Source organism: Paraglaciecola sp. (assembly GCF_039964565.1).
GTDB lineage: Bacteria > Pseudomonadota > Gammaproteobacteria > Enterobacterales > Alteromonadaceae > Paraglaciecola.
In genome coordinates, this window is record NZ_JBDVXF010000024.1 from 1 (window position 1) to 57671 (window position 57671).

Annotated in this window: 45 protein-coding genes and 1 tRNA gene (1 of these 46 running past the window's edge); 23 read left to right on the forward strand and 23 right to left on the reverse strand. The window is 39.3% G+C overall.

Annotation, left to right across the window (positions count from 1 at the left end):
- Positions 1-885: 885 nt before the first annotated feature.
- The gene (locus ABJK37_RS09580; protein WP_348352612.1) at positions 886-2238 is read right to left on the reverse strand and encodes a COR domain-containing protein; all 1353 of its coding nucleotides are present in this window, start codon (positions 2236-2238) and stop codon (positions 886-888) included.
- On the reverse strand, positions 2199-3644 hold the full coding sequence (locus ABJK37_RS09585; RefSeq protein WP_348352475.1) for a leucine-rich repeat domain-containing protein: 1446 nt from the start codon (positions 3642-3644) through the stop codon (positions 2199-2201). The genes ABJK37_RS09580 and ABJK37_RS09585 overlap by 40 nt, the downstream gene beginning before the upstream one ends.
- 778 nt (positions 3645-4422) lie before the next feature.
- Here ABJK37_RS09585 and ABJK37_RS09590 point away from each other — a divergent pair.
- The 8 genes from ABJK37_RS09590 (at position 4423) to ABJK37_RS09625 (ending at position 14319) form a co-directional block, all read left to right on the forward strand.
- Positions 4423-6621, forward strand: coding sequence for an AAA family ATPase (locus ABJK37_RS09590; protein WP_348352477.1), 2199 nt, complete (start codon positions 4423-4425; stop codon positions 6619-6621).
- On the forward strand, positions 6614-7468 hold the full coding sequence (locus ABJK37_RS09595) for a hypothetical protein (protein WP_348352479.1): 855 nt from the start codon (positions 6614-6616) through the stop codon (positions 7466-7468). The genes ABJK37_RS09590 and ABJK37_RS09595 overlap by 8 nt, the downstream gene beginning before the upstream one ends.
- 337 nt (positions 7469-7805) lie before the next feature.
- Positions 7806-8363, forward strand: coding sequence for a hypothetical protein (locus tag ABJK37_RS09600; RefSeq protein ID WP_348352481.1), 558 nt, complete (start codon positions 7806-7808; stop codon positions 8361-8363).
- 986 nt (positions 8364-9349) lie between these two features.
- Positions 9350-9685, forward strand: a complete 336-nt coding sequence (locus ABJK37_RS09605; RefSeq protein ID WP_348352483.1) for a hypothetical protein — start codon at positions 9350-9352, stop codon at positions 9683-9685.
- A gap of 2 nt (positions 9686-9687) precedes the next feature.
- Positions 9688-9933, forward strand: coding sequence for a hypothetical protein (locus tag ABJK37_RS09610; protein ID WP_348352485.1), 246 nt, complete (start codon positions 9688-9690; stop codon positions 9931-9933).
- Positions 9934-10622: 689 nt separating this feature from the next.
- Positions 10623-11477 (forward strand): hypothetical protein, encoded by an 855-nt coding sequence (locus ABJK37_RS09615; RefSeq protein WP_348352487.1) that lies wholly within the window; start codon positions 10623-10625, stop codon positions 11475-11477.
- A 186-nt stretch (positions 11478-11663) separates the two neighbouring features.
- The gene (locus ABJK37_RS09620; protein WP_348352489.1) at positions 11664-13049 is read left to right on the forward strand and encodes an alkaline phosphatase D family protein; all 1386 of its coding nucleotides are present in this window, start codon (positions 11664-11666) and stop codon (positions 13047-13049) included.
- 343 nt (positions 13050-13392) lie between these two features.
- The gene (locus tag ABJK37_RS09625) at positions 13393-14319 is read left to right on the forward strand and encodes an MBL fold metallo-hydrolase (protein WP_348352491.1); all 927 of its coding nucleotides are present in this window, start codon (positions 13393-13395) and stop codon (positions 14317-14319) included.
- 716 nt (positions 14320-15035) lie between these two features.
- Here ABJK37_RS09625 and ABJK37_RS09630 read toward each other — a convergent pair.
- The gene (locus ABJK37_RS09630; RefSeq protein WP_348352493.1) at positions 15036-15635 is read right to left on the reverse strand and encodes a pseudouridine synthase; all 600 of its coding nucleotides are present in this window, start codon (positions 15633-15635) and stop codon (positions 15036-15038) included.
- 277 nt (positions 15636-15912) lie between these two features.
- Here ABJK37_RS09630 and ABJK37_RS09635 point away from each other — a divergent pair, with 277 nt between their 5' ends.
- Positions 15913-18141: an NADP-dependent isocitrate dehydrogenase gene (locus ABJK37_RS09635; RefSeq protein ID WP_348352495.1), complete on the forward strand. Its 2229-nt coding sequence runs from the start codon at positions 15913-15915 to the stop codon at positions 18139-18141.
- Between the two features lie 94 nt (positions 18142-18235).
- Here the strand turns inward: ABJK37_RS09635 and cspD are convergent, their stop codons facing one another.
- A complete protein-coding gene (gene cspD, locus ABJK37_RS09640) occupies positions 18236-18454 on the reverse strand; it encodes a cold shock domain-containing protein CspD (protein ID WP_007619891.1) in 219 nt (72 codons plus the stop codon).
- A 232-nt stretch (positions 18455-18686) separates the two neighbouring features.
- Here cspD and clpS point away from each other — a divergent pair, with 232 nt between their 5' ends.
- Both clpS and clpA read left to right on the forward strand, forming a co-directional pair.
- Positions 18687-19007, forward strand: a complete 321-nt coding sequence (clpS, locus tag ABJK37_RS09645) for an ATP-dependent Clp protease adapter ClpS (RefSeq protein ID WP_348352499.1) — start codon at positions 18687-18689, stop codon at positions 19005-19007.
- Positions 19008-19064: 57 nt separating this feature from the next.
- Positions 19065-21341: an ATP-dependent Clp protease ATP-binding subunit ClpA gene (clpA, locus tag ABJK37_RS09650; RefSeq protein ID WP_348352502.1), complete on the forward strand. Its 2277-nt coding sequence runs from the start codon at positions 19065-19067 to the stop codon at positions 21339-21341.
- 126 nt (positions 21342-21467) lie between these two features.
- Here the strand turns inward: clpA and infA are convergent, their stop codons facing one another.
- The 4 genes from infA to trxB form a co-directional block, all read right to left on the reverse strand.
- Complete coding sequence (infA, locus tag ABJK37_RS09655; RefSeq protein WP_007618153.1) at positions 21468-21686, reverse strand: translation initiation factor IF-1; 219 nt, start codon at positions 21684-21686, stop codon at positions 21468-21470.
- Between the two features lie 84 nt (positions 21687-21770).
- Positions 21771-22469: an arginyltransferase gene (locus ABJK37_RS09660; protein ID WP_348352507.1), complete on the reverse strand. Its 699-nt coding sequence runs from the start codon at positions 22467-22469 to the stop codon at positions 21771-21773.
- Between the two features lie 10 nt (positions 22470-22479).
- On the reverse strand, positions 22480-23193 hold the full coding sequence (aat, locus tag ABJK37_RS09665) for a leucyl/phenylalanyl-tRNA--protein transferase (protein ID WP_348352509.1): 714 nt from the start codon (positions 23191-23193) through the stop codon (positions 22480-22482).
- An 89-nt stretch (positions 23194-23282) separates the two neighbouring features.
- Complete coding sequence (gene trxB, locus ABJK37_RS09670; RefSeq protein ID WP_348352512.1) at positions 23283-24236, reverse strand: thioredoxin-disulfide reductase; 954 nt, start codon at positions 24234-24236, stop codon at positions 23283-23285.
- A gap of 323 nt (positions 24237-24559) precedes the next feature.
- On the opposite strand from trxB, the gene yfbV reads away from it, so the two are divergent.
- The gene (yfbV, locus tag ABJK37_RS09675) at positions 24560-24997 is read left to right on the forward strand and encodes a terminus macrodomain insulation protein YfbV (protein WP_348352514.1); all 438 of its coding nucleotides are present in this window, start codon (positions 24560-24562) and stop codon (positions 24995-24997) included.
- A 465-nt stretch (positions 24998-25462) separates the two neighbouring features.
- Here yfbV and ABJK37_RS09680 read toward each other — a convergent pair whose 3' ends face one another.
- The gene (locus ABJK37_RS09680) at positions 25463-25948 is read right to left on the reverse strand and encodes a SprT family zinc-dependent metalloprotease (RefSeq protein WP_348352517.1); all 486 of its coding nucleotides are present in this window, start codon (positions 25946-25948) and stop codon (positions 25463-25465) included.
- An 86-nt stretch (positions 25949-26034) separates the two neighbouring features.
- On the opposite strand from ABJK37_RS09680, the gene ABJK37_RS09685 reads away from it, so the two are divergent.
- Positions 26035-26526, forward strand: a complete 492-nt coding sequence (locus ABJK37_RS09685; RefSeq protein WP_348352520.1) for an acyl-CoA thioesterase — start codon at positions 26035-26037, stop codon at positions 26524-26526.
- A 79-nt stretch (positions 26527-26605) separates the two neighbouring features.
- On the opposite strand, the gene sppA is transcribed toward ABJK37_RS09685, so the two are convergent.
- Positions 26606-28465, reverse strand: coding sequence for a signal peptide peptidase SppA (sppA, locus tag ABJK37_RS09690; RefSeq protein WP_348352523.1), 1860 nt, complete (start codon positions 28463-28465; stop codon positions 26606-26608).
- Positions 28466-28623: 158 nt separating this feature from the next.
- Here sppA and ABJK37_RS09695 point away from each other — a divergent pair, with 158 nt between their 5' ends.
- Positions 28624-30651: an NADPH-dependent 2,4-dienoyl-CoA reductase gene (locus ABJK37_RS09695; RefSeq protein WP_348352526.1), complete on the forward strand. Its 2028-nt coding sequence runs from the start codon at positions 28624-28626 to the stop codon at positions 30649-30651.
- A gap of 80 nt (positions 30652-30731) precedes the next feature.
- Here the strand turns inward: ABJK37_RS09695 and ABJK37_RS09700 are convergent, their stop codons facing one another.
- From ABJK37_RS09700 to ABJK37_RS09725, 6 genes are all read right to left on the reverse strand, one after another.
- Positions 30732-33860 (reverse strand): efflux RND transporter permease subunit, encoded by a 3129-nt coding sequence (locus tag ABJK37_RS09700; protein WP_348352529.1) that lies wholly within the window; start codon positions 33858-33860, stop codon positions 30732-30734.
- A gap of 46 nt (positions 33861-33906) precedes the next feature.
- Complete coding sequence (locus ABJK37_RS09705; protein ID WP_348352532.1) at positions 33907-35217, reverse strand: efflux RND transporter periplasmic adaptor subunit; 1311 nt, start codon at positions 35215-35217, stop codon at positions 33907-33909.
- Complete coding sequence (locus ABJK37_RS09710) at positions 35210-36616, reverse strand: efflux transporter outer membrane subunit (RefSeq protein ID WP_348352535.1); 1407 nt, start codon at positions 36614-36616, stop codon at positions 35210-35212. Before ABJK37_RS09710 ends, ABJK37_RS09705 begins: the two co-directional genes overlap by 8 nt.
- Positions 36617-36826: 210 nt before the next feature.
- Positions 36827-37510, reverse strand: coding sequence for a hypothetical protein (locus tag ABJK37_RS09715; protein WP_348352538.1), 684 nt, complete (start codon positions 37508-37510; stop codon positions 36827-36829).
- Between the two features lie 23 nt (positions 37511-37533).
- The gene (locus ABJK37_RS09720; RefSeq protein ID WP_348352541.1) at positions 37534-38769 is read right to left on the reverse strand and encodes a M56 family metallopeptidase; all 1236 of its coding nucleotides are present in this window, start codon (positions 38767-38769) and stop codon (positions 37534-37536) included.
- Positions 38762-39154 carry a BlaI/MecI/CopY family transcriptional regulator gene (locus ABJK37_RS09725; protein ID WP_348352543.1) on the reverse strand — a complete coding sequence of 131 codons (393 nt, stop codon included), beginning with the start codon at positions 39152-39154 and terminating at the stop codon, positions 38762-38764. The genes ABJK37_RS09720 and ABJK37_RS09725 overlap by 8 nt, the downstream gene beginning before the upstream one ends.
- Positions 39155-39458: 304 nt before the next feature.
- Between ABJK37_RS09725 and ABJK37_RS09730 the strand changes: the two genes are divergently transcribed.
- On the forward strand, positions 39459-39665 hold the full coding sequence (locus ABJK37_RS09730; protein WP_007618104.1) for a cold shock domain-containing protein: 207 nt from the start codon (positions 39459-39461) through the stop codon (positions 39663-39665).
- 185 nt (positions 39666-39850) lie between these two features.
- On the opposite strand, the gene lpxH is transcribed toward ABJK37_RS09730, so the two are convergent.
- Both lpxH and ppiB read right to left on the reverse strand, forming a co-directional pair.
- Positions 39851-40594 carry a UDP-2,3-diacylglucosamine diphosphatase gene (gene lpxH / locus ABJK37_RS09735; RefSeq protein WP_348352547.1) on the reverse strand — a complete coding sequence of 248 codons (744 nt, stop codon included), beginning with the start codon at positions 40592-40594 and terminating at the stop codon, positions 39851-39853.
- 85 nt (positions 40595-40679) lie between these two features.
- Positions 40680-41174 carry a peptidylprolyl isomerase B gene (gene ppiB / locus ABJK37_RS09740; protein WP_348352550.1) on the reverse strand — a complete coding sequence of 165 codons (495 nt, stop codon included), beginning with the start codon at positions 41172-41174 and terminating at the stop codon, positions 40680-40682.
- Positions 41175-41335: 161 nt separating this feature from the next.
- Here ppiB and cysS point away from each other — a divergent pair, with 161 nt between their 5' ends.
- Positions 41336-42715, forward strand: coding sequence for a cysteine--tRNA ligase (cysS, locus tag ABJK37_RS09745; protein WP_348352553.1), 1380 nt, complete (start codon positions 41336-41338; stop codon positions 42713-42715).
- Between the two features lie 44 nt (positions 42716-42759).
- Here cysS and ABJK37_RS09750 read toward each other — a convergent pair whose 3' ends face one another.
- Entirely contained in the window at positions 42760-43440 is a 681-nt protein-coding gene (locus ABJK37_RS09750) for a hypothetical protein (protein ID WP_348352556.1), read from the reverse strand.
- A 469-nt stretch (positions 43441-43909) separates the two neighbouring features.
- Between ABJK37_RS09750 and ABJK37_RS09755 the strand changes: the two genes are divergently transcribed.
- Positions 43910-44374: a hypothetical protein gene (locus ABJK37_RS09755; RefSeq protein ID WP_348352559.1), complete on the forward strand. Its 465-nt coding sequence runs from the start codon at positions 43910-43912 to the stop codon at positions 44372-44374.
- A 92-nt stretch (positions 44375-44466) separates the two neighbouring features.
- Here ABJK37_RS09755 and ABJK37_RS09760 read toward each other — a convergent pair whose 3' ends face one another.
- The 3 genes from ABJK37_RS09760 to gloB form a co-directional block, all read right to left on the reverse strand.
- A complete protein-coding gene (locus ABJK37_RS09760; protein ID WP_348352562.1) occupies positions 44467-45429 on the reverse strand; it encodes an ion transporter in 963 nt (320 codons plus the stop codon).
- Between the two features lie 74 nt (positions 45430-45503).
- The gene (locus ABJK37_RS09765; RefSeq protein ID WP_348352565.1) at positions 45504-47171 is read right to left on the reverse strand and encodes a LysM peptidoglycan-binding domain-containing protein; all 1668 of its coding nucleotides are present in this window, start codon (positions 47169-47171) and stop codon (positions 45504-45506) included.
- A 91-nt stretch (positions 47172-47262) separates the two neighbouring features.
- Entirely contained in the window at positions 47263-48033 is a 771-nt protein-coding gene (gloB, locus tag ABJK37_RS09770; protein WP_348352614.1) for a hydroxyacylglutathione hydrolase, read from the reverse strand.
- Positions 48034-48109: 76 nt separating this feature from the next.
- On the opposite strand from gloB, the gene ABJK37_RS09775 reads away from it, so the two are divergent.
- The gene (locus tag ABJK37_RS09775; protein ID WP_348352568.1) at positions 48110-48877 is read left to right on the forward strand and encodes a methyltransferase domain-containing protein; all 768 of its coding nucleotides are present in this window, start codon (positions 48110-48112) and stop codon (positions 48875-48877) included.
- Between the two features lie 439 nt (positions 48878-49316).
- Here ABJK37_RS09775 and metG read toward each other — a convergent pair whose 3' ends face one another.
- The gene (gene metG / locus ABJK37_RS09780; RefSeq protein WP_348352571.1) at positions 49317-51344 is read right to left on the reverse strand and encodes a methionine--tRNA ligase; all 2028 of its coding nucleotides are present in this window, start codon (positions 51342-51344) and stop codon (positions 49317-49319) included.
- A 302-nt stretch (positions 51345-51646) separates the two neighbouring features.
- On the opposite strand from metG, the gene dcd reads away from it, so the two are divergent.
- From dcd to ABJK37_RS09805, 5 genes are all read left to right on the forward strand, one after another.
- The gene (gene dcd, locus ABJK37_RS09785; protein WP_215926288.1) at positions 51647-52237 is read left to right on the forward strand and encodes a dCTP deaminase; all 591 of its coding nucleotides are present in this window, start codon (positions 51647-51649) and stop codon (positions 52235-52237) included.
- A 25-nt stretch (positions 52238-52262) separates the two neighbouring features.
- Positions 52263-52883, forward strand: a complete 621-nt coding sequence (locus ABJK37_RS09790) for a flavin reductase family protein (protein ID WP_348352574.1) — start codon at positions 52263-52265, stop codon at positions 52881-52883.
- 122 nt (positions 52884-53005) lie between these two features.
- A tRNA-Pro gene (locus ABJK37_RS09795) sits at positions 53006-53082 on the forward strand.
- 819 nt (positions 53083-53901) lie between these two features.
- Positions 53902-56523: a TonB-dependent receptor gene (locus tag ABJK37_RS09800; RefSeq protein ID WP_348352577.1), complete on the forward strand. Its 2622-nt coding sequence runs from the start codon at positions 53902-53904 to the stop codon at positions 56521-56523.
- A 113-nt stretch (positions 56524-56636) separates the two neighbouring features.
- Positions 56637-57671 carry the 5' portion of a helix-turn-helix domain-containing protein gene (locus ABJK37_RS09805; protein ID WP_348352580.1) on the forward strand. It continues 12 nt past the right edge of the window, so 1035 of the gene's 1047 nt are visible here — the first part of the coding sequence; its start codon is at positions 56637-56639; its stop codon lies beyond the right edge, outside the window.

Sequence of the window (57671 nt, forward strand, 5' to 3'; positions counted from 1 at the left end):
CAGAGAATAAAGAGATAGTAGCGATAGCGATAGAAGTTTTAACTATTTTCAACATGGTTAAGTTCCTCGAGTGTAGTTTGTTATGCAGCTGTTGCTGCGTGTCGATGGATTCATTAAAAACCATTTGAATGGATTAAAAAAGCTGTGAGGTGATACTTAGGTATGGGAAGTCATAACTTTTTGTGTGGATGTAACTGAATACTATCTATATGCTGAATTTTGATCATTTGCATAAACAGTGGGAATTATTTCAACTATGGGAACTTATTTAAAAACAATGAGTTAAAAGACATAACTAAAATTCCGCGATATCCAATTTGGCAATAAAGGTGGGAATTAGTTTTCTTTTAATGTTTTTCTGTCTAAATGTTAATTTTTGTATTCTCAATATATTTGCTAATTCCGTGCAACTGAGGACTACGGAAAGCCTAGATGTAAAGCTTTTACATTATAATTCAGCTTACAAGTGTCCACCCAAATCGGAATTCAATAAATAACTAGTTCTACCTTATTGTGTGAGTTCTAGGTTCACTGAACTTATGTCCAAATGCGTGAACCTCTTATTATACTTAGCTTACCAAGCAATATACTCATATCTGCATTTACTTTGTTTAAGGTATTTATAACTTTATTGACCAATAGATCGTTTATATTAATACAATCCTTAATTGCAGAGTAGTATTACTTCTAAACACATTTCAAGTTTTAGAGCATAGGAAAAAAGAACTTTTGGTGCCAATCAGTATAGCTCGATGACCGCTTAGAGCGAAAAGAAGACATAAAGCATTTGGTAAGTCTTACGACAATAGCTAGCCATTAGTCGTGGTAAGTAAATTTGTGATTTTAAACAGGAACAACGGAATTGAAGTGGCTGAACTTTACTGGTTATGCCAAGCCAGCCAACCCAATCCCTATGAGGATATCTTTACCTCGCTTATATAAATCCGAGCTTTGCTCTATGTTATCTAAGAATAAAGCAGTCTTTTTAAGCCACTTCTGAAATCCCTGTTCGCTGCCATCTGATTCAACCAATTCACCTTTGGCGTTATTGGCATAACGAATGTAATCCTCTTTATTGGGCAATGATTGACTGCTTTTCATCAAAGTTATTAATTCATCAAGTTGGGATTCTTGTTGAATTCTTTTTTGCTCAGTATCACCTATTTCTACGCCATCCATGATGATAGTCGCAGAATTATTTTCACCCGCTACAACGGCTTGCGAATCTGAAATATTGTAGGTTTTGGAATTGTCATTCACGGTTATATTTCCTTCTTTTAATCGATGTAAATCTACCCTTATCGTGCCGCATTCTGGACATGTGCTTGTATTATCACGCAATTCAAAACTGTGGCCTGATATTTCATTGTCATAACAATACTCACAAGGCACAACATGCCGATATCCATTATAGAAATGAAATGATGTAAAAGCTTCTCGCAAATTAGTAAAAATAGCGTCTCGTAGCTTCTCTATCGAAGCAAGGGATCCTTTTAACCGCACGACGATATGTTGACCGTGCGCTTGTGTATCGCTTTTCTCAATGAGTGCCCATGCATCTTGAAACCTTAACACCATACCGTCCTGCCAATGACACCGAAAGTCACCTTCTAAAGCAAGATAATTAGATAGCTTAACGATTAGTTGTGACATAAACCCAAGCGGTACTATGCACACTTTGTACAGGAAAATCTCTTTTTTCCCATGTGTCTCATCAGCCTTATTCCAAGATGAATCCAACCGGGCATTGGATAAATACTGCGGTACAAAAAATAGGTCGTCTTCTTCTGAGATGTCATAACAAATATTAAAGCCATCATGCGACAACAAACGCTTTAGCTTTCCTTGGTCGCTTTCTGAATAGGCATCCCGACCAATTTCCTTGTCTTCCTCAGACCAATAATGTGATAACTCGCCAAAAGAAAAATAGCCGTTATGCACAATGTTATTTTCTGGCTTAAACAAAGTATAAATAGCCTTGATTAACCAATTTGCATTGATGTAAACAGTCTCTAATTCAATTTTAGGGAAATAGAGCACTTGCCCGATGGCATTAAGGTGACCAAGCAGTAAATCTTGTCCTTCTTTATTGTCTATTGCATGCTTTACACAGACTCCCCTAAATCCTTCGATAGGGATGTACGGTTTACCATCATTCTTAATCACATTTAGCTCATCGATAACCTTAGCCCAAGGTGTTATCCATTCGATTGCGTGACGCTGAATGTAGGTTGTGATATGGCTTTAATGAGCGCTAAATTAGCGTTAAACAATTCCTGATTGCAGTCGCTTAAGTTAACGGTCAATTGTGGTAAATATTCGATATTTGTAAGTGATGCAGGCGTATAATTACCACCGTTAAACTGATTACAGATGGGTAAAATCGTATTAGTCGGATTCATGTTTTGCAGCAATGAAATCCAATAACTGACTGTTTCTTCACATTTATCATCAGGGAAGACGAGCACATTGAAGGCGTTAGGGTTAATGAAAAACTGGTGACACATATGTTGAATTTCTTGGCCGCCAAAATCAAACCAATGTGTATACGCAGTCTCTTCAGTTTCATTCATCCTGAATTTATACGGCCAGTGCAGAATATCCACGCCTACAGTTCTTGGCTCGCTCTCATCTGCTATAAACTTAGGGTTTTCTACTTTTCTCCTCAGGGTCGTTTTCCCTACGTTTGGCGCGCCTAACAGCATAACACTGCATTCGTATCGTTTTTGAGCGCCATGTTTACTTTGTTGAACGAAATATTCTCGTATGGCGTTTATGCCCATTTCTGCAATGTCTATAGGTGGGGTTGTGAGATTGTTCCGGTATAGGTCAAGCGTTGTCAACTGCGTAAGCTCACCTATCTCGGCTGGCAAAGTTGTGAGTTCGTTGTAACTTAGGTCAAGCTCTTTTAACTGAGTCAGCTTACCTATCTCGGCTGGCAAATCTGTTAGCTGGTTGGCCATAAGGCCAAGTTTCTCCAACTGCGTCAACTGGCTTATCTCGACTGGTAAATCTTTGATTTGACTGTTGCTTATATAAAGCTCTATCAATTGTCTCAGATGACCAATCTCGACTGGCAATGCTGTGAGTTTGTTATCAGATAAATCAAGCGCTTTTAACTGATTCAGCTTACGTATATTAACCGGCAAGGCTGAAAGTTTGTTCTCTCTTAATTCAAGCTCTTCGAGTCTCTTTAGATTACCTATCGTATCAGGCAAATTTATGAGTTGGTTATATCTTAGGTCAAGTATTCTCAGCCGACTCAGCTTACCTATCTCGACTGGCAAATCTGTAAGTTGATTGTTATATAGGTAAATACGTGTCAACTTTGTAAGCTTGCCTATCTCGGTTGGTAAAGCTGTGAGTTGGTTGTTATCCAGCAGAAGTACTTCCAACTGCCTCAGATTACCTATTTCCGCTGGCAAAGTTGTGAGTTCGTTGTAACTTAGGTCAAGCTCTTTTAACTGAGTCAGCTTACCTATCTCGGCTGGCAAATCTGTTAGTTGGTTGGCCATAAGGCCAAGTTTCTCCAACTGCGTCAACTGGCTTATCTCAACCGGTAATTTAGTAAGATCTAAACCACCTAAGTTAAGTGATGTCGCCCCGCTTTCTATAGTGGCATCTACTTTTTCAAAAACGTCCATATTACCTCAAATCATCATTTCTCCTGTTATGATTATCATAATGCAAGCCATTCACAAAGTCTTACCCATTGTCTGCTTAACCAAGTTCGTCTAGTGGCCATTGATGTGGTAACCAATCTGCCATGGTGTATAAACTCAATTCGAAATGACTTTCTATCAGGCTTAATGCGCATAACGACTTCGAATAAAGTCAAACAACAAGTGCAATGGCTCATGTCATATTAGTTAAATGTCTGGAAGCCTCTCATTACAGACTGACACCATAGATTTGCTAATGACGGCTTTAGACAAAGAACGGACCTTCACGGCTAGAGACATTTGGGCCGCCATATACTCCTAGAAAAGCAGCTCTAAGAGTAGACATTGATTGAGTGCTTTATGCAGAAAGCTGACTTTCGATTTTCACAATACTTATTGGTCTACAAATGTTTGCTTCATTCCCTAAGTATTCGTTTTGAGTAAAGATACTATTTGCACAGAAAAAGCGGAGTTCATTAAAATTTAAATGTGCATTATTCATAGATGACGAGAATATAACCAAACCAATCTTTTTTACATCTACATGGTTAAACAACTATTTGTGCTGCATATTCTGGCGAAGGTGAACACAGGGAAAATGGGTGACCGATTTCGGTGGTAATAGTTGATTATTAAACTAAAGCCATTTGCATTTTAGTGAATGGCTTCAGTTAAGAATCATTGCCCATATAGATTCAATCCTATAACATTCATTGAGATACCAGATTCTATAAATCAACAATATTAAGCTGAAATATTTATGAATGAGCCAATAATTGAAACTACAAAAAGGCGTAGTTTCAATCTTAAAAATCTTTATTTAGATCCAAACAATTATCGATTTGTAGATAACGATGGCTATATTGAGGTTCCTGAAAGTGACCTATTTGATGAAAATATTCAAAAACGTTCGTCTACATTTATTGAAGGAAACAAAAGATCAAATATAAAAGATTTGATAGCTAGTTTTAAGTCGAATGGCTTCTTAGATGTTGATGTGATTCAAGTTAGAGACTTGGGACAAAATAGGTATTTAGTTATAGAGGGCAACCGCAGAGTTGCATCCCTAAAAGCGCTGCAAGAAGATCATGAAAATGGACTTAGTATAGGGAATTTAAACCCTGAAATTTTCAAAAAAATTCCATTTGAAATACATTCAAATGAAAGCAAAGAAAAACACTTAATAATAATGGGGTTGAAACATATAAGCGGCAATAAAAAATGGTCTGCTATTAATCAAGCTCAACTTATTTATGATTTTCTCAAGCCTTATTGGAATTCATATGAATATACAACTAAAGAAAACCAACTTTGTGACTCTTTAGGCATAACAAAAATAAAGTTACGAAGTTCACAAAGAGCGTATCACCTAATAATTCAATACCGAAATAGTGATTTTGGTGACCAATTCGAGAGCAAAGATTACTCCTTTTTTGTTGAGATAATGAAACGCCCCAAAATCAAAGACTGGTTAGATTGGGATGAACAAGGTTACATTTGTAACAATACAACCAACATGCAAAGATTGTTTTCTTGGTTTTCAATCACCGAGGAATTGGTTGATGAAGAATATGAAGAATATGAAGAATTAGACCCTATTATTACCAAGGCTTTAGAAATTAGGGAACTTGCTCTTTTCATTAATAATGAAGCCGCATTAACAGAAATGGAAAAAACAAGAAGCATTATTCGCGGTTTAATGGCTAGTGGTGAAGTCGACAAACTTAATTATGAAAAGTCACTAACAGAATTTTCAAATAGCTTTAATGAGTTAAGTAGTTATAAGAATATGGTTCAATATGAAGATATTGAAACATTGGAAAATATTAAAGCTAAATTAAATGAATTTGTACCTCAAAAAAGCTATTTAGAAATAAACCATGGTAATCATTCTGTAGCTTTTGAGCATGACTCCAGTAGTTCTCATTTCAAATCACTTCTAGTAAATCAATATAAAATCTTTAACAAATTCAATATTGATAACTTAAAAAGAGTCAATATTTTTGCTGGCTTTAATAACAGCGGTAAAACTACTTTATTAGAAGCATTATATTATTTAACTAAACAAAATGATGTTGGTTCTTTCTTAGAAATAATCAAATTAAAAAACAAGCTGAAGTTGTTAAACCCTATATGGCTTAACGAAGTTTTCGATGAAAATGAAGTGATAGATGTTCAGGGTATATTTAATAATGCAAATACTTCTGTACAGTTTACTAAATTTGAAGCATCGAACATAAATAAGAGTGATGATTATATTGCTTCATACTTATTAAAAGCTAAATTGAATGAGCGAGAATTAACTAACACAATTCATACTTTTGGATATGACACTCTGAATAGAGAAAATGAAAAAGTAGAGCATTTGTGTAAGTCTATATTTAAAAGCCCGTATTTTTATAATTCAGACGAACTGGTAGAAACTTATAATAAAAACACTATTAATAAAGACAGTAGTGGGCAAACAGCGATTAGCTTAGTCGTTAAATTCTTAAAGAAAGTGGATAACTCCATCAATGATATCAGGTTAAATGAAGTAGATGATATTCAAAGGTTTATAGTTGATTCCACTAAGTTTAAGGACAAAAATATAGAAATTACAAACTATGGCGAAGGGCTACAAAGAATATTTGAAATTGCGTTAAGTTTTGCTTCAGCTAGAAATGGAGTAGTTTGTTTAGATGAGTTTGAAACTGCTATTCATAATTCGATATTAATTGAATTCACCAAATTCGTTCAAGAACTTGCAGATACATTTAACGTTCAAGTATTCCTCACCTCACATTCAAAAGAATGTATAGATGCTTTTGTTAATAATGATTATCGTAATGATGAAATATCAACTTATTTCATAGAAAACAATAACGGGACAGTTGAGGCTGTCCATGTAGATGGGACTGAATTGAAAGAATATATCGACACCATTGATTTTGATTTACGAGGTAAATCACATGAGTAAACATATTATTGTTTTTTGTGAAGGTGATCATGATATAGCTTTTTTGACTAGGATCTTGTTGATTCAAGGTTTTACATTTTATAGCAAGAAAGTTAAGGATTTTCCTCCCCCACTTAATGAACTCTATCAAAAAAACTTAGGTAACAAAAAAATTAAAGATTATGAATTTAAATTTCAACGTCCAAAGCCAAAAGTCCCGTATTCTGTATTAACAAAAGGTGATACTTTAGTTATTTTTCATAATTTGGATGGAGATGCTAATTTTTGTAGTGATGGAGCCAAATCCATAGTTGATATGTACTTAAATTTAAATAGAGAAAATATTAGAAAAATTCAAAAATATGACAAATTAAATTATCGATTTTTATACTTTTTAGACTCAGATGATCAGGGTGTTGATACTAGGCTTACAGATTTAAAGGATTCTTTAGAGCTTCCTACCTTAAATAATCATGAAATTTATACCAAAGATGATTATGAAGTTGGTTGTTATATTTTTCATGATGAAGATCATGATGATAAACATGGTCAATTAGAAGATATTCTGACTAAATTAATGAAAACAAATAATGAAGATATATTTACTGGTAGTTCAGCCTTCCTAGAACGCAATACTCTAGAAGATGACAGACAAAAAAAATATACTTGTAATATCGAAAACGAATGTTATGACGGCACGGTACAATTTAAAGAATTAAAGTCCCTAATTTCAGTAGCTGGCCAATTACAGTTTTCAGGTTCAAGCAACGCTGTAATAATTGCTAATAGCGACTACATCAAAAAGGATGATATGTTAGAAAATCAGCATTGCATTAATATCACAACTCTATTTGTGAACCGTTTATGAGTGTTCCCTCTATTCACAAACCAGTTCTTCAATATTCACTAGAATTTTGGTCCTGAACGGCGGCTTTGGCGCTTTTGTTCGCATTGAAGGACATAAAGTCTAACGGTAGATTACCGCCCTTACTGGCACTTTCCTGCTATTGAATCCAACTCTATCGCCTCGCCCTCGCGGGGCTTTTTGCAGTTCTCAATAATATCTGAGCGGCTTTATTTTGGCTGAGTTTGAAGCCCAAAAAGGGGATTAGCCTCACTTCCTGCTGATTCAACCTAAGCAGATTCGTGGTGTAATGTTAGGATATGCTAGATTGATACAGAAAATCATGCACAGGAGTTATTATATGATTTCATTGACAAATTTCATGACTAAAATGCTTCAAATGTTTTCTTTTGAAAATGGTAAACAAGAAGAACTTCGCCAAGAAATATTTGAGTTTTTTGTTGTTTTTTCTAGGTTCGAATTTGCTTTAAAGGAAAGAGGATATATAAAAAGGAAAGAAGAAGGAAAAAATGCTGAACCTGATTGGGACTCATTTCTTAAAATCAATAAGGACAACTTTATTGTGACTGAAGATTGTAGCGTCAGTTTTCAATATCTTACGACCCCAGAAACAGCACCTAACAGGCAAAAAATATTTTACACTTTTGAAAGTGGTGTAGAAGTGATTAAAACGAATTGGTCAGAGCAAAAAATAGGCATCAATACCCCCGATCTCAAAAAAGTTGTAGATTCAATAAAATTAGTTAGAAACAACCTATTTCATGGTGGAAAGTACGGTGACAAAAATTGGTGTGACTTTACTCGAACTTCAAATTTGTTACGCCACTCTCTAGTGATGCTTTTTGTCCTAAAAGAATTGGATGAGTGTATTTCTGTATATTTTGAGGACTTTGCCTAGTTAATGTTAAGGTGATTAGTTTTATTTGCGTATATTATAAATATCCAATTTTAGTGCTTATTGGAGTGTGGAAGAGTGTTTTTTAATTTTAATCTCGTTGTACGATGCAGTATTGGCTTTAACTAATCACTTTTGGGGTTCGGTTCCCCATGTAAGGAGTATGCTTATGGAAATTAAACACAATGTTATTTGTTTTTTAGATAATTGGGTTGTTCGTTTCGCTCTTCTTGCACTGGGCTTGTGGGTAGGTCATCCGCAATCCAATAAGCATTGATACTAGAAATTTAATTTTTTAAATCAAAGTCCCTTGTGCAGAGCCTCGAATTGGTCTCTACACAACGGGCTTTATTTTTATTGTTTTGAAACCAAAACAATAAAAATATAAAACGAGTATAAATTTACGCTTACTATCAGTTGAGTTGGTAAAAGCGACCAGAGCAAACGCACGTCTAAGACAGTAACTTATTGAGAAAATGACTGAGCTTTAAACAAAGCTATTTTTGTTATTCAATTTGAAGATAGGGTTGTTAAAGGTTAAAACAAACCCTTGATAACATGGATGGTCTTTATGACGATGATTAGTGAGTTAATAACCCTAGATGAAGAACTCGACTAAATCATAGTCAAGGCTGGAAGCTAATTCACGCGATTAATCATTGATACTTTAGCCTTAAAAATAATATGAAGTTTTTATATTGATTTTTGGCTAATTTCATCCCACGATAACTTCATTCCTAAGGACAATTATAATAGTTATTTATTAACGACTTAACGTCTACAGTACTTTTCCTTACCTTCTCCACACTATTGATTCCGTATTTTTTTTTGTTATTAAACAAATAGTTAATGACTTTTCCACCTTGATTTTCGTGTATGTTTCGCCTATTTTCCAATCAAGTACCTCACATCTATCTATACAGTACCAAGCGAAACCTATTACCTTGGTTTGAATAAACTATTTGATTCAGATAATGACGGAATCACCTATGAACGCAGAAAATACGACGACAACCAAGAGCAAAAACATAAACCTAAAAATTGTTCAAAAAGTCATCGAGTTGACCACAAAAAAAGGTTCCCCGTTGAAGTCCAAAAATCTAAGCGGTTTTGCCCAAGCGTTCGATAAAGATGATCTAAGTATCGTATATACAACACCATTCTCAGGCGCTGAAATTCTGCCCGGTCAAAAGGCCTACATCATAGATATTTGGTATCAACACAAGAAGGTTTACAACACAGACTTTCAGAGTCTCGATGAGTTATCAGGTTGTAGAAGACGACCTAAAGGTGTTTGGCTGGACAAGTTTATGGAGCTAAAGTAAATATGACGAAACTAGTTGCTGAATCCCTTGATATATTAGACCTTTCTTATGAAATTGAACGCGATTCTAAAAGCGGTGCATTGTCCGACAGCTTGCTTAAACAAGGCCATACACTTTACTCACCATACGCGACGGAGGCGGGACAGTTGATACGGCTTTTGCCATCAGGAAAAATTGACAGGGGTCACTTTCGCGACGGAGTATTTGTCGTTACAAAAATCGCCCCCGAAAGTGAATCAGACGTGTAATGGTCAATGAATTCGAACCAGTGGGTAGGTTCATTGAAATTTAACCCTCAACTACCTTCTATTGCTACAAAGCTGAAATTCCGATTTAAGCGAATAGCTTGATATAAGTACAAGTAGCATTTTAATTACTGAAGTAGCAGTTAAAAAACTTCACTCATATATGGCTATCAACATCATAAATTCATTAGGAGAACTTATGTCACGATTAAAGACTAATAGAAATAATGCCTTCAATCCATTAAATGATAGGAACGCTATGAGAAACTCAAAAATGTCGCCATCACAAACACAAACATTACTAACGTTTATGGCTAACTCAGGCCACGAGTACACCTTGAATGATGTTCAAATGTTATTGAAATCCCATTCAATTAATTACCTAGAGGATGAGAGGCCGCATCCTCAGAAAAAGTCGCTTGTTGAGAAAATGATGACAAAATATAAAGTTATGCGAAAACAATTGAAATACTATGATCCAAAGTAGGAAACGAATTTGGCAGTCCAGACAACGAATATTAAAAGACTAAAACCATCACCATACGTTCCATTTTGGAACCTATGGTGAACGACTACAGAACACTCAAAGTCCTCTAAGTGAGGCCATTTATTTTCAGTTTCTATAAAAATAACCTACAGTTATCTTATGGTCAAATTGCGCCGTTTATTTAGAACAGGTATGAGGTGTATGTATGGAACATATCAATGACATCCTAACATCTTTCAGTGTTAGCCTAGCGTCTATATTGGTGGTGTGCGCAGTACTATGGAAAGCAGATGATGTGCTTTTAAGCTCTTCGGGTGCAACAATAATTTATAAATCAATAACAGCTACGGTAAATAATCCAGAAACCTCTGAAATTTCAAAAGTCATAGATAATTTTATAAATGGCTATTTCTTACCAAAAAAGGGATATACTCGCTTTTTTAAAAATGTTTTTACTCTTACATTTGCATCCCTTTTAATAGCACTCTCCTTATATACCGCCAAAACAGTTGGGTTGTTTGATCAACTTCTAACTACTGGATTTCTAGGTCAATTTTTTGGAAATGGATTTGTAGTAACCTACTTTGTAAATTTAATGGTATTTCTCTCGTATCCGGTACTAATCGAACAAATATCCATGAGTAATGCACGAACTTCCATTTTCATTCTCATTCTAGATGTCTTAATAAAAATTTTGATTTTCTTAGCTCTTACTGCCTTAACCTATATATTTTTTGCGGACTTCTATGGGGCGTTTGGGGGCAGTAAACTAAATGCTTTAAAATCAATTCCACCAACTATGCATTTGGCGGTTCAATTTAACAATTTAACCTCAGTTTACTTATATTCCATAATACTAAGTTCCTTTCCTATCTTTGTTGTTGTTATAATAAATTTAATGCGCACAAATCCCAACCTTTCGAGAATAATTCGTCAAATATTATTTTGGCTGCCCTTTGAAGCAAAACCGTTAAGAGCAATATCAATTGTTTTCTCTTTGTTCATGGGGTTATTTCTATTAATACTATCGTTAATATTTAGCTTAATCGGATACTGGTGAATAATGATATACATTAACTAATAATGTTTATCACTAGCTTCGAAATCAATTACACCACCAAAACTGTTCGCAATCAAAATTGATGCCTTTTGAAAATTATGTACTACTCTAAAACCATATTCCGTTATTCACTGTTGTAGGTCAAACGACCAAAAGAAAACTACATAACTTTATAAGGACAGAGACATGGATGTACAAAATCTTACTGTTGGCCCAATTATAGGGCACTCTTCAAGCGAACTGGTTAGAATTTTTGGACGTGCAAAGCTTTCGATTCATGATGATAGGCCAAGAAAAACTCACGGAGTTATAAAGTATCGTAAAAACGGTGAATCCGATTTTTCTACTCCTGCCTATTTCAAAATGAACCCCAATTTTGACCTCACTGGTGTAATTGTTTTAATGGGGTTAGAAGAAAATACAACTTATGACTATCAAATTGGTTGGTTCTACTCAGAAGTTGATTCGAAGGAAATTGATGTACAAAAAGTTTTAAACTGGGAAAATGTTGATACCTATAAATTTAAAACAGGCTCCTCTGATAGCTCTAAGCCTAGAAACTTAATATTTGGGTCTTGTAGATATGCTTTACGTTTACTTGGTGGAATGTGGTGGGACGATCGAGGCGACAAAGCTTTCAAGTCAATTTTAGAACAAAAAGAAAATGGTAAACATGTTGATCAACTCATCATGTGCGGTGATCAGATATATGCCGACGATTTAAAAGTCATTGGCTCTGATGACTCCCTCGATGAATATAACAAACGATACCAGAAAGTCTTTACAACTCCTTATATACGTAAGCTAATGTCATGTACTCCGACATATATGATGTTAGATGATCATGAAATTGAAGACAATTGGCCTGAATCAGCTTCGGCTAAAGATTGGGTTACTAAGTTTCCTGCTGCGATCCATGCATACACAACCTATCAAGCAAGCCATAGCCCCCTTTTTGAATTGAAAGGGAGCCATATTACTGGTACTCCAACGCACCTTTGGTACAAATATGCAGACGGTTGCTGTGATTTTTTTGTATGCGATACAAGGACAGAAAGAAACCTTGATAAAGATTCTCGTGAAATAATTGGCCCTAGGCAAATGAAAGAACTTTTAAGTTGGCTCTGTGACGATAGCAGTAGAGTGAAATTCATTATCACTAGTGTTCCACCTTACGAATCTGAATCTTCCGACAAATGGTTTGGATATATAAGTCAAAGAGATGAAATTTTAGAGTGTATTCGAATCAACGGAATAACCAAGGTCGTATTTTTATCAGGTGATGTTCATGCATGCATGGCTTCTCAACTTGAATTAAATGAGACTAGTACAGTGACATCAGTCGTATCTTCATCGTTGTTTTGGCCATACCCACATCCAAACAGAAGAAGCTTTAAGCTTAGCGGTCATATAGATACCTCGACTGCTAGCAAGTATAAAGTAGTAAAAGCAAGCAGTGTGTATCCAACTGACGCGTTCACAAAACTATATGTAACCCCGGAAAAGATTAGAGTCGATTTTTACTCTCGAAAAGGGGATAAACTTGGATCTAAAAGTTATAAGCTAAATTGATCGTTGAGCACACTTACCACCCCAGCATAATTTGATGGTGGTAAGTGTTTATATTAGTTTTTTAGCTTGAAAACTTCTTTTGGATTGCGCTCTCATATTTGTGTTTTGAAATGATAAGCCTGCCGAGTTATTCGGGTTTTACGAGAGGGTAACATTGAACACAATGTCTAAAAAATCAACACATCAACTCGTTAAAAAAATAATATGTCTCTTAGTTACCTCGCTTATTTCCAGTTGTAGCCTTCTAAATAACGATTTTACTAAAACTGACCTTTGCAAGTTTGATAGATACAGTTCAATAGGGAATAACATCTACTCAGATGATCCAGTTAAGGTCACATACTTGGGAACTAGTTCATTACTGATTTCAGACAGTAAAGCCAAGGTACTTATTGATGGCTTTGTAACCCGCCCATCCATAGAGGCACTTTTTTTTGGTACTGAGCCTGATACAAAGCTTATTGAAAAATTAATAGATCGCTATGACTTGCGTGGCAAATTAAAAGTAATTATCCCTGTTCACTCTCACCACGATCACGCAATGGATGCACCAATATTTGCTGAAAAAACTGGGGCTGACTTAATTGGTACGCCATCTACGTTAAATATTGCACATACTGAGATTGCCACAGGCATAAATTTTAAGGAGGCCTTATTAAACAAATCTTATAAATATGAAAATTTTAAGATTACTCTGTTAAATACAAATCATGGCTCAATCCCTACTGCTTTATTAAGAAAGGTGCTGGGTATGGGAAAACAAATAGTTGAACCGATAACATATCCCGCGAGACTTTGGGACTACAAAGAAAGCCAACCTTTCTCTATTCTTATTGAGCGTGGGAGTGAGTCAATGTTAGTACACGCAAGCACGGGAGTTAAACAAGGATCTTTAAATCTTGCCAAGGCCGACTGGGTATTTTTAGGCATATCGAAACTAAATGAACTAGACATTGATGAGCAAAACATTTATTTCGATGAAACAGTTGCCGCTGTAGAGGCTTCGAGAATAGTTCCGATCCACTGGGATGATATATTTCGTTCAAAACAAGAACGATTGTACCCAGCAAAAAAACTAATAGGTGATTTCAGTCAAGAATTGGTAGCTCTTGAATCGCAAGTGGCCAATTATCAAAGAACTTCTGCAATTCGATTGATGAAAAAAGGAGAAACTATTTTTTTAGACAATAGGACTAACCAATTACTTCCCTCAACAATCGATCTTAATAGCGATGGTTGTCTTTTGACAGTCAAAAATGTGAGCTACTAGTTATATCATTTCAGCTTGATATTAAGAATTACACTATATTTTGTTTTGGCATAGTTAATTTAGCCAATACAACGGAAGAAGATAAATAGTAGAGCCTGATCTTTACTAGTGTGATTACCAAGGGATTATGTCGGTCTAATTACCGAGCGACTTTGTCGTAAACAGCATATCAGCCAGTTGGACTTCCAAGACTTGAGGCCGTCTTGCATTTCTCATCGGATACACTGTGAAAGTTAGCCTTATTTTAAAGCTTGTGAAACATACTTTTTAAGTGAAAAAGCCTTCAGATTCTTTACTTTGTTGCCATAATCAAGCGATTCTCTATGCAAGACCATATGTCGATTAAGCATTTCAAAAACTTCCCTTTCTCAAATTCAGATGCTGCAATTGGATTTCAAGTTTCAAGTGGTTTTAGTAGAGCGACCTCGTTGGTGTCAGCTGCTATAAAGTTATTACTAGAGTCACCTCATTTCACTAAATATGAGCTTTACAGGAAGTTTCATCGACTTCTTTAACATTACCCTTTCAAAACAGCAGAAACGATTGAAAAACAAACAAATATCTTCAGAAATTTCAAAAATATAGAGATTTCTCCATGAAACGAAGCAAAATATAGGTTGCGTTAAGATACTTTTTTTAGAATTTAGACATTTACCGTTCCCATGAAATTGCAAATGATCAATTTGACTATAGCTCTAATCCAAATGAGTGGTTTATCAAACCTCTGAATATTTGCCATTTGCAATTCCTTCTATTGTCCAATCTCCTATTCGATAACGAATTAACCTTAGAGTAGGAAATCCAATATGTGCTGTCATTCGTCTAACTTGACGATTTCTACCTTCGCAGATAGTGATAGTCAGCCAACTGGTAGGTTTGTTTTGGCGAAAACGCACGGGTGGTGTGCGATCCCAAATCTCTGGCTCATCCATCCATCCAATTTGGGCGGGTAGGGTCATACCGTCTTTTAACATTACTCCTTTACGCAACTTTTCTAAATCCTCTTGAAGCGGAATGCCTTCTACTTGCACCCAATAAGTTTTGGATGTTTTAAACTTTGGTGAGGCTAGTTTGTTTTGTAATTTTCCATCGTTGGTTAATACCAATAAACCTTCGCTGTCCTTGTCTAAGCGACCCGCTGCATATACTTCAGGTATGGGAATGAAATCTTTAAGAGTTTGTCGACCTTCTTGATCGGTAAATTGGGTTAACACATTAAAAGGTTTATTAAACAAAACAACTCGTCTTTTAGAAGGGGAAGTAGCAACTGCTTGAGTGGTGTTTTTCTTAAATGTTGAATAAGGCTTATTTGGCATATTTTGTTACTGTGTAAGTCCGTAAATTGATTAATTGCTAGTCTTAAATTAGCTCAAATTGTGATTTACAGAATATAATATGCAAGCAAAACTTGAAGTTAATTAAATCGCCCATATATTATTTACTGACTGTCTTGGCGCTGTCTGTTTATAATAGGGCAAGATTAGACATTTTTTTAATTCGGTACAAAACACCAATCCATGCAGTGACTTTGCGAGTTTTTTAAACCCGTGAATGATGGATCGTCGGTGTTTTGCCATCAACATGAGGCTTATAATGACGATTTCCAAGTCAAAGATTATCTATACTAAAACGGACGAAGCGCCGGCACTTGCTACTTATTCACTGCTTCCCATCATTCGCAGCTTTACTTCAAGCGCTGGAATTGAGGTTGAATTAAGTGATATTTCTTTAGCTGCACGTATCTTGTCAGCATTTGGCGATCTTCTTCCTGCTGACCAACAAGTGCCCGATGCTTTAGCTGAATTAGGTGCATTGACTCAAGAAGCTTCAACTAACATCATTAAGTTACCTAATGTAAGTGCTTCTATCCCTCAGTTAAAAGCAGCCATTAAAGAATTGCAAGGTAAAGGGTTTGATTTACCAGAGTTTCCAGAAGAAGCACAAACAGACGCGGAAAAAGACATATTGGCTCGTTATGGCAAAGTGCTTGGTAGTGCTGTAAACCCAGTATTACGTGAAGGTAATTCTGATCGTCGCGCTCCAGCTGCAGTTAAAAACTATGCTAAGCGTCATCCGCATTCAATGGGTGAGTGGAGCCAAGCTTCGCAAACTCATGTTGCACATATGCGTAAAGGTGATTTTTACTCTGGCGAAAAGTCGGTCACTGTAGGTAAAGCAGGTTATGTGAATATTGAATTCACTGACAAGTCTGGGAATGTCACAGTATTAAAACCAAAAATAGATTTATTGGCTGGTGAAGTGATTGATGGCATGTGCATGAGCAAAAAGGCGTTGTGCGAATTTTTCGAAGAACAAATCGAAGATGCTAAAAATACTGGGGTGTTATTCTCGTTGCATGTAAAAGCGACAATGATGAAAGTGTCTCATCCTATTGTATTCGGTCATTGTGTTAAGGTTTTTTACAAGAAACTATTTGATAAATACCAAACTTTGTTTGATGAGCTAGGGGTCAATCCTAATAACGGTTTAGGCAGTGTATACGACAAAATTGCCACTCTTCCTCAGTCTCAAAGAGCTGAAATTGAACACGATATTAATGCATGTTATGCAGACAGACCTCCTATTGCTATGGTTAATTCAGATAAGGGAATTTCTAATCTGCATGTACCTAGTGACGTTATTGTTGATGCTTCTATGCCAGCAATGATCAGAAGTTCTGGTCAAATGTGGGGGCCAGATGGCAAGTTGCACGATACTAAAGCGGTTATCCCGGAAAGTACCTATGCCACTATTTATCAAGAAACTATTAATTTCTGTAAGACTCATGGAGCCTTTGACCCAACTACTATGGGGACGGTACCTAATGTTGGATTGATGGCTCAGAAAGCTGAAGAATATGGTTCTCACGATAAAACTTTTGAGATGACAGGGGACGGTAAAGTTCAGGTTGTGGATCAAGATGGTACTGTGTTAATCGAACATGCAGTGGAAGAAGGTGATATTTGGAGAATGTGCCAAGCTAAGGATGCGCCTATTCGCGATTGGGTGAAATTAGCGGTGAATAGAGCACGTCAATCGGGTATGCCAACAGTCTTTTGGTTAGATGATGAAAGAGCCCATGATGCTCAAATGATTTTGAAAGTAAATGAATACTTAAAAGAGCATGATACCGAAGGGCTTGATATATCAATAATGTCGCCCGTTCGAGCAATGCGTTACTCAATGGAAAGAGCGATACGTGGCTTAGATACAATCTCTGTTACAGGTAATGTATTGCGGGATTACTTAACCGATTTGTTTCCAATTTTAGAGTTGGGTACTAGCGCTAAGATGTTGTCGATAGTTCCTCTTATGGCCGGTGGTGGTTTGTTCGAAACTGGGGCTGGAGGTTCTGCACCTAAACACGTTCAGCAATTTGTTGAAGAAGGGCATTTACGTTGGGATTCGCTTGGTGAGTTTTTGGCGTTAGCCGTGTCTCTTGAAGACCTAGCGGTGAAGACTGATAATGCTCAAGCGAAAGTGTTAGCGGTTGCTTTAGATGAAGCGACAGAGAAACTTCTAACAGAAGGTAAATCACCTTTACGTAAAGCAGGTCAATTAGACAATAGAGGTAGTCACTTCTATTTAGCTTTATATTGGGCAGAAGCCGTAGCTAATCAGACAAGTGATCAAGACTTGGCAACCAAATTTAAACCTTTATTTGACTCGCTATCTGCAAATGAAAGTAAAATCATGGCAGAAATAGATGGGACTCAAGGTAAAGCCGTTGATATTGGTGGTTATTATTATCCAGATGATGCGTTATTAACTCAAGCAATGTGCCCAAGTGCGACGTTAAATGAATTACTAGCTGCTAGCTAGTTAATGCCCCGGTTTGGGGGCAAACTTGCGCTAAAAGTTATTAGCAACAAAAAAGCAGACTTAATGTCTGCTTTTTTATATTCCAGATAATAATTTATCTTTCAGGTTCACCTTTGAAATCAATATTCTCTGCATGCAATCCCTTTGGGCCTTGTTGCACTTCGTATTTAACTTCTTGACCTGCTTTAAGAGAGCGATAGCCCTCCATTTGTATCGTTGAATAATGTGCGAAGATGTCTTCACCACCATCATCGGGAACAATAAAGCCAAAACCTTTTGCATTATTGAACCATTTTACTTTGCCGACTGCCATACTTCTGCTTCCTTTTAATCCCTTGAACTTATACAACTTTGCCCCCACACTAATGTCTAGGGCTAGACGAGTTAACAACTCAATACAACCGTCAAATTAAAATGTAGGTTTTTTAACCTGTTTTTGTCAAGGTGAATTTGATATTTCGTTAAAATTATAAGATTGCTGTAACATAGGTAATCGTTGCATTAATTGGAATTATCTTAAAATTTTTGGGCTAAATAAGTGAATTATGAGTAAAGATAATACTATCGATATCGAGCGTCAGAAAGACACTGATGCGGTAAAGAAGAAAGCTACGCCACCACCTATGTATAAAGTGTTATTGAATAATGATGATTACACACCAATGGACTTTGTGATTGATGTGCTCATGCGGTTTTTTAATTTGAACGGTGAAAAGGCGCAACAAATAATGCTCACAGTGCACTATCATGGTCGAGCAGTTTGTGGCATATATACTGCAGAGATTGCAGAAACTAAGGTAATGCAAGTTAGTCGCTATGCAAAAGAACACCAACATCCACTCATGTGTACCATGGAGCAAGCGTGATGATTGGTTTGAGAAACGTACAATCTTCGAATAGGCTAGTAGTCAGAGGGCATTTTAATGTTAAATAAAGATCTAGAGCAGACGCTTAATGAAGCGTTCATTTTTGCCAGAGAGCATCGTCATGAATTTATGACTGTCGAGCATCTTTTACTTGCCTTACTTGATAATAATGCAGCGAAAGATGCGTTAAAGGCTTGTGGAGCCAATATTGAGTTAATCAAACAAGAACTTACCGATTTTGTGAAAGACACTACTCCACTATTATTGGACGAACAAGGTAATGAGCGAGAAACTCAGCCCACTCTCGGTTTTCAACGTGTTTTGCAAAGAGCTGTTTTTCATGTTCAGTCATCAGGTAAAGAAGAAGTCACAGGGGCCAACGTATTAGTTGCAATTTTCAGCGAACAAGAATCTCAAGCTGTTTATATTTTGAAAAAATCTGATGTGACTCGTTTAGATGTGGTCAATTATATTTCACACGGTGTATCTAAAATTGATGATGACTCTCCCGCTCACAGTGAAAGCGAAAGTGAAACTAGTGAGCAAGAAGAAGCCGAGTCGATGTTGGATAAGTACTCTACCAATCTTAATCAAAGTGCGAAAGATGGCAAGATCGATCCGCTTATTGGGAGAGAAAGTGAATTAGAACGTAGTATTCAAATATTATGTCGACGCCGTAAGAATAATCCCTTACTGGTAGGGGAGGCGGGTGTAGGTAAAACTGCAATTGCCGAGGGGTTAGCATATCGAATAGTGAACAATGAAGTTCCTGAGGTTATTGCTCAAGCTACTGTTTATTCATTAGACATGGGGGCGCTGTTAGCCGGTACTAAATATCGAGGTGACTTTGAGAAACGTCTTAAAGGTATATTAAAAGAGTTAGCGGAGTGCTCAGACGCTATTTTGTTTATTGATGAAATACATACCATTATTGGCGCAGGTGCAGCTTCGGGTGGAGTGATGGATGCGTCGAATTTACTTAAACCTAAATTAAGCAGTGGTGAACTGCGCTGTATGGGGTCAACTACTTATCAAGAATACCAAGGTATTTTTGAGAAAGACCGCGCCTTAGCGCGCCGTTTCCAAAAAGTAGATGTTATGGAGCCGACGGTAAGTGATACCACTAAAATTCTGATGGGTTTAAAATCTCGATATGAAGACCACCACAGTGTACGTTTTACTCATAAAGCGATTCGCGCTGCAGCTGAATTATCAGCTAAATATATTAATGAGCGTCATTTACCCGATAAAGCGATTGATGTCATTGACGAAGCCGGGGCTAGCCAACGTTTATTGCCTGTATCTAGGCGTAAAAAGACGATTGGCGTGAGCGACATAGAACATATTATTTCGAAGATAGCTCGTATACCTGAAAAATCTGTGTCAGCTTCTGATAAGCAAGTTCTGAAACACTTAGATCGAGACTTAAAGTTAGTTGTATTTGGCCAGGATGAGGCGATAGATACCTTAACTGATGCTATTCGCTTATCTCGTTCTGGTTTGGGGAACGAAACTAAACCGATTGGTAATTTCCTATTTGCAGGCCCTACTGGTGTGGGTAAAACGGAAGTGACCGCTCAGCTCGCTAAAATTATGGGAGTAGAGTTATTACGTTTTGACATGTCTGAATATATGGAACGTCATGCAGTGAGTCGCTTGATAGGTGCCCCTCCTGGGTATGTAGGTTTCGATCAAGGTGGGTTATTAACTGATGCGGTTATTAAAAACCCTTATTCAGTCATTTTGCTCGACGAAGTAGAAAAAGCTCATAGCGATATCTATAACATATTGTTGCAAGTTATGGATCATGGCACCTTAACAGATAATAATGGCCGTAAAGTTGACTTTAGAAACGTGGTGTTAGTGATGACAACTAATGCCGGTGTGCAAGAAACAATTCGTACGTCTATTGGATTCAAACAGCAAGATCACAGTCATGATGCGATGTCTGAAATTAAGAAAATTTTCACACCTGAATTCAGGAATAGATTGGATGCGATTGTTTGGTTTAATCACCTTGATAGAGACGTTATCTTGCAAGTCGTGGATAAATTCATCGTGGAATTACAAGTACAGCTTGACAATAAAGGTGTGTCGCTAGAAGTCACTAATCAAGCCCGTGATTGGTTAGGTGCTAAAGGCTACGATAAAAATATGGGCGCGCGCCCTATGGCTCGGGTTATTCAGCAGTATATTAAAAAGGAATTGGCCCACGAACTACTATTTGGAAGGTTAAGCCAAGGCGGAAGTGTGAAAATCGGTCTTAAAAACGACCAGTTAACGTTTAAATTTTTTACCGACAGCAAGGAAAAACCAGAGGCTCTCAACACCTAAATTAATACAAGCCAACAAGCCTCAAAAAAAAACCGATATTGAAAATATCGGTTTTTTTGTATCTTTAAAATTTTAACTTGAGCTTGAAGAACTAGCTCATTAGCTCAAAAGTAAAATTATGGTCTATTATCTTGCGCGGTAAATGATACGACCTTTAGATAGGTCATAGGGCGTAAGTTCTACAGTTACTTTGTCACCAGTTAAAATACGAATATAGTTTTTACGCATCTTTCCTGAAATATGGGCAGTAACAACGTGACCATTTTCCAATTCAACACGAAACATAGTATTTGGAAGGGTATCCAACACAGTGCCTTCCATTTCAATACAATCTTCTTTCGCCATCTAACTCTGTTACCTCTAATCAATAAAATAAGTGTCTAAAAATGCCGCGCAGATTTTGCCCAATAAGGGGCCGAGTGTAAAGCTTTACCCTGATTTTTTTGTAATTAGTTGCCATTTATTGTCAAAAAACCGCTCATGAGGCAAAAAATTCTGTTTATAGCTCATTTTTTGACAGGTATCTATTTGATAACCTAAATATAAGAAGGCTTTATTAAGAGACTTAGCAAGTTCAATTTGTTGCAAAATAGCAAAGCTTCCTAATGAACGATGTTGCTCTTCTGGCTTAAAAAAGGTGTATAGCGCAGATAGCGATGTCACAAGGTTGTCGGTAACAGCTACACCAATAAGTTGGTCTTTTTCATGTATTTCAACAAACAACGCATTGTTCCATGGACTGAGAATAAACCCTTGGTATTGTTCAATAGTAGCTGGGTACATGCTGCCATCATCATGACGATGGTTTATGTATGACTCATACAGCGGATAATACTCTGGCTTGTCGCTATTGCTAATACGTATCGTCAGGTCTTGATTGCGCTTTATGATGCGCTTTTGACTCTTAGAAGGTGAAAACATATTAACTGGCAGGCGAATTGACTCACAAGCATTACACGAGCCGCAGTGCGGTCGGTACACTTGTGTACCACTACGTCTAAACCCAGCAGCAATTAAAAAATCGTATTCAGACATTGTGGGCTGAGTGTCGCTCATGAAAACCAAAAGCTGCTCATCTTGCTCAGGCAAATAGCTACATTTAAATGCTGGGGTAATACCGAATTTCATACTCGTTTATTCATAGTAATTTGTTGAGTTCAAGGGTACGTGGTTGCCAAATATCATCATCAAAAGATTGTTTACTTTGAACCGCTAACATAGATAAAAATTTCGTTCTGGGTATTTCAACACATCCTAAGCTAGCGAGATGAGGATTTTGCATTTGGCAATCAATAAATTCTGCGGATTGGGATTTAAGTAACTTAACTAAACTTAGCATGGCTAGTTTAGATGCGTTGGTTGCTTTATGAAACATGGACTCTCCGCAAAAAACTTTGCCCACAACTATACCGTATAACCCGCCCACCAAGGTATTTTCGTCCCATATTTCAACAGAGTGAGCATCACCAAGCTGGTGTAGATGTTTATAGGCTTTGATCATTTCTTGCGTTATCCAAGTACCAGAATCGTTTCTAGGAATGTTTGCGCACTTATCAATAACAAGGTCAAAAGCCCTATTAATAGTGATACGGTAATCACTTTTACGGGCAAATTTTTTGAGGCTCTTACTACAATTAAAATTATCTAAAGGCAATATGCCTCGTGGATCTGGGGACCACCACATAATTGGTTCATTTTCGCTAAACCATGGAAATATTCCAGAAGAATAAGCCAAAAGCAGACGTTTAGCAGTTAAATCCCCACCAAATGCTAAGAGCCCATTCGGATCTGTAAGGGCGATTTCGGTGGGAGGAAAAAAAAGTTGTTCATCAAGCTTAGTTAGGGTCAGCATTAAACTATCGTTGTGGTCTGTTATCTCAAGAGTGAATAAAAAAGGCCTCAAGTCGAGGCCCCACTGTGTTAAATTTACTTATTACTCTATTATTCTTGAGCGTCTAAGAATTTCTCGGCATCCAATGCCGCCATACACCCAGTACCCGCAGAGGTAATCGCTTGGCGATAGATATGGTCACTCACGTCACCTGCAGCAAATACACCTTCTACACTGGTTTGCGTGGCATTACCTTCGGTGCCACTTTGCACTTTGATGTAACCGTCTTTCATCTCCAATTCACCGTCAAATATACCAGTATTAGGCTGGTGACCAATTGCAATGAAGAGTCCCATCAAATCTAATTCTTCAGTAGCATCAGACTTGGTGTCTTTGATACGAATACCTGTTACCCCCATATCGTCACCTAAAACCTCATCTAATTGGCGGTCTAGATGCAAAGTAACATTGCCATTCTTGGCTTTTTCCAACAAACGATCAGCTAGAATTTTTTCGCTGCGAAAAGAATCACGTCTGTGAATCACGTGAACTTCAGATGCGATATTTGACAAATACAGTGCTTCTTCAACCGCAGTATTACCGCCACCAACCACTGCTACTTTTTGGTTGCGATAGAAAAACCCATCACAAGTAGCACATGCTGATACTCCTTTACCCATAAAGGCTGTTTCAGACTCCATACCTAAATATTTTGCGGAAGCACCGGTACAAATAATTAACGCATCACAGGTATAGGTGCCTTGATCTCCAACTAAGGTAAAAGGTCGCTTAGACAAATCGGTTTTATTGATGTGATCAAAGATAATTTCAGTATCGAATTTTTCTGCATGTTTTTGCATGCGAACCATTAAGTCTGGGCCTGTTAATCCTTCTGGATCGCCTGGCCAGTTTTCTACCTCAGTGGTTGTGGTTAATTGTCCACCTTGCTGAATACCAGTTAGTAACACTGGGTTTAAGTTAGCCCGCGCAGCGTAGACTGCTGCAGCGTATCCAGCAGGACCAGAACCTAAGATTAGTAGCTTAACGTGTCTTGTTTCGGACATTTAACTCTCCAAATATTCTCTTTAAATGACATCAAAGATGATGCCTATTTCATTTAACTTATTGTCGCTAGACATGTGGGCATGTCTAGTAGTTTCAATATCTAATATGGACTTAATTGTGGATTACCGTCTTTGTATCGCAAATATAGGGCTTTATATGTTGGTGAAGTGGGTAATTTAATATTTCAGCATAGACTTTTATAATTACTAGCAAATTACACTAATGAAGTGAACAACTGTTAGTACGATTTGGTATTAGCTTAAATGCGCTCTAGCCGTTACAATAAATTCGTGTGTTTTTTGGAGTAATTAAGTTGCCGAAAATGTTTACATCAATGGTGAAAGATGGTCAGCAATATATGCAAACATGGCCTATGCAACATCAATTGTATGGGGTATTCCCTGAATGCCGTGTTATTGCTGCTACCAAATTTTCAATAAAAGTTATGCCAGCTTTGGCTGTCTTGACTGTAACTGCACTGGTTAATTTACAAGGTATTGAAAGATTGCCGCAAGCTTTAGCCATTGGGATATTCTTTTTGTCGTTACCACTTCAAGGTATGTTGTGGTTGGGGCATCGTTCACAGCAGCTGTTACCTCCATCCTTGAAAAGTTGGTATTTAGATATCCATCACAAAATGCAGATGCAAGGTTGTGCATTACAATCTCCTAAAGCTAAGCCTGAATATAAAGAGCTCGCAAGGTTATTGAAAACCGCTTTTGACGAGCTAGACAAAGCGTTTACTAAACGCTGGTTTTGATTAAACCACATTGGTCGCCGAGTTAGGGCTATTTATCAAACTGATTAATATGCAAAACCGCAATGATAGGCAACTCAAACCACCATCCAACTTCTGAAATTTGGACATAGCCACCTCCCTTGTTTTATAGCCCAAAAGCTGAATAGCATTGAGTGATTTGGAAAATTGCATCAGCAATATGTGCTACTTCCCCTCTGCGGCTTCAGGGGCCGGGTAGAGTCAAAATAGCGCAGTTTCGGGTTAACAAGGCTACATCTTCAACAAAACATAAATCTGGATATTCTACTTGTGGAGATAATTGGGTGATCTGCAAGCCCCATGCTTGCTTGAGTTATACCTTGTTCCATGGCTTTGCATGGTAAACGGACAATAGCGCGAGTAAACATATTGCACCGCAATTTAGTGATAACAGTTTTACGTTACAATAACGACGCTCATATCTGTTAAACCTGTCATCTAAATTATTTAATTGTCTAAAGTTAACTCTGTAGCGCATTTACGGCAAACGTACTGTTGCTGACCTCTGATAACTTTATTATGCCTGCGAATACTTAGTTTCACTTGGCCACATTGACAACGGTAGTTAAAATTCCTCCCTGCCACATTAGAGACATCCATGCGGTGGTAGGTTTGTCCCCTTAGGTTAAATAGTTTCAACATCAAGTTTTGCCACTCCTTACCATGGGGGCGCACTTTTCCAAATAGTTGGTAGGCCAATAAATGACATACTTCATGAGGCACTACTTCATTTAAAAATGCATCAACATTTTCTGAAAGTAGAATCGGATTGAAACGTAATTCGTTTAATTGCAGTCGAGCACTTCCTGCTATTTTTCCTCTCTGATTGAAGTTTATTTTCGGTAATGAAAAACTTTTTCCAAAGTATGAAGAAGCGTGATTAATACAATGTTCAACTTTGTTAATTATTAGTTGTTGAGTGTGGGATGACAAAAAATATTCTACAAATAACAAGAGTTACTGACAATGGATCCATTTTAACCAATAATCAGCTAAAGCCAATCCTTTTGAGTATAGCAATGCAAGATCAGCAATTACGTCGTTCTTTAGATTTTCGATTTTTAGCCGAGCCAACCGATGTTAATTTTGGAGGCAAAGTACATGGAGGTGTTGTCATGAAATGGATGGATCAAGCGGGGTATGCATGCGCAGCTCAATGGAGTGGGCATTATTGTGTGACTGTGTCTATTGGAGGAATCCGATTTATTCGACCCATTCTAGTGGGGCAGATGGTGACCCTTACTGCAAAAATCGTACACACAGGTAAAACGAGCATGCATGTACAGATTACAATTATTGCAGGTGATCCTAAACAAAATAAAATGGTCGAAACCGGTCATTGTATTATGGTGTTTGTCGCCAGTGACGAAGTAGGCTATCCCATCGAAGTTCCAACGTGGGAACCTAAAACTGCAGAGGATTTTGCGTTGGAAAAATACGCCATTCAAGCAAAAGATTCGGCACAAAGTTTAGATAAACAATTATTAGAAGCCTTGAAAAAAGACAAGTAAAAAGTTTATCGAAGCCCAATACGCAAAATGCCCCAATCATTTTGGCTATGATTGGGGCAAGACTATTACGTTTTGTCGCTTACATCTCACATGCTAGGCAATAAGCGTAAACCCCTTTAGGATCATTTAATTTTGAAACGGCCTCTATGTCAGCCGTTATTTCTTTAACGAGCCCCATAATCGTGCCGGATTTTTCAATTTCAAATGCTCCTTTAAATGAAACAGAAGCACTTTGGAATAGTTCTTTCCAGAATAATTCGTTTTTGGATAGGGTTCTTTGGATGTACTGAGTATCGTAGGCCTCTAGATTCGCTAATTCGGCCGCAGCTTTAACACCATCTTCTAAATAACCTAACTCATCCACTAAACCTAATTCCAAAGCAGTATCGCCAATCCATACACGTCCTTGGGCAATTTCATCGACTTGCTCTTTGCTCATCTCGCGTTTATCTGCAACCAATGAAATAAATTGATCATAACCATGCTCTATACCTCGTTGCATAATCGCGGCAACTTTGGGATCAAGAGATTTAGTAATTCCCATACCTGCGAATTCGGTTGTACCTACGCCGTCGGTATGCACTCCTAAATAATCTAGGGTATTTTCAAAGGTCAAAAACATACCGAATATACCAATTGAACCAGTAATTGTGCTCGGCGCTGCAAGTATTTTATCTGCCCCTGCAGAAATCCAGTAGCCTCCAGATGCGGCATAAGTACTCATTACGGCCACCACTGGTTTTCCTACTGCCTGTAAATTTTCAACTTCTTGACGAATGATCTCCGAAGCAAATGCACTGCCACCCGGAGAGTCCACATATAGAACTACCGATTTAACGCTTTTGTCATAACGAGCTTTGCGAAGCAACTCTGCGGTGCTGTCACCACCAATTTGGCCAGGTTTCTTGGTGCCGTTTAATATAGTGCCCTTAGCAACGACAATAGCCACTTTGTCCAAATTGTTAGTTAAATTAGGCAGTACTGGCTTGATGATATTGAGGTAACTTTTAAAACTAATGGCATTAAACCCTTTACCACTCTCATCTTTACCTACAACAGCAACCACTTCTTGAAGAGCTTGCTCACGAGTTTTAAGTGCATCAACCCATCCAAAATCTAACGCGTATTGCGCGAAATCTCCTCCAGATTGTTCAAATTTTTGTAAGAATACATCAAGTTTTTCATCAAAGTTATCCACGTCTAAGCCTCGTGCGGCTGCAACACTGGTTTTGTATTGTGTCCACATAGCCGTTAGCCAAGCTTTGTTCGCTTCTTTGGCCGCGTCTGACATATCATCACGAATGTAAGGCTCTACAGCTGATTTGTAGGTCCCCACTTTGAAAACATGTGTTTCCGCTTTCATTTTTTCAATCGCTGATTTGAAATACATTCCAAAACGACCGTAACCTTCAAACATCATAAACCCCATAGGATTGAGATACAGATGGTCAGCGCGACTCGCTAGGTAATATTGATTTTGGCTAAAGTAATCTCCGATTGCATATATAGGCTTTTCACTTGCCTTAAAATCCTCTAATGCGACCGCAATTTGTTCTAATTTATCTAAACCAGCACTGCCTAGTCCGTGTAAGTCTAAGACTAGTGCTTTAATACGACGATCTTGTTTAGCATTTTCGATGGTAAGCAACACATCTTGGAGCAACACTTCGGGGTTGTCATCCTCTTGCTCAAACGCTTCTTGCATAAACTCAGTAAAAGGATCGACTCCTTCTTTTTCTATCACTAAGTTGCCCACTAATTTGAGTACTAAGGCTGAATTGCTTGGTACTGAGATTTTATTGTTGTCCTTAAAAAAGACAGAAATAAAGGCAACAAAAATAACAATGAAAATGATGTTGAAAAATAGTTTTCGGCTAAAATTAAGGGCGTTCCATAAACCAATAAACAGCGACTTCGTCCAACTTGTTCTTGAAGACATAATAGGTATACACACTAGTTACAAAATAAAGCAACATCCTATCTAAAAAAGGTCCTGGTGAACATTTTCAAATGTAATTCTTTGTAACTTTTTCATCTAAAGATAAAAATTTTGAGATAGACTGGACGCAGTGTGCAAAACTAAGAAGCTATACTAATATGACTACAAATTCTTATTATCCCAATTTATTTCAGCCACTAGATCTAGGTTTTTGTGAGTTACCTAACCGTGTCTTAATGGGGTCAATGCACATTGGTTTAGAAGAAGAAAAGCATGGGCTAGAGAAATTAGCTGCTTTTTATGCAGCCCGAGCGGCGGGTGGGGTAGGACTGATCGTTACAGGAGGTGTAAGCCCCAATCGACAAGGATGGTTATTACCTTTTGCGGCGCGAATGAGCAATAAAAAACACGCCAAAGAACACCAGGTGATTACACAAGCGGTTCATCAACATCAAGGAAAAATTTGTCTTCAAATACTCCATTCAGGTCGCTATGGCTATCACCCATTTATTGTCGCGCCATCTGCTATCAAATCACCTATTACCCCATTTAAACCCAAAGCGCTTTCAAAAAGAGGGATCACTAACACCATCAATGATTACGCAAATTGTGCATATATGGCCAAACAAGCGGGATATGATGGGGTAGAAATTATGGGCTCGGAAGGTTATTTCATAAATCAATTTTTATGCCCACGCACGAATCACCGAGACGACGAGTGGGGCGGTAGTTTCGAAAATCGCTCGCGCATTGCGGTTGAAATAGTCAATGCAGTTAGGCAAAAAGTAGGGACTGATTTTATCATTATTTTCCGGTTATCTATGCTGGATTTGGTCGAGGGAGGCAGTAATTGGGATGAGGTCGTTGCTCTTGCCAAATTGATTGAGAGCTGTGGCGCGACATTGATCAACACTGGTATAGGTTGGCATGAGGCGAGGGTACCGACTATTGGAACTATGGTGCCTAGAGGAGCATTTAGTTGGGTAACTGAACGCCTCAAAAGTGAAGTCAGTGTGCCCTTGATTGCGACCAATAGAATCAACACCCCCGATATTGCTGAAAAAATACTCGCCACTGGGCAAGCGGATATGGTCTCGATGGCGAGGCCATTTTTGGCTGATGAAAACTTTGTACAAAAAGCGCAGCAAGGGCGTGGAGAAGAAATCAATACATGTATCGCATGTAACCAAGCTTGTTTGGATCATACCTTCGCACGTAAGCGAGCCAGTTGTTTGGTTAACCCTCGAGCAGGTTACGAAACAGAGCTAAATTTTTCGCTCACTACTCACAAGAAAAAAATAGCGATAGTGGGTGCAGGACCCGCGGGATTAGCGTTTAGTTGTTATGCCGCAGAACGTGGGCACGAAGTCCATTTATTCGAGCAAAACTCAGAAATAGGAGGGCAGTTTAATTACGCGAAACGTATCCCTGGCAAAGAAGAGTTTTATGAAACCATACGTTATTTTAAGAAAAGAATTGAAGTCATGGGAGTGCATCTTCATTTAGGCAACCAGCAAAGTGTTGAGACATTGTCACAGGCTAATTTTGAGCATGTGGTACTCGCAACGGGTATTAAACCAAGAATTGTTAACATTGAAGGCATAGAAAACCCTAAGGTCATGACCTATCTGGATGTACTTAGAGACAATAAAGCAGTAGGCAAAAAGGTAGCAATAATTGGTGCAGGTGGAATTGGTTTTGATGTAGCTGAATTCTTGATTGAAGAACATTCTTTAACAACGCAGCCAGAGCAATGGTTAAAAAGTTGGGGAATCGATAAGGCTTACGAAGAGACTGGGGCGTTAACTAATGCCATTATTGAAGAACCTGCGAGAGAAGTTTTCTTACTACAACGTAAAACCACAAAAGTAGGAAAAGGACTAGGTAAAACAACAGGTTGGATCCACAGATCAAGTTTACAAAGAAAACATGTGAAAATGATTGCTGGAGTTGATTATGTGAAAATTGACGCTGATGGACTACATATCAACGTTAATGGCAAACCACAGTTATTAGAAGTGGATAATATTATTTTATGCGCGGGACAAGAGCCACTTAGAGAATTGCAAAAAGGTTTAGAGCAAAAAGGTATCGCAACCCATTTAATTGGGGGCGCCGATGTAGCTTCTGAACTCGACGCCAAACGTGCCATAAGACAGGGCGCAGAATTGGCCGCAATTATTTGATTTTATAGACTTAAAATATCAATGTATCGCGACACCGAAAAGCTAAGACAAGTTTTGTCTTAGCTTTTCGGTAATATCAACTAATTTACTTGAACGGCTGGTGTGTCAGAAATTAATCTACTGTTCTTTGTATTACCTTTTAGCCTTTCAACTAACATGTAGTTTATCGGCACTAAAATAAGGGTGATAAAGGTAGCAAATAAAATTCCAAAACCTAGTGAAACAGCCATAGGTATTAAAAATTGAGCTTGAGTCGATTTTTCAAACAATAAAGGCATCAGACCAATAAAAGTGGTTAAACTAGTCAGCATAATAGGTCTAAACCTTGACGCTCCGGCCACCAATACTGCATCCATCAATGTGCCACCTTCGAGACGTTTTTTGTTGATGAAATCAACTAATACTAAGGAGTCGTTCACTACCACACCAACTAAAGCTAACATGCCTAGTATGCTCATAATCGTCAGTTCCATCCCCATCAACCAATGTCCCATAACCGCACCTATCATGCTAAATGGGATAACACTCATGACAATAATGGGCTGAATGTATGATTTAAATGGAATGGCAAGCAGCAGATAGATTGCAAAGAAAACCATTAGTAAGCCTACTCCCAATGATGAAAAAGACTCTCGTTGTTCACGGGCTTCACCTTCCATTTTCCATGTTACCCCTGGATATTGATTAACCAGTTGTTGAACGTATTCGGCTAACTCTGCCTGTAACACAGTCATATTAGTATTCGTCTTCTCTACATCAGCGGTCACACTAACGGTTCTAAAACGATCAATTCGTCGAATTTCTGAAGGACTTTTACCTGGAATTAGGGTTGCTACATGAGACAAGGGTACCGAACCACCAGAAGGTGTTTGTACTAGAATATTTTGTAAGTCAGATAACGATCGCCGCTCTTCGATGGGTAACCTAACCATAACACGCACATCGTCACGGCCACGTTGGATTCGCTGCACTTGGCTACCAAAAAAGGCGTTGCGAACTTGATTCGATACGTTCACTCGAGTCAAACCTAGGGCCTTACCTTGTTGAGTTAACTCAATCTGTAATTCTTCTTTACCGTCAGAGAGACTGTCGGCAATCTCAAATACTGTGGGGTAGGTGGCAAGCCTAACCTTTATTTGATCGGCAATTTCTTGCAGTGTTTTTTGTGAATTACCACCTAATTGCACGTCAATTGGGTCTGACGAACGCCCCAACTCAGCACGATAGGTAATGCTTTCTGCTCCCGGGATCGGGCCAATTAGTTCACGCCATTCACGCACTAATTCGGCAGAGGTGATTGAGGATTCTCTTTGTTCAGGAGGAATGATTTCAAACCGAACGGAACCAACATTAGACGCTCCTCCTCGGCCACCTGTAGACGCTAGCACATTGAGGATCACGCTTTGCCCTGTATCTGGGTCAACGTATTTATCTCGAAGTTGTTCGGCTTTTTCAGACATGTTAACTATGAACTGATTGGTGACTTCAAACGTGGTGCCAGTAGTCATGGTTAAACTGGCTTTGACAGTTTCACTTGGAACACGAGGAAAAAATACAAACTTAGTCCAGCCGCTCATCAGTAGCGCCAAAATGATCGAAAATGTGCCAATAAAAACGGCTAGAGTGGCCAGTTTATGGCGTAAGCTGAAGCCTAAAAGTGGTTGGTAATAACGTAAGATTGCACGTTCAAATCCATCGGCAAATCGTTGTTGCCATTGTTCTAAACGGTTACCTTTTGAAGACTTCTGGTTACGCAACTTGATATTTTTGAGATGTGAAGGTAAAACAAATTTTGATTCGATTAACGAAAATAACAATACTGGTATTACGATCACAGGGATTTGTGCAAATAAGGCGCCACGGTTTCCTTCAATAAAAGCAAAAGGTAGAAAAGCCGCAACTGTGGTTAAAATACCAAAAGTAACTGGGGTGGCGACTTCTAGGGTACCTTTGATTGCTGCTTCTTCACCAGACTCTGATGTTCGCAAGTGAGTGTATATATTCTCCCCCGTGACGATAGCGTCGTCCACCACTATACCCAATACCAGAATAAACCCAAATAAACTCATCACGTTCAATGTTACCCCAAAAATTGGCATAGCTAAGAACGCTCCCATGAAAGACACTGGGATCCCAATAAATACCCAAAATGCGATAGCAGGACGTAAAAATAAAGTGAGCAGAAGTAGTACTAAAATTCCACCCTGTAGTGCGCTTCCACTAAGGGTTGCGATACGGTTTTTAACGATTTGTGAATCGTCATCCCAATAACTTAGCTCGTAACCTTCGGGTAATAGAGGTTGCTTGTCTTCTATGTACTGTTTGACCTTATCTGCTACCTCTACTGCGCTTTGTTGGCCAATTCGATACACGTCGATAAAGGCAGCCTGTTTACCATTAAAGCGGGTGCGCACGGGCGTTTCTTCGAAGCCGTCTTGAATATCGGCGATGTCTTTTAAACGCAGAATTGATCCGTCACTATTGGTTTTGATTGGTATATCAGCAAATTCGTCTTTTCGATAAGCTTGACCTTTAGAGCGAATTAATACGTCGCCACCGTCAGTCTTAATATTTCCTGCGGAAATATCGCTACTCGAACTTGCTACTGCATTAGAAACTTGGGCTAGAGTAAGATCATATTGACGTAATCGGTCCTGAGGAATTTCCAAAGCAATTTCGTAATCTCGTACGCCTGATAATTCCAATTGGGTAATACCGGGGATCCGCAGCAAATCGTCGCGCACTTGTTCTGCAAATTCATTGATTTCTTTTTCTCCATATATCCCTGAAATAGTCACAGCTATTACTTCACGGGTGCGCTGCGCCAAGGATACAACCGGTTTTTCCGCTTCTGCTGGAAAATTATTGATAGCGTCTACTCTAGATTTTATATCGGCCAATAATTCGCGAGCATCGTAATCTGAGTCTATCTCTATACTTATTCTTGCTGATCCTTCAGACGATACACTGATGATTTGTTTAATGCCTTCCAAATCTTGTACGGCTTCTTCAACTAAAATAGCTACACCTAGTTCAGTATCTTCTGGTGTAGCGCCGCGCAGTGTCACCGAGACACTAATAGTGTCCGTTTCGAATGATGGAAATACTTCAAGCGGAATTCGGCTGGTAAGGCTGTAAATTCCCGCAAATAATATAGTGATCATTAGCAAGTTAGCAGCCACATGGTTTCGGGCAAACCAAGCAATCATGTTCGTTCTCCAATCTTAGAAAATGAGGTAGAGATAAAGTAAGTCATCATTGGTGGCTACTTTGGGGCGAGTTTGCTGCAGGTCCCGCAGCCTTGTTGCCTCGTTTAGCACGAAGCTCTTCTACTGAAACGCCCATTTTCTTTGCCATTTGCTGCAGTTTTACTTCTCTGTCAGCAGAGGGCTTTTTGCGTGGTTGCTGTTCACCAGCAATACTGACTCGCGTGCCTGAGCTTACTTGACCTAAAGGTGTTGTGACTAAAAACTCACCAGCGTTTAAACCATTTTCTATAATACTCTTCTGACTGTTTTGCCAACGAATGCTGATATCTCTTCTTCGCAATAAACTATCTTCGACAACGTAAACATAACTGCCTTGGTAAATCGTACTATTGTCTATAACTATGGCATCAGCGAGGGTTTTTCCTTGTACTTCAGCGTTCACATATTGTCCTATTTTAATAGAAGGCCCTGGATGTAATAGTGGGTTATAGGGATCTTCAATTTGCGCGACTATATAAAGTTGCTGAGCATTACTGTCAATCGCTCCTTCAGTTCGAATTACTTTGCCAAGCCAAGATTGATTGTTGCTTAAGCTAGAGGTGAAACGGGCTTCAATATTCGATTGTCGTTGGTTGTTATCGCGGTACTCTTCAGGAAAATTAACCAAATCAATATCACTGTTATTGATAGGTAAGCGAATTTCAACTGAATCTGTCGAGTATATTTCTGCGACTTTAGTGTTTGCAGATAATACTTGCCCTAAGTCCACTAGCTGCTCAAGAATTCTGCCATCGTAAGGGGCGGTAATCTGGGTTCTCTCTAACGCTAGCTTAGCTATAGTTAAACTAGCTTCAGCAGACAATAAGCTTGCTTGAGCCGCCGCAAGTTGCGGTTTGCGCAACACTAAATCGCTTGGTTCTGCGTTGTTACCTAATCGTTCCCAATCAATTTTTGCCTGTTTGGCGTTGGCTTTCTCTTCCAATAAAGCTTGTTCAGCTGACAATAAACCTGCTTCTGCAATTTTAACATCTGCTAGGTAGTCTCGCTGATCTAAGGTGAGTAATACATCGCCTTTAGAAAAGAATCCACCATTTTTGAATTGTGGATTCACTTCGATAATTTGCCCTGATACCTGTGCTACCAAAGCGTTTTGCGTTCTAGGTTGCACTGTACCAAAAGTGTCAACTACAACAGTGTACTGCTCAGGTTTAAGTTGTGTTACTTCGACAGTTAATTGAGACGCGCCCGATGGACCACCTCTTTTACTTTCCGGAGGATTGTCAAAAATTAATTTGGCGATAACCAAGGTGATCACTAATATAGCCAGTGGAATCAACCACTTTTTTACCTTACTCATTGATTAACACATCCTCTAGTTCATTATTTTGTAAATTATTGGTATCGGTAAAATCACCGCCTAGTGCAACATGTAAAACAATGCGATTGGCGAGTAACTGATTTTTAATTTGGATCAAAGCACTTTGGGCGCTAAAGGAACGGCTTTGTGCTTCAAGCACAGTAGTATAAGTGACCAAACCTCTTTGATATTGCTCAAAAGCCAAGGTTTCAGCTGCATCAGCGTTTTGTTGTGCGGCTAACGTGCTTTGATAGCGAAGTTTTAAACTATTTTCTGTGGTGATGGCGTTTTCCACTGAAGAGAATGCATTGTACAAAGTATCCAGATAAATCTGTTCCTGTTGCTTAAGTCGCAAGCGAGCTATCTCTTCATTGGCCTTGAGATCTCCAGCTTTAAAAAGTGGGGCAGTCAAGCCTCCTAATAAGGACCAAGCTAAAGACGAACCTGATAATAAATCACTCAATTCATCGCCACTATCAGAGATTGAAGCTCTCAAAGAGATACTCGGAAAGCGTTGTTTGTGAGCGAACGCTAAACCTGCATCTTGCGCTAAAACTTGATACCAGCTGCTTTGTAATTCCGGTTTTCTGCTAATTATGTCTGAAGGCATACCCATCGGAATGTCGTTGGTTAATAACGGTAATGTCAGCTGTTCAGTGGTTAAACTCGCGTTTGGATATCGACCTAATAATCGCTCTAGGTTTCTAGTAGCCTGTATTTGCGTCACTTCCTGTTGAGCTAGATTAGATAGCTCAGTGTTTAACTCGTTTCTTGACAAATATACGTCTAGTGCAGCATTAATACCTGTTTGATAGCCTGATTCTATAATGTCTAAATTTTGCTGGGCATTTTTAACTCTTTGTTCAAACAAAGCTAACAGCTGTTTTGCGGCAATCCAATCAAACCAAGTTGTCACCACATTAGCGACTAATGTTTGTCTATTTTGCTGATAATTGGCTTTTGCGGCTAAGTAGTTCAAATTAGCCTGTTTTTGCGCTGCAGATAACTTGCCCCAAATGTCTAGTTCATAACTGCTTTCAAGTTCTAGGGAGCTGTTGTTGCTAATTACTCCCGTTGTTGACTTGGAGCGACCTGTATTAAGGCTTAAATCTAGGTCTGGCCAAAAGTCAGCTTCAGCTTGAATCAACTGTTGCTCTAAAATTTGCATATCATAGGCTTGTTGGCGCAGAGCTTGATTGTTACGTAAGGCCTCATCAACTAATAAACTCAAATTAGGCTGGCTAAATTCCGCTAGCCAATTATTAGAAACAGGCATCGATTTATCGGAGAATTGCCAATTTTGTGGCACATCGGCATTTCTAAGTTGCTTGTCTATTTGGCTGGAACTGGCACAACCATAAAGCAAAACCGCAATTAATAATGAGGGAGCTAACTTCACAGAATATTTTAACCTTAGGAAAATCGATGGCTAGTGTAAGTGATTGTGGAACACCTGAAGCTGACTTTACACAATTTTTACACTCATTTTCAGTCAACCTAATTTATCGGTGTTTGGTCGCAAAATTTCGAGTTTGTGCAGCGAGAATTCAACATTCTTTATTAATAGGAGTACCGCAATCCATATCGATTGAGTGTAGTCCGCATAACGTTATTTACGAACTCCATACTCAAATGTACAGCCAGCAAACAAAGCGTAATTTTCCATCGGTGTTAACTGTGAAATATTCACCTCGCCAATAAGGTCGGTGTGTACAAAGTTCGATAACGAAAAAACAACGCGCCATTTCGAGTTGGGAGAGCGAAGTTCTAAATAAGGATAGACATCGATATTCCATTGTCCAGATGTGTAGTCATGTTCGAAAGCAGTATTGGTGGTTGATTCAATTTTATACTCTCCGTTTTTACTAAGATTAATGCTGAGTTCGAATTCACAATTTTGACTGTGGTATTTTTTAGCCCAGACATCTGGATTATTTTGTTTTTGAGGGTCTACCCCTAACGGCACGAGTAATAGGGCAATTGAATTTTCTCGATACCAATGATTATCGATGAATAACATATTGCTGTAATGTATGTCCCATCCTAAATCAGCTAATTCATTAACGACCTTGTTAACCGCGTTTGGGTTATTAAGGACAGGTGAATAGATAACTGATGATTGAGTCACAGACTTAGGGAATGCTAAGTTGTTCGCTTCTACTACAAAATTGGCGTCTTTGAGTGCTTTATCAATTGTTGCTATTTGTGCCTTCGACAAATAGCGGGAGTAGAGATGGACGGTCGTGTGGCTGCATCCACAAAGTAGTAAGGCCACCAATATGAAATACTTCAAACTATTAGTGGCCTCTACGCGACTTATTGAAGGGCGTTAATTGTTTCATCGCTAGACGTTTGAGGTGGTAGTTCGTCTTTAACAACATCCATTCTGTAATCTAATTGCACCGTTAAACCTGTTTGCCTTTGCGCTTGTCCACCTTGGATTCTGGGTTTGTAAACCCATTGTTTAAGCGCAGTAACTGACACCTTGTCAAATACCTGTTGTGGGAAAGACTCAAGCACCTTAATGTTCTCGGTTGAGCCATCTTTGCCAATATCAAACTGTAATATTACTGAGCCTTCTTGATTATTTTGCGCTGCCTCAACGGGGTACTTGGGCTCGACTCTGGTTATAAGAGGTGCCGTTTCAGGGTTATCAATTTTATGGGGCATTTCTGCCAAATTAGCTAATGCGACCCCAGCTAGAAAGGTACTGCTTAATGCGATTGACAAACCAATTAACGCAGGTCTAATTTTTGCTGGACGTTTGATGCTGGCGATACGTTTAAACATGGTGTTTTTTTCTCCATAGGGTGAATAAATAGCAAAACTGTGAAGTGAACGCTCGGCGCAGCGCAATAACGCTTTGCTGTAGCTTATTTTGTCTTGAGTCGTTGCTTGTTTTAACACAGCAGCGTCGCAGGCTATTTCTTGACTGCGTCTAAATGAGCGGTAGGCTAACCATGTCAGGGGGTTGAACCAAAATACCGCTACAAACAATAAGGCAACCAAGTTAAATACGTTGTCACCTCGATGAAAATGTACTAATTCGTGGCTAATTATTAGTTGTTGTTGTCGTTTACTGAACTGGTTATGAAAGTCTTGAGGAAGCAGTAAAGTAGGTTTAAATATCCCACTCAAAATAGGCCCGGTTAGTTGAGCGTTGCTCATTACAGCCAAAGCGTCGGGTAGCGCCATATCCAGTTCAACTTTGTGGGAGTTGTATCGGGTTAAACAGGTTATCTTCCATTGTGCAAAAGCAGCAAATACGAGGATGCTAAGGCTACCCAACGCCCAAACGTAGCCCCAACTTAGGTTGAGGTCCAGTGGCGAGGAATCTGCGCCTATTGAAACTACATGCCGATAAACGGACTGGTCGTCTATTGAAATAACATTTTGTGGTAGGTTATTGACAACCAAAAGTAATGGCACTAACAACCAAAGGGCGTAGATAACGTTTGCACCTAAACTCTTTATTGCTTTTGTTTCCAATGTAATCAGAATTAGTAGTAACACACTAATCGCCATTTGTTGCTCAATCAGCCAGTTAGTCATTTTTTTGCTCCCATTGTTTTATGAGTGACTTTAGTTCGTCAACATCGTCTTGTGATAATCCATCTGAATTAGCAAAACCGGCAACCAAAGGCGCTACTTTCCCACCAAACAAACGACTGACTAAACTTTTACTTTCTTTTTGGTTGTAGGTACTGCGCTCAACCAAGGGGAAATACAAATAACTACGCTGCTGCTTGTCAAAATCAATTACCTGTTTTTTCACTAATCGACTTAGCAAGGTTTTGACTGTTTTTTCATGCCATGTTTTGTTTTGGTTTAAACGTTGAATTATTTCACTGGCAGTGGCTGGAAATTTGTTCCATAGGGCATCGAGTACTTCAAATTCGGTTTTACTAATATCTGGTTTTTCTGTGTCGGTAGTCATAAGCTTTTCTTTCAATAGGATTTATAAGGTTAACGATTACAAGTGTAGTCTACAACTTAAGATTACATGTGTAATCAAAGTTTGCAAGTGTTTAATATTTATTATTTGGATTTTTTAGCGTTGCTATATATTGAGGGGTAGGCAGGCGTTTGAGGTCGAATCAAATATTTAATACAGAAAGTTCAAATTATTCCGACATTTTGTAACTAAGCTGTTAAACTAACTGCGTAATTCAATATCCACTTGCGTGATGGTGATAGCGCTAGCGGAATTAAACTATTTCACTACAAGAAGAGAGTTCAAAATGAGTAAAGGTACAGTAAAGTGGTTCAATGCAGATAAAGGTTTCGGTTTTATCGCTCCAGAAGACGGTAGCAAAGATTTGTTTGTTCACCATTCAGAAATTCAAGCTGGCGGCGGTTACGCAACTTTAACTGACGGCCAAGCTGTTGAGTTTGAAGTAGGCGAAGGTCAAAAAGGTCCTTGTGCCAATAAAGTAGTTCCTTTATAAGAACCGCTTATAAATTAGCGATTTAGGCTCGATGTTTGAGCTGGATCTTAACAACGATTCGTTAAGGTCCTCGCTATTTGATTTGAATATGTGATGTTTAATCATCGCGTTTTAAGAATTTTCCCATCGTTTTATTCTAGTAATATCCCCGCAATATCTAAACGTTAGTTAGCCTAGTAACAAGCTTAAAACTGTATTGACGTCAGTTCGACATTCTCTGCTGATACCTTTAATACACTGCCTTGTTCATACCAGTCTCCAAGTACGATACGTTGAGCCGATTGCTCATTTATGACGAGGTCATGGATAGCCGGTCTATGTGTATGACCGTGGATAAGCCGTTTTACGGCAAACTTTTCCATGTAGTTTATGACTTCTTCTGGCGTGACATCCATAATGTCAGCGCTAAGTTTCGATTGTTTTTGTTGGCTAGTTGCTCTTCCTTTTTTCGCAAGCTTTCGCCGTAATGCTAATGGTAGGCTCAACATGATCCTTGGCCACCACCAACTGCGTGCTTTTTTACGAAAGGCTTGGTAGTCAGTATCTTTAGTACAAAGCTCGTCACCGTGCATTATCAGCGTTGCCTCCCCGTACAAATTCACTACATGTTGTTCGGGTAAAATTGTCAATCCAGCTTGTTTTGCAAAACGTTCACGAACTAAAAAGTCACGATTGCCATGAATAAAATATACTGGTACACCAGACTGATTAAGCGCACTAAATGCGTTTGCAATACTCAAAGTAAAATCATTTTGGTCGTCATCACCAATCCAGACTTCAAATAAATCTCCTAGTACATACAAAGCCTCTGCTTTGGGCGCATGCTCTCGTAAAAACTCAAACAAACACTGATTGATATCATCTCTGTTTGCAGACAAGTGCAGGTCAGAGATAAAATAGGTAAAAGGCTTAATTGCTGGCAATGTCATTGGATAATCAGAGATAACGTAAAACTAAGGGAGAAGTGGGGAAAATTACTGAAATTTACCCCACAGAAACTAACGCTGCGCTTGTTTATTCGACTATTTCAGCCTTTTGAATAACCACGTCTTCTTTAGGAACGTCCTGGTGATATCCTGAATTGCCAGTGGCGACACCTTTAATCTTGTTAACCACGTCCATGCCTTCAGATACTTCAGCAAATACACAGTATCCCCAACCATCACCACTTTCGCTGCGGAAGTTTAAGAAACTATTATCGCCTACATTAATAAAAAATTGTGCAGTTGCAGAATGAGGTTCGTTGGTACGGGCCATGGCCACAGTGCCAAGGTTATTTTCTAAGCCATTATTTGCTTCGTTTTGGATAGTATCTTTACATTCTTTTTGATCCATACCCGGCTCGAATCCTCCGCCTTGGATCATAAATCCGTCAATCACTCGGTGAAAAATGGTGTTGTCATAAAAACCTTCCTTTACGTAGTCCAAAAAGTTGGCAACGGTTATTGGTGCTTTGTCGGCAAACAAAGTCAGGGTGATAACGCCATAATTAGTATGGATTTTAACCATGAAATAGATCCTTAAGTTAGCAAGATAAAAATAATCACCGCATTCTAGCCTAAAACTCATGAATTTTTAAGGCTTTAAGGGTGATTGGCAGATGCAGCACTGGTTTCTGGGTGATAGAATCCCTGTTTTTAGACTGTTACTCTCCAAAGGATTTTAATTCAATGTTACATATATACAACACATTAACCCGTCAGAAAGAGCAATTTAAACCATTGCATGCAGGTAAAGTGGGGTTATATGTATGCGGCATTACTGTTTACGATGTTTGTCATGTCGGTCATGCTCGTACTTATTTGAGTTTCGACTTAATGGTACGATACATGCGCTCTCGTGGACTTGACGTGAATTATGTCCGTAACATTACAGATGTTGACGATAAAATTATCTCAAGAGCAAATGAGCAAGGACTAACAGCGGAGCAATTTACTGAAAAAACCATCGCCCGTATGCATCAAGATTTTGCTGCAATTGGTTTGCTTGAGCCTGATGTTGAACCTCGTGTTACCACTCACATTCCAGAAATAATCGATATTATTCAGCGTCTTGTTGATAAAGGTTATGCTTATCAAGCGTCAAGCGGAGATGTGTTATTCGAAGTGAATACTTTTCCTGAGTACGGAAAGTTAGGACGGCAAGACTTAGAGCAACTTAAGTCTGGCGCGCGAGTTGAAGTCGTAGATGAAAAGCGTGACCCATTAGATTTTGTACTTTGGAAATCAGTTAAGCCTGGAGAACCTTTTTGGGCGTCGCCTTGGGGCAATGGCCGTCCCGGTTGGCATATTGAATGTTCGGCGATGAATCATAAACATTTAGGTAAACATTTTGATATTCATGGAGGTGGCTCAGACTTGATTTTTCCACATCACGAAAATGAGGTGGCCCAATCTTGCTGTGCGTTTGACACACCTTATGTCAATTATTGGATGCATACTGGCATGGTACAAGTCAATCAAGAAAAGATGTCTAAATCCCTAGGCAACTTTTTCACTTTGCGTGATGTATTGGATATTTATGATCCCGAAACCGTGCGTTATTTCTTGATGTCTGCCCAATACCGTAGCCAATTAAGTTATTCAGATAGTTTTATTCAACAAGCTCGCGCGTCATTAGAGCGTTTGTATACTGCTTTGCGAAATGTCACCCCAAATATGAATGTAGATATCACCATGGGTGATTATCAAACTCGTTTCAATCAAGCTATGGATGATGACTTTAATACGCCGGAAGCCTTCGCCGTGTTATTTGATTTAGCAAAAGAAATTAATAAGTCTAGCGGTAAGCAGGCAGCCGATTTGGCCGGTGTTATGGTAAAATTGGCAGACATTCTTGGTATTTTGCAACAATCGCCAAATGATTTTTTACAAGGTTCAGCTGATGGTGCACAAGACGATGTGGCAGAAATTGAATCATTGATTAAGGCACGTAATGATGCCCGCGCCAGCAAAGATTGGGCGGCGGCAGATGCCGCTAGGGATGCGCTAAATGTGCTCAATATCGTTCTTGAAGACAATGAAAATGGTACAACTTGGAGGCGCGGTTAAAAATTCTAGTGATCTAGGATTCGAGTCAACCACAAAAAATTGTATCAGTGCTGATTGCGTAATTTAATTCCATTGAATTGTGTAGTCAGCACCTTTAGAGTGAGGATACTCTGTAGTAACGCAATTAGACAAATAATGGCAACTGCCAGATTGTGTCCCATCCCTATTTGTACCAGTGCTAAAAGTGGTTCAGGGTAGTGACTGCCCCATAATATCCAATGTGGCAAACCAAAAAATGTTGGTAACAAACAATAAAAAACTAAGTCGTAGTACAACAACACAAACGGTGTGCTGGTAATGAGAATTGCCTTATTCTTCTTAAATACCATTAAAAAACACAATGCTATTATCGATAATAACCAATTGAGACCACTGCCCATTAATGCTACCCAGCCATATTCATTTTTGCTCAAAGATACTGAATTAACAGGGGGTGTTGATTCAAACTGAATATTTTGAGGTAGGGATACGGGACTATTTTCAATCCTTAAACCTGCCTTATTAAAATGAAATCTTGTCTGTGCAATAGCACGCTCAGGCCAATATGCTTGTCTCGAACTGTCAAATTCGGGGTAAATCTGCCAACCCGGCCACACAATAATACTGGGGCGCCCCATCCCTAATGCAGTACCTGTTATTGCATGACCCAATTCATGAGTGATGACTGAAAGCGGTAGCACTGTGCATATCAATATACTAATCAATAATTTATGGCTAAGTTTCACGTTGTAAACTCGTCATTTTGCGCTTGGTGTTGAGACTCAATCTCTGATTAAAGGTTCATTTATACCAATTCCATTGAAGAAATGACTTCTCAGCAAGATTTAAAGAAGCTTAATCAAGGCGCGTGAATGCAGGAATAGTGGTGCGCTTTCAAATTCGCGCAACGCAGAGTAAGCTTCTTTAAACCTTGCCCTTCGGGAAAGTCTCAGCTGATTTTGTGCTACTTTCTCGCCACTTTCTCGCTACTTGAAAGGGGATTGCCATTCCTGCGTAGCGACGACTTGCCCTAAATCGGCTGGGGCTTTCTGAGTGAACACTTCTTTAATGGGGTTGGTATTACACATTGTTTGCACATTTCAAGACCTGATTATTTGTTAATCTACCTAAGCTTAAATGATTATTCGAGGTTAGTGGGGTGGGGTGATCATGTTTGAGTGTTTATTCACAATTCAAATTTAAAAGGAAAAACATATGGTTGATTCAATAGGTAGCGCAAGCTTCCGCCCGCCGCCGCCACCTCCTGGCGCGGGTGGTCAGTCTAGTCTTAGTGAGGATGAAACATCGCTAATCGAAGAAACTCTATCGGGTTATGACGCCGATAGTTTAACTGAAAGCGATGCTGCGAGTATAGTTGAAGCTTTTTCCGAAGCAGGTATTGCTCCTAACTCGGCCTTTGCAGATAAACTTGCTGAAATAGGGTTTGATGCTAGAGAAATAGGTGACCTAGCTGGGGCTAGGCCTTCTGAGTCAGGTCATCCACCTCCACCACCACCTAGTGGATCTAGTAATTTAGACTTGACTGATGCGGTGGACTATCTTGAAACTTTATTCGAAGAGAAAGACCAATCTGCCACAGATAACTCCAGTATCACTGCGCAACTTGCAGAAAAATTTGGATTATCCGAAGGCGAATCTTTGATTAATATTACGGTCTAATCCTATTAGGTTATGTGCAGCAATGAGTGTTATTCGCTCATTGCTATTTCACTCAAATATTGATTACTTAGGCCTAAATTTTTACATCATTCTTAACTATCTGGCGAGCTATTTTGACTAGAAAACGAATCTTTCCAACGTTGTTGCGAGACATGCTGTTTAACGAGCTCCAAACACTCATTGACGATAATTAACACTTCTTGGTCGAGCATATGATCTTCGTTGGAAAAACGGCCTAAACCATGTTCAACAAAATCATCAATTTTATCGGGGGTAATGTCTTTCAATAAATTGATAATCGATTGTGTCACGATATCAGTGACAGATTGTTCAAGAGTTTTTTCTATTGTTGTTCCAAGCACAGGCAATATTTTTAGAGTCGACACTTGTGCGTTACCACGCACGGCTTTGCCAACGCTTTTTTGGACATGATTACGTACCGATTCTCCGTGGTTGTTGTGCTCAATAGACTCACCTATATGCACCATGATTGACGACAACCATTGGGTTAAAATAGGTAAACGAGTAGCTAAGACTTGTTTGCTAATATCATCAATTAATGGGGAGCCTGCGGCGATGTCTTTTTGTGCATCAGTCAATACTTTAACTACAATTCGGTCACTGAGTTCTTCAACCAATACATCGTAATAAAATAGAGTGAACCGATAGAGTGCACTGTTGCGCAAATCGATGATTTGGTACTTTTGAAGCCGATAAAATATTGAAAAAATCCGTAAGAAACGAAATATTCTGGCACCGCCCAATGGTATACATCCTATTAAGTCGTACCAATGGATAAAGGGGAAAAAATACCAACGAACATAAGTTTTGCGAACCACAGCCGCTACCCAGCGTACACAAAACTCTGTCAAAAAAACTATCACAAACGCTAGGTCGTAGAGTACAAAGTTGTTGTGAACGGGAGTGTACGCGGCGATAAAATCCGGTGATATCGAGTCCAATATCGACTTGAACGCTTGGGTGCTAAATAAACCGTCAAATAATAGCCAAATTAAATTAATGATCAGTAACGTGAGCATCAATAAATCGAGCATTATCCACGGTCCTTCGTGGCTAGATTTAAGTTTCGAATAACTAAAGTTAAGCACTATTTTTTAACCGCGTTTTACTAAGTACGAGTCACATCGACAAACACTTTCAATTTTTGTCCTGGTTGCAGATACTTTTTTAGCTTACTTTGATTCCACTTTCGTAAATCGCTCACTTTAACGTTAAACTTTCCAGCTATGCGAGCCAGCGAATCTCCACTGCGAACAGTGTAGGTAAGTGTGCGCATGACCGCATCTTCGCGTTGCCCTTTTACATCATTAACCCATATCACTAGTTCTTTACCTGGGCGTAATGTGTCGGTAGGGGCCATGCCATTCCATTTAGCAAGTTGCCTTAAGTTGACCTTGTATTCACGGCTGAGATCCCAAAAAGTATCGCCACTTTTAACCTTATGAGTCAGTTTATAGCTGCCACTTTTTCTTGACTGGGTTGTTACTAGGCGTTGTTCTTGCGACAAAGAATAAGAATCTAAGGACTTTAGTGCTACAGGAATAATCAAATGTTCACCGGCAATAATAACGTTGCTTTTTAGCTCATTGACTTGGCTAATGATTTCGGTAGTTGTGTGGTATTGCTTGGCTAGTTTTAGCAAACTATCGCCACCTTTGACTTTGTGCCTCACCCAATTCAAACGCTCTGATTTATCTGTTTTGGCTAATTCATTTAGAAAGTTTTTAACCTTGTCCACTGGTAACAATAAGTGGTGAGGTCCATGGGGATCCGTAGCCCATCGATTATATCCAGGGTTGAGCGCGTGTAATTCTTTAACCGTTAGCCCCGCCATATCAGCAGCTAAGGCTAAGTCTATCTGAGTACCTACCAAAACCTCCTCGGTTAATGGAATGTTTTCAATGACAGGCCAGTCAAAGCTGTATTCTTCACTATTTGCCAAGATGTCGGCTAATGCGAGAAGTTTAGGTACATAGGCTCGTGTTTCTTTGGGTAAATCTAAATTCCAAAAATCGCTAGGTTTTCCTGCTTTTTTGTTTTTTCTAATGGCTCGCTGTACGCGGCCCTCACCGCTATTGTAGGCAGCCAATGCGTGTAACCAATTGCCGTCAAACATCTTTACTAAATAGTTTAAATAATCAATTGCGCCTTGGGTCGATGCTAAGACATCGCGGCGTCCGTCGTACCACCAAGTTTGTTTCATTCCAAAGCGTTTACCTGTAGATGGGATAAACTGCCACATTCCCGCCGCTCGACCGTGAGAGTAGGCAAATGGGTCGAAGGCACTTTCAACTATGGGTAATAGTGCTAACTCCATGGGTACATTTTGTTGTTCAATTTTTTCAATTATTAAATGTAAAAAAGGTTTCGCTCTTAGGGCTACACGTTTCATATAATTGGGGTGTTTCAGATACCAATTACGCTGGGCGGCGATACGTTTGTTATCGTCAAATGAAAACCTAAGTTGACTGCGTACTCGGTGCCATAAATCTTTCACTTCAATTTCAGCGGCAGCTTCGACTATTTCTTCGGGTACTTCAACGACTACTTCTACAGGCTCGACAGGATGAGTGATTGGTATGGTACCTGACTGTGCAGACTCGCAATCAAAATGATCTTCAGCTTGTTCTTTGGACCGCTCGCAGGAGACTAAAATTTGCTCAGCTATTTGATGTTCTTGTTCAAGCTGACTAGCCTGATTATCATTTGGTGCTGTTGCAGTACAGGCAGACAATGTACCAATTAGGGCTAAAGATAGGAGTGTATGTGAACGCAAAGTGTTTCCTTTAATTATTGATTTTATAATTTGTATTATTTTTTTAGTCGATGTCGCAAATGATGGCTGCCATCTAGGTTTAGTTTACTGATTAAAAGTTATCTTTCCAGCTTCTTAACGAAGCAAAAACTGCTTGCTCTGATGTTACCTCGACTCCCATATTCTGGCTAACATTGGTTACAAGTTCTTGGCTATTACATCGTAAAAACGGATTTATAGCTAACTCCTGGTGGATACTTGTCGGCAGAGTAGCATTGTTATTTTCTCGTTGTTGTATTGCCCAGAGCTTATAATCAATCAATGCCTGATTGTTTGGTTCTGCAGCCTCTGCAAAAGCAATGTTTGCCAAGGTGTACTCGTGAGTACAATAGACAGCAGTATTGGCTGGAAGTGCAGTTAATTTGGCTAAAGAAGTAAACATCTGTTGTGGTGACCCTTCAAATAAGCGACCACAACCGGCTGAAAATAATGTATCGCCACAAAACAGTCCACTGTCACCATAATACGCGATGTGATCTAAGGTATGTCCTGGTACTTCGATAATCGAAAACTCTAAACCGAGACTGGGTAGTACTATCTGTTCATCTTGTGACAAACGATGTGTAATTTGTTTTATCGTTTTATTGTGAGGGCCGTATACCGGAATGTTGGGGAAATGTGATAAAAGTGCGTCTATTCCTCCAGTATGATCCCAGTGATGATGAGTAATGAGAATAGCGCAAAGGGTTAGCTGTTTTTTTTCGCAAAATTCTAGAACCGGCGCTGCATCGCCAGGATCTACTACAACACAGTGAGTTTGGTTAGTGAGGGTCCAAATATAATTATCATTAAATGCCTTAATAGGAAAAATGTTCACAGACATGTTCACAGACATAGTGCGCCTTCTTTCATAAATATTAGGTTTAACAGCTTATGGCTTTTAGAGTACCATAAATTATATGAGACCAGCGTTAATCAATAAACATCCTAGCCAACCAGAGTTATGGCGAGATTTACCTTTAGGTGATGATCTTAAATTTTTGATTGAAACTCAAATTAGTGAAGTCAGCCGAAAATTTTTTGGTTATCACTTGGTTCGTTTAGGTAATTTAAGTAGTCAGGTTGAGCTGCCATCTTGCCCTATAAAACATCAAATCAATATCACTTCAAAAATGCATTCCTATAGCAACATAGTGGCATCGTCTGTTGATTTGCCAATAAGCGAAAACTCAGTAGATGCATTTTTGTTGGCTCACGAGTTGGATTTTGCGAATGATCCTCATCAGATTCTTCGCGAAGTTGACAGAACTATAATGCCTAACGGTTATTTGGTCATAACGGGGTTTAACCCTTTAAGTTTATGTGGATTATTTAAATATCTACCCTTTAATAAAGGCAATGTATTACATGACGCTCGATTGTTTAGTTGCGCTAGGGTAAAGGATTGGTTGCAGTTATTAGGTTTCGAAGTTGTCGACGTAAAGCGCCTGTTATTTAATGAGTTATTTTTACAACGGAAACTTAACGCGCCTTCCAAATGGAACCAATGGTGCGCTCAAAATTTGTCAGTGTTCACGTCTATGTATGTGATTGTGGCCCGAAAACGAGAAATTCCATTGTCGTTAATTAAACCAAACTGGAAAGCTAAGACTAAATTTTCACCTGTAGGTGCAAGTGTCAGAAGTGGTGCTATGCAAATAGAAGCGCAATTAAAAAGCGACGAGTGAGCGCCTTTACCTACATATCATTTCAGCCATGAAACCAAGTATACCTGCTAGCCATGTTTATCTTAGCTGGGCTTATTATTAAAAACCGCATTTGATGTGACTAATAACGGTAACATTGATTTAAGTTACCTGCGGGAGGAACACCTTGAAAAGTAACTTGTGTTAGTCACACGCAAATGTATTGCGTGAAATTTAGTGTTCAATCTGTTTGCGGCTAGTGGCATTTTGACTGATATTCAAAGCAAAAGTTAACTGAATGCTTGATGATAGGTACGCTAACGAGTTTCACTATGACCATTTTTGTGGGACTGGCGACCGCCGCCATTTTGCGTCACTTACCTATTGGTATAAATCGAAGTGACGGAATTTAATAGAAATAAATCCAATCACTACGTATTACTCAACAGTAACGCAGTGATTGGAGCGCTCATTTATAGGTTTATTTAACTTTCATACCAGGTTGCGCACCTTCATCTGGATTCAGTATCCATAAATCTTCACCACCGGGACCTGCCGCTAACACCATGCCTTCAGACATTCCAAAGCGCATTTTTCGAGGGGCTAAATTGGCTACCATGACCGTTAATTTACCTTCTAAGTCTTCAGGTTGATATGCTGACTTAATGCCTGCGAAGACTTGACGAGTTTCGCCGCCCAAGTCTAACTCCAAACGCAATAACTTATCTGCTTTTTCAACGTGTTCTGCTTTAGCAATACGAGCAATACGCAAATCAATTTTCGCGAAATCTTCAAAACTAATGGTGTCACCAATAGGATCTTTCGCTAATGGACTGTTTGGATCAATAGTAACCGTTGGCTCTAAGTTTTCTTTTGAGTCTTCAACCATTGCGTTGACCTTGTCCATATCTACACGTTGCATCAAGGCTTTAAATTTATTGATGTTGTGACCTTTTAGTACATGTTGCGAACTTTCCCAGCTTAAAGTGTCATTTAGAAATGCTTCAGACTGATTCGCTAAAGTAGGTACTACTGGTTTCAAATAAGCCACTAAGATACGGAATAAGTTAATGCCTAATGAACATACATCATGAGTAAACTGCTGTTTGCTCTCATCTTTGATGGTCACCCAAGGGGCATTGGCATCGATGAACTGGTTCGCTTTATCAGCCAAAGCCATAATTTCGCGAATTGCTTTATGGTACTGACGCTTTTCAAATGCGGCAGCAATACTTACTTCCGCTTGATGAAATTCCGCCACTAGTTCTGGTTCAAGTACATTAGTCGATAGCTTGCCGTCAAAACGTTTAGTGATAAAGCTGGCACAACGACTGGCGATATTGACCACTTTACCTACTAAGTCAGAATTGACCTTTTGTGCAAAATCTTCAAAATTTAAGTCAATGTCGGTAACAGCGTCACTCAATTTAGAAGCGAAGTAATAACGTAAGTATTCTGGATTTAAGTGGTCTAAATACGTACGACCTTTGATAAAGGTACCTTTAGATTTAGACATTTTGGCGCCGTTAACGGTTACAAAACCATGTACGTTAACCCCTGTTGGCTTTCTAAACCCTGCGCCTTCTAGCATGGCAGGCCAAAACAAACAGTGGAAGTAGGTAATGTCTTTGCCAATAAAGTGATACAGCTCAGCGTCTGAGTCTTTACCCCAGTATTCATCAAAGTTAAGGCCATTTTTATCACATAGATTTTTGAAGCTGGCCATATAACCCACTGGCGCATCTACCCATACATAAAAGAACTTACCTGGCGCGTTAGGAATTTCAAAACCAAAATACGGAGCATCACGGCTGATGTCCCACTGCTGCATACCTTCTTCAAACCATTCTTTCAGTTTGTTGGCAATTTCGGGTTGAATGGCATCGCTTTGCAGCCATTTTTGCAACATACCTTCAAATTGAGGTAAATCGAAAAAGTAATGCTCAGAATCTCGTAAGACGGGCTCGGCGCCTGATACAACAGAACGCGGATTTATCAACTCGGTAGGATCGTAAGTGGCGCTACATACGTCACAACTATCACCATTTTGGTCTTCAGCACCACATTTAGGGCAAGTACCTTGCACAAAACGGTCTGGTAAAAACATTTCTTTTTCAGGGTCGAACAACTGGCTGATAGTACGTTTACTAATATAGCCCGCATCATTTAAGCGGTTGTACACTAACTCACATAATTCTTTGTTTTCGTCAGAGTGGGTAACATGATAGTTGTCGTACTCTACACCAAAATCGACTAGATCCGCATGATGTTCATCACGAGTTTGTGTCACCATTTGTTCCGGTGTAATACCTAACTGCTGGGCTTTGAGCATTACTGGTGTGCCATGGGCATCGTCGGCACACACGCTGTAACAAGTATGTCCGCGCATGCGCTGAAATCTTGTCCAGATATCGGTTTGAATATGCTCTAAAAGGTGGCCTAAATGAATAGAACCATTGGCATAGGGAAGGGCACTGGTAACGAGAATTTTGCGTGTTTGTTCAGACATGGTGACTTATGTTTAATCGAGTTTTAAAAAAGGTCGCAAATAGTAGCGAAAATACGCCATCATTGCATTACGAAATTCGACTTCAATCACACAAAATTTGTGGTTGGGTCTGCGAGACTTTAATCCGCAGTTAAATGTGCGAGTAAGCTAGTATAACTAATCAGTGTTACCTATCGACAATTAAACATACAAACGGCAAAATAATATTACTTATACAAGGTGCAAATAGCGTAAGCTTTCGGCACACACTATATTTGGCTTCACTGCCAGCATTATAATCAATCATCAACGAGCTAATTTCTATGCGATTGTGCGACAAAGATATCTATCAATATCTACAAGATGGAAAAATAAAAATATCACCGCAACCTAGTTACCAACAAATAAGTGGCGTGACAGTGGATATTCGCCTTGGCAATAAATTCAGGGTATTTGAAGATCATCAGGCTCCTTACATTGATTTAAGTGGTTCAAAAGAGTCGATGCAAGCGGCTTTGGATACCGTGATGAGCGATGAAATTGTACTTGAAGATGATAAGGCTTTTTTCTTGCACCCTGGTGAATTAGCGCTAGCCGTAACCCACGAGTCAATAACCTTGCCAGCTAACGTAGTGGGATGGTTAGATGGGCGGTCTTCACTGGCACGTTTGGGATTAATGGTGCATGTGACCGCTCATAGAATCGATCCTGGTTGGGAAGGAAATATCGTCTTAGAGTTTTTTAATGGCGGTAAACTACCGCTTGCCTTAAAGCCAATGATGAAAATAGGCGCAGTCAGTTTTGAAGTGATGTCAGGGCATGCTGAGAAGCCGTACAATGCCCGAGCTGACGCTAAATATAAAGGTCAAGATGGAGCTGACGCCAGTCGAATCAGTGCTGACGACAAATCTTAGTTGAATATGAATAGTAGGAGAGGTTGTGCCTGATAACGCGCATTTTTATCAACCTAAGGATGGTCATCAGTTATCTCATGATCCATTCAATGCAATTATTGCTCCCCGTCCAATAGGATGGATATCGAGTCAAAACGCCAAGGGACAAGTAAATTTGGCTCCTTATAGCTTTTTTAATGCCTTTAATTATCATCCTCCTATCATTGGTTTTTCTAGTATTGGATATAAAGACAGCGTCAAAAACGCCGTTGAAACCGGACAATTCTGCTGGAACCTTGTGACTCGCTCACTTGCTGAATCAATGAATAAAACAAGTGCAATGGTAGACTCTGAAGTCGATGAGTTTGAATTAGCGAACCTCGCCAAAGGCCAGTCTAAAATAATTGACGTGCCATTCGTGGCGCTAAGCCCAGTAGTGATGGAATGTAAAACTTCTCAAGTGATACAACTCCAAGATGCCAAGGGAGAGCAGTGTCAAACCTGGATGGTATTTGGGGAAGTGGTAGGAGTGCATATTGCTCAATCAGCTATAAAAACAGGTATTTACGATACTGCCGCTATGGAGCCTATTATGCGCGGCGGCGGAGCGGCTGATTATTTCAGTATTAGCGAGAACAATAAATTTGAACTGTCTAGGCCTAAGTAAAATTGGTACGTTAAATTTTACTTAAAATAGTCAAACTTGGCTAAGGAATGCGCAACCGATACAAATTTGCTTGATTTAGCGTTGCAAACAAAAAATATTTCCGTAAACTGCCCAGCTTCGGTCGGTGTGTAGCGCAGCTTGGTAGCGCACTTCGCTGGGGGTGAAGGGGTCGTAGGTTCGAATCCTATCACACCGACCAATTAACTACTCACGTGTTTTATTTCTTTACACTTTTTGACTTATTTACCGTATTGATCGCTTTTAGATTGGCGCACTTGGCAGCGGCCATTTTGGCTGGAGGTGAAGGGGTCGTAGGTTCGAATCCTATCACACCGACCATTTAACTACTCCTGTGTTTTATTTCTTTACACTTTTTGTCTTATTTACCGTATTGATCGCTTTTAGATTGGCGCGCTTGGCAGCGGCCATTTTGCTGGGGGTGAAGGGGTCGTAGGTTCGAATCCTATCACACCGACCAATTAACTACTTCCGTGTTTTATTTCTTTACACTTTTTGACTTATTTACCGTATTGATCGCTTGTAGATTGGCGCTCTTGGCACCGGCCATTTTGGCTGGGGGTGAAGGGGTCGTAGGTTCGAATCCTATCACACCGACCAATTAATCATTCCCGTGTTTTATCTATTTCTTTCGTTTTTGAATTATTCTTCTGTGTTGTATCTGTTGTACTTTCTTTGATCTAGTTTCCATATTCTAATTTTTCCCCTCACTTTATTCGTTTAAGTTCTAATTTCGATTACTGCAGAATTTAATCACTAGCTGGTCTCCCTATTCATTCCTGGCTTCTTACTACGCAATTTTTAATGATGTTTACTTTTTCTTTACAATTTTATCTGTAAAAAAACTGCTTTGAATGCCTTGTCAATAATGGGGCTTGCAATAATCCGTCAGTCTGATGGATAAATTCGTCTGATGAATATTAGTTTTCAGTAAGTATTAATTTTTTGGCACTTTTATAGTCACTGAAATTAGAATAACAACGCTAGACTGGGGAATATGATGAGCGCTTCAATTATCACTAATCTTGAGCAGTTTAAACCCAAAAAACTGGTTATGGCTCAGTTGGTATCAGCCACACTGTTAACTCTGACTACTTGGCATACTGTCAATGCTCAAAACAGTGAAAAAGACGCAGCAATTGAAGTGATTGAGGTGACCGCACAAAAACGTGTACAGAACGTAATGCAAGTGCCTATTACTGTGGGGATTGTTAGTTCAGAGCTGTTAGAGCAAAGCAATTCGATCATGCTTGGCGACATTGATAAGTTTATTCCCGGATTTAATTTTAATGATGGCAGCGTGACCCAAGCTGGGGTGAGCATTCGAGGAATTTCCAGCCCCAATATTTCAGTGGGTGGCGACCCATCTTCAGCAACGTTTTATGATGATGTCTATATGCCACGAGCGGCCCAAAACGTGTTGTTTTCAGACATAGAGAGAATTGAGGTGCTTAAAGGGCCCCAAGGTACCTTATTCGGACGCAACGCGGCTATGGGGGTAGTCAATATTATTCCTAAAAAACCAAGAGAAGACAGTGAAGGATTTGTCAAACTTAGCCTTGGAACAGATTCGTTAATACGCGCTGAAGCAATGTCGAACGTAGCGGTGTCTGATACTGTTTTTATACGAGCCAACCTTTTAAGTAATACGCAAGACGGTTTTGTTAAAAATGTTTCTCAACCGGATTGGAATGCCAACAGCAAAATTTATGATTTAGGTACTGAGGATCATCAGGCCGCTAGAATTTCGTTATTGTGGGATATTGCAGCAAACAGTGAGTTTCAATTTGCGGTAGAACTTGATGATCTTAATCAAGCACCTCCAATGGCGATAGGAATAAGTGAATATGCTCTTAATGGAGGACGAGACCCCTTTGCTGCTAGTGCTGAAAACGACGTTCGAAATGGAATAGAAAGCAGAGATATGTACGCAGTTACTGCTAAATTTTTGCATGATTTTGATGAAAACTGGTCGATGAAATTTGTGTCTAGTTATCGCGATTGGGAAACGGTAAATCGTGAAGATGAGGACGGTACTGGTGTGCTTAGCCGTTATTTGGATACCTCAAATAACGAAGACTCCAGTATTTTTTATACCGAACTTCAAGTTAATTATGTGAGTGATAAAGTCAGTGCTGTGGCAGGTTTTTCCTATTCTAAAGAGGATGTTTCTCAACAAACTGAATTAAACCTTACCGCTGATACTATTGCCAGACTCACTACAGTTGAATTAAATAACACGATTCGTGGCGGTGTTGCCGAACAACTAGCGGCAGCAATTGGCGGAAATTCTGATGAAATCGCCGCTGCAGTATTTGGGCCGGGCGTTACCTTTGATGCAGCAGTCGAAAGCACGTTTGCGGCGTCGGGGTTTCCAGTTGATCATATTTGGAACGCAGCCGAGTGGGCTGGCGCTTTAAATGCGTTGGGTTTTGCGGAGCCTATTTTGCAGGCTCTGGGAATGACTGGTGGGGTTCTCAGTGCTGAGGTGATTGCGCAAACTGGCGATTTAACTTACGACATCGTGTCTCAGCAATTAGGTGTCTCAGAAATATTCGGTCCTAGTCATAGTGGTCAGTTTTGGCAAGAGAATATTTTTAATACTGGTGACTTTACCAACTGGGGAGTATTTGCTGATGTCGATTATACCTTAACCGATAAATGGCATGTAATCGCGGGGTTACGTTACTCGAAAGACACCAAGGATTTTAGTTGGTCTATCCCCGCAACTACCTTTATGTCAATAAGGCCAGGCGTGAGTAATCAGTTATTCCCTCAAGTTGATGCCACTGCTAGCGACTCTTGGAGCAAAGTAACAGGTCGAGTGGTAACTAATTATCAAATCGACAAAAAACAGATGGTGTTTGTATCTTATTCGACAGGATATAAGTCTGGTGGATTTGACTCATTGTCCCCCATTGATCAATCAGCCGGGCAGGCGGCATTTGAGCCCGAAGACTCAAGCAATTTTGAAGTGGGTTACAAGGCGGTACTTGGAGGAAATCTAATCGCCAATGTTAGTTATTATCAGACTGAATTGGACAACTATCAGGTGTCAGTTGAGTCAAAGCAACCCGAAAGCTCAACTGCAGTCCCCACTATTATTAACGAAAACCGACAAATTTCCGGCATTGAATTAGATATGCGCTGGATCGCCACAGATACACTGACCATGGGCATAGTCACCGAAATCCGCGACACTGATATCGATACCCCGGCTTTTTACGACAGCACTGGCGCGCTTTTGCCACAACAATCGCGATCAATCGATGCCAGTAATAACTATACAATGACACTCGATTGGGCTCCTAGTTTCGAATTTGGACTGGCGAACCTACATGTGGATTATGTTTTTGTTGAAAATACAAACGCAGAGCGTACCGATATACAACCCTTCGAATTGACTATCCCCGCTTACTTAAGTGATCGTAAAAGCTTAAACCTTCGATTTTCGATAGCGTCTCATAATGAGTCGATGGAACTGGCTCTTTGGTCTCGCAACTTACTAGATAAGCGTTATGTTGAATCCATTAGCAACATTAGTACTGCCACAATTGGCACGCCCTTCGCTAAAATTAATCGAGGCCGTGAAGTGGGTGTGGAATTTAAATATTCGTTTTAGGCGAACTCTTTTTTTTAATACTACCAGTGAGTGGGTTTTTATGTTGAGTCTTAATTCATAGCAATGTTACTGTTACGAATAACAATAACTAACGCATAGCACCTGAATACTCTATGTCGGAATTTTTTGTACATTTCGCGTTTTCGCAGATGGCACTGTGTTTTGTTTTACTGTTGCCTCGACTGAAAAAAAACCTTTCAATCCAACTTTTTGCTTTGTTAATTCTATGTGGTTGCGGTTATCTTTTAGGTGAACTTTTTGGACCATTAAACAGAATGTCTTTTGTTTGGTGGGCACAATATATAGCAGGGAATGCACTACCAGGGGTATTTTGGTTAGTGTCGTTAAGTGTATTTGCTGATCGCCAAGAGCTCAAACCTTGGCAGTTTTACGTCGCATCGATGACATTGTTGATACCTACACTGGCGACTTTGATTCAGCTGGCTCTACACCTAGATTTACGCCAGTACCCCGCTTTTTATGGATTGGTCACATACGGGGCGTTGGGGCTAGAACTGGTACTTATCTTTCACGCTTTAGTGGTTGTTATTAAAAATTGGCAAGGGGATTTGGTACAGGAAAGACGCTATATGCGTGGCAGTTTGATTGGACTTAACGCCTGTTATTTAGTCGTGGTGATTGTAGTGGAACAATTGTTCAATCTGCAATGGAGTTGGTTAGACCCAGTTAAATATGCGTTGCTCGCTATGCTAGCTACCACATTTAATTTACTGCTTTTTTCACTAAAAGAAGGGACTTTATTTGATCCTCGACTTAAAAAAAATCACAACATTGCACCTAAAAAATCGCACTCTCCAGAACTCAAGCGGGTTTTAGATTGTATGTTAAACGAAAAACTCTATCGTCAGGAAGGAATCACTATTAGTGCATTTTCGCGGCACTTAGCCATACATGAATATAAATTACGTCAAATAATCAATGGCGAGTTGAATTATCGCAATTTTAATGACTTTCTAAACTTCTATCGTATCCAAGAAGTGACTGAAAATTTAGCTCAATCTAATCACAAACAACGCCCTGTTTTGACTCTTGCCCTCGACAGTGGATTCCGCAGTTTAAGCTCATTTAATAAAGCATTTAAAAACCAGCATGGGATCACACCTACCGAATACCGTAACCAACAAGCA

Coding starts and splice junctions, on each gene's coding strand:
- ABJK37_RS09585 (WP_348352475.1), bottom strand. CDS start 3,644: ATGGACGTTTTTGAAAAAGTAGATGCCACTATAGAAAGCGGGGCGACA.
- ABJK37_RS09590 (WP_348352477.1), top strand. CDS start 4,423: ATGAATGAGCCAATAATTGAAACTACAAAAAGGCGTAGTTTCAATCTT.
- ABJK37_RS09595 (WP_348352479.1), top strand. CDS start 6,614: ATGAGTAAACATATTATTGTTTTTTGTGAAGGTGATCATGATATAGCT.
- ABJK37_RS09600 (WP_348352481.1), top strand. CDS start 7,806: ATGATTTCATTGACAAATTTCATGACTAAAATGCTTCAAATGTTTTCT.
- ABJK37_RS09605 (WP_348352483.1), top strand. CDS start 9,350: ATGAACGCAGAAAATACGACGACAACCAAGAGCAAAAACATAAACCTA.
- ABJK37_RS09610 (WP_348352485.1), top strand. CDS start 9,688: ATGACGAAACTAGTTGCTGAATCCCTTGATATATTAGACCTTTCTTAT.
- ABJK37_RS09615 (WP_348352487.1), top strand. CDS start 10,623: ATGGAACATATCAATGACATCCTAACATCTTTCAGTGTTAGCCTAGCG.
- ABJK37_RS09620 (WP_348352489.1), top strand. CDS start 11,664: ATGGATGTACAAAATCTTACTGTTGGCCCAATTATAGGGCACTCTTCA.
- ABJK37_RS09630 (WP_348352493.1), bottom strand. CDS start 15,635: ATGCCAAATAAGCCTTATTCAACATTTAAGAAAAACACCACTCAAGCA.
- ABJK37_RS09635 (WP_348352495.1), top strand. CDS start 15,913: ATGACGATTTCCAAGTCAAAGATTATCTATACTAAAACGGACGAAGCG.
- cspD (WP_007619891.1), bottom strand. CDS start 18,454: ATGGCAGTCGGCAAAGTAAAATGGTTCAATAATGCAAAAGGTTTTGGC.
- clpS (WP_348352499.1), top strand. CDS start 18,687: ATGAGTAAAGATAATACTATCGATATCGAGCGTCAGAAAGACACTGAT.
- clpA (WP_348352502.1), top strand. CDS start 19,065: ATGTTAAATAAAGATCTAGAGCAGACGCTTAATGAAGCGTTCATTTTT.
- infA (WP_007618153.1), bottom strand. CDS start 21,686: ATGGCGAAAGAAGATTGTATTGAAATGGAAGGCACTGTGTTGGATACC.
- ABJK37_RS09660 (WP_348352507.1), bottom strand. CDS start 22,469: ATGAAATTCGGTATTACCCCAGCATTTAAATGTAGCTATTTGCCTGAG.
- aat (WP_348352509.1), bottom strand. CDS start 23,193: ATGCTGACCCTAACTAAGCTTGATGAACAACTTTTTTTTCCTCCCACC.
- trxB (WP_348352512.1), bottom strand. CDS start 24,236: ATGTCCGAAACAAGACACGTTAAGCTACTAATCTTAGGTTCTGGTCCT.
- yfbV (WP_348352514.1), top strand. CDS start 24,560: ATGTTTACATCAATGGTGAAAGATGGTCAGCAATATATGCAAACATGG.
- ABJK37_RS09685 (WP_348352520.1), top strand. CDS start 26,035: ATGCAAGATCAGCAATTACGTCGTTCTTTAGATTTTCGATTTTTAGCC.
- sppA (WP_348352523.1), bottom strand. CDS start 28,465: ATGTCTTCAAGAACAAGTTGGACGAAGTCGCTGTTTATTGGTTTATGG.
- ABJK37_RS09695 (WP_348352526.1), top strand. CDS start 28,624: ATGACTACAAATTCTTATTATCCCAATTTATTTCAGCCACTAGATCTA.
- ABJK37_RS09700 (WP_348352529.1), bottom strand. CDS start 33,860: ATGATTGCTTGGTTTGCCCGAAACCATGTGGCTGCTAACTTGCTAATG.
- ABJK37_RS09705 (WP_348352532.1), bottom strand. CDS start 35,217: ATGAGTAAGGTAAAAAAGTGGTTGATTCCACTGGCTATATTAGTGATC.
- ABJK37_RS09720 (WP_348352541.1), bottom strand. CDS start 38,769: ATGACTAACTGGCTGATTGAGCAACAAATGGCGATTAGTGTGTTACTA.
- ABJK37_RS09725 (WP_348352543.1), bottom strand. CDS start 39,154: ATGACTACCGACACAGAAAAACCAGATATTAGTAAAACCGAATTTGAA.
- ABJK37_RS09730 (WP_007618104.1), top strand. CDS start 39,459: ATGAGTAAAGGTACAGTAAAGTGGTTCAATGCAGATAAAGGTTTCGGT.
- lpxH (WP_348352547.1), bottom strand. CDS start 40,594: ATGACATTGCCAGCAATTAAGCCTTTTACCTATTTTATCTCTGACCTG.
- ppiB (WP_348352550.1), bottom strand. CDS start 41,174: ATGGTTAAAATCCATACTAATTATGGCGTTATCACCCTGACTTTGTTT.
- cysS (WP_348352553.1), top strand. CDS start 41,336: ATGTTACATATATACAACACATTAACCCGTCAGAAAGAGCAATTTAAA.
- ABJK37_RS09755 (WP_348352559.1), top strand. CDS start 43,910: ATGGTTGATTCAATAGGTAGCGCAAGCTTCCGCCCGCCGCCGCCACCT.
- ABJK37_RS09760 (WP_348352562.1), bottom strand. CDS start 45,429: ATGCTCGATTTATTGATGCTCACGTTACTGATCATTAATTTAATTTGG.
- gloB (WP_348352614.1), bottom strand. CDS start 48,033: ATGTCTGTGAACATTTTTCCTATTAAGGCATTTAATGATAATTATATT.
- ABJK37_RS09775 (WP_348352568.1), top strand. CDS start 48,110: ATGAGACCAGCGTTAATCAATAAACATCCTAGCCAACCAGAGTTATGG.
- metG (WP_348352571.1), bottom strand. CDS start 51,344: ATGTCTGAACAAACACGCAAAATTCTCGTTACCAGTGCCCTTCCCTAT.
- dcd (WP_215926288.1), top strand. CDS start 51,647: ATGCGATTGTGCGACAAAGATATCTATCAATATCTACAAGATGGAAAA.
- ABJK37_RS09800 (WP_348352577.1), top strand. CDS start 53,902: ATGAGCGCTTCAATTATCACTAATCTTGAGCAGTTTAAACCCAAAAAA.